42 protein-coding genes (2 of these 42 only partly in view) are annotated in these 57671 nt (G+C 43.2%); 1 reads left to right on the top strand and 41 read right to left on the bottom strand.

What is annotated here, in order from left to right; translation table 11 throughout:
* Window positions 1-572, top strand: partial view of a VanW family protein gene (locus QP775_RS12405; protein WP_285106370.1) — the final stretch only. The gene continues 856 nt to the left of window position 1, outside the view; the window shows 572 of its 1428 coding nt (coding positions 857-1428); the start codon falls outside the window, past its left edge; its stop codon occupies window positions 570-572.
* Window positions 573-1006: 434 nt separating this feature from the next.
* Here the strand turns inward: QP775_RS12405 and argH are convergent, their stop codons facing one another.
* The 41 genes from argH to QP775_RS12200 form a co-directional block, all read right to left on the bottom strand.
* Window positions 1007-2419 (bottom strand): argininosuccinate lyase, encoded by a 1413-nt coding sequence (gene argH / locus QP775_RS12400; protein ID WP_239328774.1) that lies wholly within the window; start codon window positions 2417-2419, stop codon window positions 1007-1009.
* Between the two features lie 150 nt (window positions 2420-2569).
* Complete coding sequence (locus tag QP775_RS12395; protein WP_239328775.1) at window positions 2570-3865, bottom strand: argininosuccinate synthase; 1296 nt, start codon at window positions 3863-3865, stop codon at window positions 2570-2572.
* Between the two features lie 84 nt (window positions 3866-3949).
* Window positions 3950-4897 (bottom strand): ornithine carbamoyltransferase, encoded by a 948-nt coding sequence (gene argF / locus QP775_RS12390; protein WP_239328776.1) that lies wholly within the window; start codon window positions 4895-4897, stop codon window positions 3950-3952.
* 201 nt (window positions 4898-5098) lie between these two features.
* Complete coding sequence (locus QP775_RS12385) at window positions 5099-6304, bottom strand: acetylornithine transaminase (RefSeq protein WP_285106366.1); 1206 nt, start codon at window positions 6302-6304, stop codon at window positions 5099-5101.
* A gap of 115 nt (window positions 6305-6419) precedes the next feature.
* The gene (argB, locus tag QP775_RS12380; RefSeq protein WP_285106364.1) at window positions 6420-7238 is read right to left on the bottom strand and encodes an acetylglutamate kinase; all 819 of its coding nucleotides are present in this window, start codon (window positions 7236-7238) and stop codon (window positions 6420-6422) included.
* A gap of 151 nt (window positions 7239-7389) precedes the next feature.
* A complete protein-coding gene (gene argJ, locus QP775_RS12375) occupies window positions 7390-8616 on the bottom strand; it encodes a bifunctional glutamate N-acetyltransferase/amino-acid acetyltransferase ArgJ (protein WP_285106456.1) in 1227 nt (408 codons plus the stop codon).
* 106 nt (window positions 8617-8722) lie between these two features.
* Window positions 8723-9775 (bottom strand): N-acetyl-gamma-glutamyl-phosphate reductase, encoded by a 1053-nt coding sequence (gene argC / locus QP775_RS12370; protein WP_239328779.1) that lies wholly within the window; start codon window positions 9773-9775, stop codon window positions 8723-8725.
* Between the two features lie 387 nt (window positions 9776-10162).
* Window positions 10163-11056, bottom strand: a complete 894-nt coding sequence (locus tag QP775_RS12365) for a YitT family protein (RefSeq protein ID WP_285106362.1) — start codon at window positions 11054-11056, stop codon at window positions 10163-10165.
* A gap of 290 nt (window positions 11057-11346) precedes the next feature.
* Window positions 11347-12463, bottom strand: a protein-coding gene (gene prfB, locus QP775_RS12360; protein ID WP_239328781.1) for a peptide chain release factor 2 whose coding sequence is annotated in 2 segments (ribosomal slippage) — window positions 11347-12390 and window positions 12392-12463 — 1116 coding nt in all. Because the reading frame shifts where the segments join, the coding sequence is not laid out codon by codon here.
* Between the two features lie 184 nt (window positions 12464-12647).
* Window positions 12648-15152, bottom strand: a complete 2505-nt coding sequence (secA, locus tag QP775_RS12355; RefSeq protein ID WP_239328782.1) for a preprotein translocase subunit SecA — start codon at window positions 15150-15152, stop codon at window positions 12648-12650.
* A 318-nt stretch (window positions 15153-15470) separates the two neighbouring features.
* Complete coding sequence (hpf, locus tag QP775_RS12350; RefSeq protein WP_239328783.1) at window positions 15471-16016, bottom strand: ribosome hibernation-promoting factor, HPF/YfiA family; 546 nt, start codon at window positions 16014-16016, stop codon at window positions 15471-15473.
* A 327-nt stretch (window positions 16017-16343) separates the two neighbouring features.
* Entirely contained in the window at window positions 16344-16541 is a 198-nt protein-coding gene (locus QP775_RS12345; RefSeq protein ID WP_021257113.1) for a cold shock domain-containing protein, read from the bottom strand.
* 371 nt (window positions 16542-16912) lie between these two features.
* Window positions 16913-18805: a tetratricopeptide repeat-containing glycosyltransferase family 2 protein gene (locus QP775_RS12340; protein ID WP_285106355.1), complete on the bottom strand. Its 1893-nt coding sequence runs from the start codon at window positions 18803-18805 to the stop codon at window positions 16913-16915.
* 10 nt (window positions 18806-18815) lie between these two features.
* Window positions 18816-19889: a tetratricopeptide repeat-containing glycosyltransferase gene (locus tag QP775_RS12335; RefSeq protein ID WP_285106353.1), complete on the bottom strand. Its 1074-nt coding sequence runs from the start codon at window positions 19887-19889 to the stop codon at window positions 18816-18818.
* An 87-nt stretch (window positions 19890-19976) separates the two neighbouring features.
* Window positions 19977-24209: an IPT/TIG domain-containing protein gene (locus QP775_RS12330; RefSeq protein ID WP_285106351.1), complete on the bottom strand. Its 4233-nt coding sequence runs from the start codon at window positions 24207-24209 to the stop codon at window positions 19977-19979.
* Between the two features lie 25 nt (window positions 24210-24234).
* Entirely contained in the window at window positions 24235-24579 is a 345-nt protein-coding gene (locus QP775_RS12325) for a hypothetical protein (protein ID WP_285106349.1), read from the bottom strand.
* A gap of 1 nt (window position 24580) precedes the next feature.
* Entirely contained in the window at window positions 24581-24958 is a 378-nt protein-coding gene (fliS, locus tag QP775_RS12320) for a flagellar export chaperone FliS (RefSeq protein WP_285106347.1), read from the bottom strand.
* Between the two features lie 48 nt (window positions 24959-25006).
* Window positions 25007-26524 (bottom strand): flagellar filament capping protein FliD, encoded by a 1518-nt coding sequence (gene fliD / locus QP775_RS12315; RefSeq protein ID WP_285106345.1) that lies wholly within the window; start codon window positions 26522-26524, stop codon window positions 25007-25009.
* A gap of 15 nt (window positions 26525-26539) precedes the next feature.
* The gene (locus QP775_RS12310) at window positions 26540-26869 is read right to left on the bottom strand and encodes a flagellar protein FlaG (protein ID WP_285106343.1); all 330 of its coding nucleotides are present in this window, start codon (window positions 26867-26869) and stop codon (window positions 26540-26542) included.
* Window positions 26870-26944: 75 nt separating this feature from the next.
* Window positions 26945-27784: a flagellin N-terminal helical domain-containing protein gene (locus QP775_RS12305; RefSeq protein WP_285106341.1), complete on the bottom strand. Its 840-nt coding sequence runs from the start codon at window positions 27782-27784 to the stop codon at window positions 26945-26947.
* Window positions 27785-27954: 170 nt separating this feature from the next.
* Entirely contained in the window at window positions 27955-28194 is a 240-nt protein-coding gene (gene csrA, locus QP775_RS12300) for a carbon storage regulator CsrA (RefSeq protein ID WP_285106339.1), read from the bottom strand.
* Window positions 28194-28625, bottom strand: a complete 432-nt coding sequence (gene fliW / locus QP775_RS12295; RefSeq protein WP_285106337.1) for a flagellar assembly protein FliW — start codon at window positions 28623-28625, stop codon at window positions 28194-28196. Before fliW ends, csrA begins: the two co-directional genes overlap by 1 nt.
* A 62-nt stretch (window positions 28626-28687) precedes the next feature.
* A complete protein-coding gene (locus QP775_RS12290; RefSeq protein ID WP_285106335.1) occupies window positions 28688-29260 on the bottom strand; it encodes a DUF6470 family protein in 573 nt (190 codons plus the stop codon).
* 2 nt (window positions 29261-29262) lie between these two features.
* Window positions 29263-30156: a flagellar hook-associated protein FlgL gene (flgL, locus tag QP775_RS12285; protein WP_285106333.1), complete on the bottom strand. Its 894-nt coding sequence runs from the start codon at window positions 30154-30156 to the stop codon at window positions 29263-29265.
* Window positions 30157-30170: 14 nt separating this feature from the next.
* Complete coding sequence (flgK, locus tag QP775_RS12280; protein ID WP_239328796.1) at window positions 30171-31739, bottom strand: flagellar hook-associated protein FlgK; 1569 nt, start codon at window positions 31737-31739, stop codon at window positions 30171-30173.
* 30 nt (window positions 31740-31769) lie between these two features.
* Window positions 31770-32267, bottom strand: coding sequence for a flagellar protein FlgN (locus tag QP775_RS12275; RefSeq protein WP_285106330.1), 498 nt, complete (start codon window positions 32265-32267; stop codon window positions 31770-31772).
* A 14-nt stretch (window positions 32268-32281) separates the two neighbouring features.
* Window positions 32282-32557, bottom strand: coding sequence for a flagellar biosynthesis anti-sigma factor FlgM (gene flgM, locus QP775_RS12270; protein WP_028543956.1), 276 nt, complete (start codon window positions 32555-32557; stop codon window positions 32282-32284).
* A 358-nt stretch (window positions 32558-32915) separates the two neighbouring features.
* Window positions 32916-33317 carry a TIGR03826 family flagellar region protein gene (locus QP775_RS12265; RefSeq protein WP_239328798.1) on the bottom strand — a complete coding sequence of 134 codons (402 nt, stop codon included), beginning with the start codon at window positions 33315-33317 and terminating at the stop codon, window positions 32916-32918.
* A gap of 117 nt (window positions 33318-33434) precedes the next feature.
* Window positions 33435-34310 carry a ComF family protein gene (locus tag QP775_RS12260; RefSeq protein WP_285106327.1) on the bottom strand — a complete coding sequence of 292 codons (876 nt, stop codon included), beginning with the start codon at window positions 34308-34310 and terminating at the stop codon, window positions 33435-33437.
* Window positions 34311-34418: 108 nt separating this feature from the next.
* Window positions 34419-36839 (bottom strand): ATP-dependent helicase ComFA, encoded by a 2421-nt coding sequence (locus QP775_RS12255; protein WP_285106325.1) that lies wholly within the window; start codon window positions 36837-36839, stop codon window positions 34419-34421.
* Window positions 36840-37248: 409 nt separating this feature from the next.
* Window positions 37249-37692 carry a glycosyltransferase gene (locus QP775_RS12250; protein ID WP_285106323.1) on the bottom strand — a complete coding sequence of 148 codons (444 nt, stop codon included), beginning with the start codon at window positions 37690-37692 and terminating at the stop codon, window positions 37249-37251.
* A 108-nt stretch (window positions 37693-37800) separates the two neighbouring features.
* Window positions 37801-38523 (bottom strand): response regulator, encoded by a 723-nt coding sequence (locus QP775_RS12245; protein WP_239328803.1) that lies wholly within the window; start codon window positions 38521-38523, stop codon window positions 37801-37803.
* Between the two features lie 4 nt (window positions 38524-38527).
* Complete coding sequence (locus QP775_RS12240; RefSeq protein WP_239328804.1) at window positions 38528-39688, bottom strand: sensor histidine kinase; 1161 nt, start codon at window positions 39686-39688, stop codon at window positions 38528-38530.
* A 121-nt stretch (window positions 39689-39809) separates the two neighbouring features.
* Window positions 39810-42515 carry a stalk domain-containing protein gene (locus QP775_RS12235; protein ID WP_285106320.1) on the bottom strand — a complete coding sequence of 902 codons (2706 nt, stop codon included), beginning with the start codon at window positions 42513-42515 and terminating at the stop codon, window positions 39810-39812.
* 430 nt (window positions 42516-42945) lie between these two features.
* Window positions 42946-47298, bottom strand: a complete 4353-nt coding sequence (locus tag QP775_RS12230; protein ID WP_285106318.1) for an Ig-like domain-containing protein — start codon at window positions 47296-47298, stop codon at window positions 42946-42948.
* Window positions 47299-47432: 134 nt separating this feature from the next.
* A complete protein-coding gene (metK, locus tag QP775_RS12225; RefSeq protein ID WP_285106316.1) occupies window positions 47433-48635 on the bottom strand; it encodes a methionine adenosyltransferase in 1203 nt (400 codons plus the stop codon).
* A 181-nt stretch (window positions 48636-48816) separates the two neighbouring features.
* Window positions 48817-49113 (bottom strand): alpha/beta-type small acid-soluble spore protein, encoded by a 297-nt coding sequence (locus QP775_RS12220; RefSeq protein ID WP_285106314.1) that lies wholly within the window; start codon window positions 49111-49113, stop codon window positions 48817-48819.
* Window positions 49114-49412: 299 nt separating this feature from the next.
* A complete protein-coding gene (locus QP775_RS12215) occupies window positions 49413-49919 on the bottom strand; it encodes a hypothetical protein (RefSeq protein ID WP_285106312.1) in 507 nt (168 codons plus the stop codon).
* Between the two features lie 17 nt (window positions 49920-49936).
* Window positions 49937-52435, bottom strand: a complete 2499-nt coding sequence (locus QP775_RS12210) for a hypothetical protein (RefSeq protein WP_285106310.1) — start codon at window positions 52433-52435, stop codon at window positions 49937-49939.
* 156 nt (window positions 52436-52591) lie between these two features.
* A complete protein-coding gene (locus QP775_RS12205; RefSeq protein WP_285106308.1) occupies window positions 52592-55714 on the bottom strand; it encodes an S-layer homology domain-containing protein in 3123 nt (1040 codons plus the stop codon).
* A gap of 572 nt (window positions 55715-56286) precedes the next feature.
* Window positions 56287-57671 carry the end of an S-layer homology domain-containing protein gene (locus QP775_RS12200; protein ID WP_285106306.1) on the bottom strand. 2575 nt of this gene lie beyond the right edge of the window, so the window shows 1385 of its 3960 coding nt (coding positions 2576-3960); the start codon falls outside the window, past its right edge — the gene reads right to left on this strand; the stop codon is at window positions 56287-56289.

Raw genomic sequence — 57671 nt, 5'->3', positions numbered from 1 at the left:
AACTCGTTCCTGGAATAGGCGGTGGAATCTGTCAAGTGTCGAGTACACTCTATAACGCTGTACTGCGTACCGGTCTTGACATCGTGGAGCGGCGCAATCACTCGATGCCAGTCGCTTATCTGCCTTTGGGTCTGGATGCAACCTTCTCGCAAGGTTATATTAATTTCAAATTTAAAAATACTACTGAAAAAAATCTGCTCATTCGTACTTCGACGGAACACGAAAAAATGACAGTCAAATTGTTTGGCACGATGGATGGCAGCATTACGTACAAAATGGAGACAAAAACAGTTAAAGTATTGGAACCTACTGTGAAGTATGTCAAAAACAGCGATCTCCCAATTGGGACACAAGAAACGCTGCAGCGAGGCAAGAAGGGATACACCGTTGAATCCTATCGGATTAAAATGCTTAACGGCAAAGAAGTATCTCGCGAGCGTATGGCTATAGATACGTACCGCGCACAGCCTACGCTTATCGCGATCAACTCTGGTGAAAATGGTCTTCACCAAGCACCAAACGAACAGAAACCAATTGTAGAGGACGGTGTTAATGGGCCAAACTTCAGATAAATGAATAGATCCATTTTCATTTTTATTACTACTGCTCTTTCACCCATAACAGATGATTACTCTTTCTATCCCCTGGTAAAACTGCCGTATATTCAGGCATCAACATGAGTAATGATTGGCATCACATTAATTCCCATATGAAAAGGGGCTGTTCCATGCAGGTGTAGTGACACCTCTCAGGAACAGCCCCTATCGCTGCATCAGCGCACACGCGTGAGGCCTCACAGGACCCTATTAACGCGCGGCTGAAGCCAATTCATTTACTTCTTAGCAGGATCACGCGCTGCTTAAACGCATTCCCTTCTAAATGAGGCACATAAATGTAAGGTAAACTGAAAATACCTTTACCATCTGCCCCATGCTTCTTGCTATCACTTCAAACGTTTAATTAGGATCACTTTACGCCATAATTTCCTTTTAGCGATCATTACAAGTTAAAACCTGTTTTCGTGCTCAACAAGCCACGATTCGGTTTTTTTGAGCGCCTCGCTTGCACGTCCGACTGCCGCCTGTACCTGTACGGTAGCCGTTCCACCGTACACATTACGGGCATTCACAACCTGCTCCGGTTGAAGGACTTCATAAATCGTCTCATCAAACAATGGCGAGAACTGCTTAAACTCCTCCAATGATAGATCAAGCAGGTACACATTTTTCTGAATACAGTACAGTACTGTCTTCCCGATTACTTCATGTGCCTGCCTGAAAGGCAGACCCTTGTTCACCAAGAAATCAGCGATATCGGTAGCGTTTGAGAAATCCTGCCGAACCGCTTGACGCATCCGATCACGGTTCACCTTCATCGTGGCAATCATCGGAGCAAACAAGCGCAAGGCACCATCCAAGGTGGAGACGGTGTCCAGCATCCCTTCTTTGTCTTCTTGCATATCCTTGTTATAAGCAAGCGGCAGCGACTTCAGTACGGTCAGCATTCCTACGAGATTGCCATATACCCGACCAGTCTTACCGCGAACTAACTCAGCGACATCAGGGTTCTTTTTCTGCGGCATAATACTCGAACCTGTACAGAATGCATCGTCGAGTTCGACAAATTGGAATTCTGTACTGGACCATAGTACCAACTCTTCACATAGGCGAGACAAGTGCATCATTACCATCGAGGCATTCGATAGAAACTCGACGATAAAGTCACGATCACTCACAGCATCCAAGCTGTTCTCGTACACACGTTCAAAGCCGAGTTGCTCAGCCACATCATGACGGTCAATCGGAAACGTAGTGCCAGCCAATGCCCCAGCTCCTAGTGGAAGCGTATTGATACGCTTATAGCTGTCTTGCAAGCGTTCAATATCACGTTCAAACATCGATACATACGCCATCAGGTGGTGGGCAAATAAGATTGGCTGCGCACGCTGTAAATGTGTATATCCGGGTACAATCGTATCGTAATTGGCCTTCGCCTGCTCCATCAGTGCGATCTGCAGCTTCGACAATAGTTCAACAAAAATAACGACATGCTTGCGCAAATAGAGATGCATATCTGTCGCCACCTGATCGTTGCGGCTGCGCCCCGTATGCAGCTTACCGCCAACAGGACCAATTAACTCAATGAGTTTCTTCTCAATATTCATATGAATATCTTCATCCGAAACGGAGTACACCATCTCTTTGCTGCGGATCAATTCCAACACTTGTGCCAAGCCTTGCTGAATCTGCTCTACATCTTCTTGTGGGACAATACCACAACGGCCAAGCATTGTGACGTGTGCTAGACTGCCTTGAATATCTTCTTCCGCCAATTGCTGATCAAATGAAATCGATGCGGTATACTGCTCCACTAGTTCATCTGTCTGTTTTGTAAACCGTCCGCCCCATAGTTTGCTCAAATAACTTCCCCCTAACCGCTTTCCACAGGTATACGTTTTCTACTTCTGTAACGAGCCAGTGCTGGAATATAGAATCAACACTATTCCCGGTTCCAACTGATACAGCAAGGAGAAAGTCTTAATTTCTATACTTCCCCCCTGCCCTGCAGCTTACTTGGACATTGACGCTTCAACTGCCGTCGCCTTCTGATCAAGCTTTAATTCCACACCATGCACACTTATGCCGTGCACTCCAGAAGCAACTTTGAGACGCAATGCATTCAGATGGATAAACCCTGTCGCGTCATTCTGATCATAGGCTTGAGACGGGTCAGCTTCCATTGTAGCGATGTCAGGGTTATACAAACTAACCGCGCTTTGGACGCCCGCACCTATTACATTGCCTTTATAAAGCTTCAAACGCACAGTCCCCGAGACATACTTCTGACTCTCTTGCACGAGTGCTTGGATCGCCAGCCGCTCCGGCGCAAACCAAAAGCCGTTGTAGACGATGGAACTATACTTAGAAATTAACGAATCGCGCAGATGCATGACCTCACGATCCATCGTTAATGACTCCATCTTACGATGCGCCGTAAACAGAATCGTTCCGCCTGGCGTCTCATATACACCGCGGCTCTTCATGCCTACGAAGCGATTCTCCACCATATCCACACGTCCAATCCCGTGTTTGCCCCCGATGGCATTTAATTGCTCCATGACCTGCAGTGGGCTTAACGTTTCACCATTAATGGCTACACAGTTCCCCTGTTCAAATGTCAGCTCCACATACTCCGCTGCATCAGGCGCGTCTTCCGGAGCTACGCTCAGTACAAACATCCCCTTGTTCTCATCCGCGCTTGGGTCAAACCAAGGGTCCTCTAGCACGCCGCTCTCAAAGCTGATATGGAGCAAGTTGCGGTCCATCGAGTATGGCTTAGCAGCAGATGCCTGCACCGGAATGTCATGCTTCTCAGCATATGCAATCATCTCTGCACGTCCAGGAAACTGTTCACGGAACGCTTCAGATCGCCATGGCGCAATCACCTTGATCTCTGGTGCCAAAGAAGCCGCCGTCAACTCAAAGCGAACTTGGTCGTTGCCTTTGCCTGTCGCGCCATGTGCGATCGCTATCGCACCTTCCGCTTTGGCGATTTCGACCATACGCTTAGCGATCAATGGCCGCGCAATACTCGTACCTAACAAGTATTGTCCTTCGTATAGAGCCCCCGCCTGAAACATCGGATATATAAAGTCGCTTGCAAATTCATCGCGCAAGTCGTCAATGTACACTTTGGAAGCACCAGTAGCAAGCGCCTTCTCTTCCAAACCTTCTAATTCATCTTTTTGTCCAATGTCAGCAGTAAACGCAATAATTTCGGCATCATAAGTTTCCTTTAACCATTTTAGAATCACAGACGTATCCAAACCGCCTGAATAAGCCAATACAATCTTATCTTTTGCCATGATAGGCTCCCCCCGCTTCTCTCTTCTCCAATCACTTCCAACGCTCACAACGTAACATTACGTCGTCATGTCCTCTTTAATCGTCTAGTCACGCATAAGGGAAGCCAGCACAGCTTTCTGTGCATGCAGACGATTCTCCGCCTGATCAAACACAATGGAACGGTTTCCATCAATTACACCTTCACTAACTTCCTCGCCACGGTGTGCAGGCAGACAATGCATAAACAAATAGTCTGACTTCGCCCACTTCACGAGTTCCTCATCCACCTGGAAGTCACGGAACGCAAGTTCACGCTTCTGCTGCTCGGATTCAAAGCCCATGCTGGCCCACACATCTGTATACACCACATCAGCATCAGCCACTGCTTCACGAGGATCATTAGTCAAGGTGATTGTTGAACCATACAGTTTGCCCTGCTCTTGCGCTTGTTTCACTACATCAGCATCTGGCGCATAATTGTTAGGCGTGGCAACCGTAATATTTATACCAAACTTCGACGCTCCCATAATAAGAGAATGCGCCATATTGTTGCCGTCACCGACATAAGCCACCTTTAACCCTTCCAACTTGCCCTTTTTCTCGTAAATCGTCATATAGTCAGCCAGCGCCTGGCAGGGATGATTAAGATCCGATAATCCATTAATGACAGGTACAGTCGCTGCTCGTGCCAAGTCAATGACAGTACGGTGAGCAAAGGTACGAATCATAATACCATCGACATAACGCGACAGTGTCTGTGCCGTATCGTATATCGTCTCTCCGCGTCCGATTTGAATGTCATTTTTGCTGAGAAATAAGGCAGTGCCCCCTAATTGAAACATCCCAACTTCAAAAGACACACGAGTACGGGTCGAAGACTTTTCAAAGATCATCGCTAGCGATTTCCCTCTTAATGCCTGTTCTGGATCTCCTGCTTTCTGCTTGCGCTTCAACTCTATACCATAGTGCATCAGCGCGTATAACTCCTCTTGCGTATAATCTGCAAGCGCGACAAAGTCACGCCCCCTCATATCTAATTGCGTATTCGTCATGTAGACCGCCACCTCCGTGTTTGAATGTTAGCTCTATTGCTCAATGGACGCGTCCATTACGATTCATATCGTATCCGTCGATTAACATGCAGCAGTTCCATTCCATGAAGGCTCTACCGCATGTTAATCATGTATTAAGAAGTTATTAGTTCAGACGGCCAAGGCCTTGATGTTCAGGAACCGGATGATTATTACATCCGACTACACTGTCACCGATGCTGCCTGTAAAATAGGCTGAAGTATGCTTATCGCTTCCTCAATCTCTTCTTTGGTTACAAGCAGATTAGGCAGCAGACGAATGACGTTAGGTCCTGCAGAGACAAACAGCAAGCCTGCTTGCTGAGCCTCCGCCAGCATCCCTTGCACAGGAATGTGGCATTCAATACCGATAAGCAGTCCTATACCACGAATCTCTTTGACAATTGGCAAAGAGCCGATCTTATCGTGCAGCTGTGCCATGAGATACGTTCCAGTATCAGCCACGCGAGCTGCTATTTGCTCGCTGATATGTGTTTCGAGCGTTCCGATTACAGCAGACATCGACAATGGTGTGCCACCGAAGGTTGAAGCATGGCTTCCTGGTCCAAAAGCTTCTCGCAAATATCCCTTGGCAAGCATCGCCCCCACTGGGAAGCCGCTTCCCAGTCCTTTTGCCAAAGTGAAAATATCAGGCTGCAGGCCATAATGCTCGTGCGCGAACATCCGCCCTGTCCGCCCCATTCCTGTCTGCACTTCATCAATGATCAGCAGCAGACCCTGCTCCTTGCACAGCGTCTCAACTTCCGCTGCAAATTCAGGCTGCAGCAAGTTAATTCCGCCCTCCGCTTGGACGATTTCCAGCATGATGGCCCCTGTCTTATCGCTAATTGCACCACGGAGCGCTTCAATATCATTCAGCGGTACATAGCTAAAGCCCTCAGGTAATGGCGCAAATCCATCCTTAACCTTATCCTGCCCCGTTGCAGTCAAAGTTGCGAGTGTCCGACCATGGAACGATTGGTGAAACGTGATAATCTCATACCGTCCCGTGCCAGCTATATTTTGTTGGTAACGACGAGCTAGCTTAATCGCCGCTTCATTGGCCTCTGCGCCGCTGTTGCAGAAAAATACAGCATCCGCACAGCTGTGCTTCACCAGCAATGCCGCAGCCTCTTCCTGCTGAGGAATATGAAACAGGTTCGATACATGCCACAACGTATCCAGTTGTGCTACGATCTTCGCCTTTACTTGCGCTGGTGCATGCCCTAGATTCGTCACGGCCAAGCCACTCATAAAGTCCAAATAACATTTTCCAGCGTCATCCCATAAACGACTGCCCTCACCCTTGACCAAAGCGATCGGATAACGTGCATACGTCGGAAACAGCGCACTTTCTTCGGCTGCTGTATAGTTAATTGAAGTTGACATTATGATTCATCTCCATTCATCATCTATCATCGCTTTACATGCTGCCCTTAGCGGCATTACTTCCTTTAAGCCTCACATCAAGTACATAAGTTCTTAAAATGGATTCACTTCAATCTCATCGTCGTGAACTCGCCGTATGTACGGTTGCGCGTACAATACGAGTACCGATCGCTTCACCTGCTGCAAGCCGCTTCAACACATTCGGCTCAGAACCTTGTGCGATAACAACCTCCGATACACCACCATCCAAGCACTTCATTGCAGCTCGTACCTTTGGAATCATACCACCGTAAATGTCACCGCCTGTAATCATTGCTTCAATCTGTTCTGTTGACACAACAGGCAGAACAACCTTCTCATCATCTACAACCTTCATAATTCCGGGTACGTCTGTAATAACTAGCAGACGCTCTACTCCCAGGTGAGCAGCCACTGCACCTGCCGCCGTATCTGCATTAATGTTGTAACGCTGACCCGTTCCATCTATGCCAATCGGAGCGATGACAGGCATATACCCCATGTTGAGCACACCTTCGATTAAGCTTGCATCTATACCAACAACATCCCCAACAAATCCAATCTCATCAGTTTGAGCCACTGGTTGCGCCGTAATTAGCTGCCCATCAGTCCCAGACAACCCGATGGCAGAGGCTCCGACACGGTGAAGGCGACGCACAATCTGTTTGTTCATGCCGCCTGCGAGTACCATTTCAACGACGTCCAGCACTTCTTCACTTGTCTTGCGAAGTCCGTTGACGAACTCCGTTTCGATACCAAGCTTCTGCAGCGTATCCGAGATTGCAGGCCCACCGCCATGTACAATAATCGGCACCGTTCCTTCAAGCTGTATATCCCGCAACTGCTCATAGAAAGAATCCGGCAAGTCAGCCAACGTACTCCCACCGCATTTCATAACAAATCGTGCTGCATTCATCCGTATCTCCTCCTTCTCTTGCAAGCTTTATCAACCAACAAGAATATCCACTGGGGTAAACCAGCTCTCTTTCCACATGTCTGAGGTTCAAATTTAGTTCTATCCCACAAACTTTTGCGACCTACCTTTTTTTGCATCAATTGCTTTTGCTCTAGGTTCGATAAGCTGCATTAATGCGTACATAATCGTAAGTCAGGTCACAGCCCCATGCTGTGGCTTTTCCTTCTTCCATATGGAGATTAACGGTGAATACTATCGTATCCTCCTTTAAATATTCAAGCGCCGCGTCTTCGTCAAATTTCACAGGTGTAGATTCCAGCAACACGGGAATCGATCCCAAATAAATATCAACCGCATCCGTTCGTACCTGCTCGCCTGAGTAACCTACTGCAGCAATAACACGTCCCCAGTTTGCATCAGCGCCAAATACCGCAGACTTCACGAGGCTTGAGCCTACAATAGACTTTGCGATCTTTTTCGCGGAGTCGTCGGAAGAAGCTCCCTTTATTCGTACCTCAATCAGCTTGGTCGCCCCTTCTCCATCACGGGCAATTGCCTTCGCCAGCACCGTACAAACATATTTGAATGCGGCCTGGTAAGCAGGCCACGCCTCATGCTGCTCCGTTAACGCTTCATGGACCGCGCAGCCGCTTGCCATAGCGAGCAGCATATCGTTAGTGCTCGTATCTCCGTCAACCGTGATCATATTAAATGTATCGTTAGTTGTCTGTTTAAGCAGTGCGTGCAGTACTGCGGGCTCAATGTTCGCATCTGTTGTCACAAACCCCAGCATCGTTGCCATGTTTGGATGAATCATACCGGACCCTTTTGCTGTTCCGGCAATCGTAACGATCTCACCGTTAATGCGAAGTTGAACGCAAGCTTCCTTTTTAACCAGATCAGTCGTCAGTATAGCCTGACTGAACTGTTCAGCTCCGTCTCGTGCTGCTGTTAGCTGATCCCCGATGGATGCAATGCCCATTTCGACGCAATCCATCTTCAGATTCTCGCCAATAACCCCTGTTGAGGCTACCGCTACATAATGGGGTTCAACGCCAATCTGCTCCGCCATAGCGCTGCGCATTCGGTAGGCATCAGCTTCACCTTGCTTGCCCGTGCACGCGTTGGCATTGCCGCTGTTTACAATGACTGCCTGCAGCCTGCCCACCTCTGCCAGGCTGGCACGTGTAACACCAAGCGGTGCCGCTTGGAAGGCGTTCAACGTGTACACAGCAGCTGCAGCAGCCGGCACGTCACAGACGATCGCACCAAGATCATTGCGGGACGTCTTCTTTAAGCCGCAATGAAGCCCACCGGCACGGAACCCTGCTGGAGTGGTTACCGAACCGTCAATAATTTGAAACGGCAAACTGTCCATATCCTCTTCCAGTTCTGTAGTAAAACAACTGGCCGTTGTCGTTTGAATCGTCATCAGGCATCCCTCGCCTTTCATTTTTAAATCTGACTCTATTAAAAACAGCTATTTATGGGTATACTGGAGCATAGAACAAGCCTGTCGTTTCATCCCAGCCCATCATTAAGTTCAGGTTCTGTATCGCTTGACCAGCTGCGCCTTTTACCACATTATCAATGACCGATACAATGGTCACACGCTGTGTTCGTTCATCTACCGCAAAGCCGATATCGCAGAAGTTGGAGCCGTACACTTCCTTAGTAGCTGGCCACTGGCCGGCAGGACGAACTCTTACAAACTGACGCCCCTCATACAGCTCACTATACAATTGAACAAAATCACGATTCGTATATCTTCCATTTAGCTTGGCATACATCGTACACATAATGCCGCGTGTCATAGGTGTCAAATGCGGCGTGAATGTAACCGTTACAGGCTTGCCATAAATATTCGTTAGCACCTGTTCGATCTCTGGTGTATGCTGGTGTGTATTTATCTTGTAAGCCTTAAAGTTCTCATTAATCTCCGAGTAGTGCACCGTTAGACTTGTGCCTCTACCTGCACCGGAGATACCTGATTTTGCATCGATGATGATCGAATCGGGCTCCAGCCAATTGGCTTGCAGCGCGGGTGTCAAGCCGAGCAATGCTGCTGTTGCATAACAACCTGGATTAGAAATGAAGGACTTGCCCCGGACCTCTTCACCGTACCACTCGCACAGTCCATACACTGCTTGCTCCAGCGTGTCGACATCAACGGCTTCATGCTTATACCATTTCTCGTATTCCGCACTATTCTTCAACCGAAAATCGCCAGACAAGTCAATTACTTTCAAGCCAGCTTGCAGCAGCTGCGGCACTAGCTTGGCACTTACTCCTGTAGGTGTTGCAGTAAAGACAACATCTGCTTTCTGCCTCATAAGTTCTATATCAACGCCATCCAATGTATTACACATGATCTGATTCAAATGCGGATACCCGTCTGCCAAAGCCGTTCCAGAGCTCGAGGCCGATATGACAGACGTGATCTCCACTAATGGATGATGTAACAGAAATCGTATTAATTCAACGCCGCCATACCCGGTTGACCCTACAATAGCAACTTTTAAACGTGCTTGTGACATGTAACCTAATCTCCTTCACAATCAAATAAAAGACTGATGTTCACTAACGTCCGCTCCATCTATAGGCAATCGTTACCTGATGAATAAATATGTATCATTATACGACTCTATTTATAATAATACAACACCTTTACCAAAAAAATATCCGCAATGCAGCTTTATAAAAAGCAGCAATGCGGATATTAATCGCGCCCTACTATTATTCATGAATTTATGCATAAGCTTGTATAACTAAATTGCATAAGAGGAATGAGTACTACCTCACACAGCGTTGTGCCAACTAGGAGCTGAATGCTTTCCGCTGCAAATTTTACGGGTGTGATTCGTCAACAATAAGCTTCCTACATAAGGATTGACATCGTAGTCTATATTCAACTTATCAACTAATTAAGAATGTATTTTGAATCCCTCACCCAGCACTTCGTTCGTATCACTTATAATAACAAAAGCATGTGAGTCCACTGCTCGGACGATATTTTTAAGCTTAACAATCTCAGTTTGCCCGACTACGACCATTAATACGAGGCGACGGTCGCCCGTATATCCACCTTCACCATGAAGCTTGGTGAGACCACGATCCAGGTCGTTCAGAACGGCCTCACACATCTCCTCCGTCTTCTCCGTAATAATAAAGGCTACTTTTGTATAACCAAATCCTATCTGTACGACATCCAATGTCTTACTCATGACAAATAAACCGATTAGGGCATACATCGCATCTTCAAACGATAACAGCACACCTGCAAGCAAAATGACTATGCCGTCGCATATGGCAACGGCTAGCGGAAGGCCGATCCCAAGAAAGGTATGAATCAATTGAGCCGTAATCGCATTCCCACCTGTAGACCCTCTGCCCCGAAAAACGATACCAAGTCCAAGTCCAATACCAATTCCGCCAAATATTGCGGCAAGCAGCGGATTATGTGTACCTGCAGGAAGACCAGACGTAAGGTATACAAAGGATGGCAGTGCAATAGAACCAACTAACGTGCGGATGCCGTAGCGCTTTCCTAACAGAGAAACGCCTAGAATGAATAACGGAATATTAAATGCATATTGTGTAATGGCCGGTTTCCAGCCCAGCACGTCCTCCAGAACGATCGACAGACCCGAAATCCCTCCGGAAGCAATTTTGTTCGGTAGCTGAAGCATGTTAAACGTAATTGCCATAATAAAGGCACCAATCAGTATTAGAGCGTACTCCAGCACGGTTCGTGCCGGATGGCTAGCTGGCAGCAGCGGGCCACGCCGCGGCTTTTTGGTAAGGGATGGGGATGACATGTAATCTCTCCTTTTCAGTTCTCACTCACAGCAGTATGGTTATATATTAGAAAAATAGGCTTAGGCTAATAAAATAGACAGATTAGATCATGTTGCACGTTGATCAACGTAAATAGCAACTGAGAAATTTGCTGATGCTCTCTCATGCTGACCAGTTCCTAACTTCCCGCAACTGCCCCTTAGTATACGCAACGCCTGCATACACATACTCTGTTCAGGCACAGCGTTCAAGTATAGCAAAAAACCTGCCCCGACAACGTCGGCGCAGGTTCATCATTCAATCCCCATATTTATTGTTCTGCAGGTTGTTGAATGCGCGATCTTAAGTACGATTCAATGAACTCATCGAGGTCCCCGTCCATGACGGCACCGACGTTGCCGGTTTCCACCGACGTGCGGTGGTCTTTGACCATACTATATGGATGGAACACGTAGGAACGAATCTGGCTGCCCCATGCGATTTCCATCTGCTCACCACGAATTTCCGCCAAGTGCTTGGCTTGTTCTTCGATCTTCTTCTCTACGAGCTTGGATCGAAGCAGCGTCATTGCCCGTTCACGGTTTTTGATCTGGGAGCGCTCTGTCTGGCATGTCACAACTACTCCACTCGGGAGATGGGTAATCCGGACGGCAGAATCCGTCGTATTGATATGCTGACCACCTGCACCACTCGCACGGTACGTATCAATCTTCAAGTCCTCAGTTCTGATCTCAACAGCGCTGTCGTCATTAATCTCCGGTACGACATCACACGATACAAATGAGGTATGCCGGCGGCCAGAAGAGTCGAATGGCGAAATGCGCACTAAGCGGTGCACGCCCTTCTCTGCCTTGAGATAACCATAAGCGTTGTAGCCCTTAATCAATAAGGTTACACTCTTAATACCCGCTTCATCACCTGGTAAATAGTCAAGCACCTCAACCTTAAAGCCTCGCTTTTCTGCCCATCGTGTATACATACGCAGCAGCATTTGGCCCCAGTCTTGAGACTCCGTACCACCAGCTCCCGGGTGCAGTTCCAGAATCGCATTGTATTTATCGTATTCTTCACTAAGAAGCAGTTGGAGTTCAAACTTCTCTACCTTGGCAAACAACTGCTTGATACTTTCCTCTATTTCACCAGCCAAGCCCTCGTCGTCTTCTTCCTCTGCAAGCTCCATCATCATCTCGATATCTTCCTGCTCTTGGAAAAGAACTTGATACTGGTCTACACTGCCTTTGACAGCATTCATTTCTGATATGAACGCCTGAGCGCGCTCATTATCGTCCCAGAAGTCTGGTGCAGCCATTTTCACTTCAAAATCTGCTATGAGTTCAAGCTTGAGGTCTAAGTCAAAGAGACCCCCTAAGATTTAATAATTTAGCTGCGAGCTCACGCAGCTGATGTCGAACGCTTGCATCGATCATCGTCAGTCACCTCTGTATCCATGATGATTGGCCTTTATCCGGGATGACAGATTACTCTGGCTGTACCAGATAAAGGCGAATAGCACTGAACAACGGGCGCCGATTCGGGCGCCCGTTGTTCTATCGTATGCACGGCACACTTCCTACGCGCTGGCACGTACCTATATCACGTGTCGTGACGCGATTACTGCTTGCCGTGGCATTGCTTATACTTCTTGCCACTGCCGCATGGACAAGGATCGTTACGGCCGATCGTGTCGTCCTTAGTTACTGGACGTTTTACGGCAGGCTCTGCATTAGTCGACATCTTGCTCTCCTCGACAACAGCCTGACGTTCCACGTTCTGCTCTACTTGAGCTTTCATGATGTAAGTGGATACCTCTTCTTGAATAGATGCAATCATGCTATTAAACATCTCATATCCTTCGAATTGGTATTCACGAAGTGGATCGGTACCGCCGTACGCACGAAGGTGGATACCTTGGCGAAGGTGATCCATCGCGTCGATATGATCCATCCACTTGGAGTCTACAGCGCGTAATACGATAACCTTCTCAAATTCGCGCACGAGCTCTTCGCCCATCGCTTGCTCGCGTTCAATATATTTATCCATAACTTTATTAAATAAGAACTCTTTAAGCTCTTCTTGCTCTTTGCCCCACAGATCATCTCTTGTTAGCGTGCCCTCTTCCAGGAAGTGGCGCTGCATATAAGTGATAACCTCTTCGTATTCCCAGTTCTCTGGCACTTCTTCCTCACTGCAATGAGCATCTACGATCCGATCAATACAAGGCTTCAGCATATCCATAACGATTTGGCGGATGTTATCTGACTCCAACACTTCACGGCGCTGGCGATAAATAATCTCACGCTGTTGATTCATCACGTCGTCATATTGAAGAACCACTTTACGAAGATCGAAGTTGTTGCCTTCAACACGCTTCTGGGCTGATTCTACTGCACGTGTGATCAGCTTGGATTCGATTGGGGAATCCTCATCAAAGCCAAGGCGCTCCATCATGCCCAACACGTTGTCTGCTCCAAAACGGCGCATCAGTTCATCTTCCAGTGATAAATAGAACTGAGAGGAACCTGGGTCGCCCTGACGGCCTGCACGACCACGAAGCTGGTTATCAATACGACGGCTCTCATGTCGCTCAGTACCGATAATATGAAGGCCGCCAACTGTAGGCACGCCTTCTCCAAGCAAAATGTCTGTACCACGACCAGCCATGTTGGTTGCGATCGTTACAGAGCCTGGTTGGCCCGCACGTGAAATAATTTCCGCTTCCTCCGCATGGAACTTGGCATTAAGCACTTTATGTTGGATGCCTTTCTTGTGAAGCATATCCGAAAGGCGTTCTGAATTCTCAATGGATACCGTACCTACAAGAATCGGCTGATTCTTCTTATGACGCTCTACGATCTCATCAACCGCAGCGCGGAACTTACCATTCACCGTCTTATAGACGACATCCGGCATATCTTTACGCTGATTCGGCTTGTTCGTTGGAATTTGCAACACTTCAAGACCATAAATACTCTTGAACTCTTCTTCCTCTGTCTTCGCCGTACCTGTCATACCAGCCAACTTGCGATACATACGGAAGTAGTTCTGGAACGTAATCGTTGCGAGCGTCATGCTCTCGTTCTGAACTTCCAGTCCTTCCTTCGCTTCGATTGCCTGATGCAGACCATCGCTATAACGGCGGCCAGCCATCATACGACCTGTAAATTCGTCGACGATTACAACTTCACCGTCATTAACGACATAATCTACGTCTAGTCGCATAATAATATGCGCACGCAAAGCTTGCTGCACATGGTGATTCAACGTAACGTTCTTCACGTCAAACAAGTTCTCTACGCTAAATGCCTTCTCAGCCTTCGCCACACCCGCTTCGGACAAGGCTACTTGGCGAGTCTTCACGTCTACTGTGTAATCATCCTCGCTCAATCGGTTAATAAAGCGGTCTGCGGTAAAGTACATATCGGTAGACTTAGCAGCTTGACCGGAAATGATTAACGGTGTACGCGCTTCGTCAACGAGAATAGAGTCCACTTCATCGATAATTGCATAAGACAGCGGGCGCTGAACCATTTGTTCTTTATATAGCACCATATTGTCTCGTAGGTAATCAAAGCCGAACTCATTGTTTGTACCATATGTGATATCTGCTGCATAAGCTTCTTGCTTCATGTCTGGGTCCATGCCGTTCAAGTTAAGACCGACAGTCATACCCAAGAAATTGTAGATCTGCCCCATCTCTTCACTGTCACGTGTTGCCAAATAATCATTGACCGTAACCACGTGGACACCTTTGCCTGCAAGCGCATTTAAATAGACCGACAGGGTTCCGACAAGCGTCTTACCTTCCCCGGTCTTCATCTCTGCAATCTTGCCTTCGTGAAGCACCATACCCCCAAGCAACTGAACGTCATAATGACGCTTGCCAAGCACACGCTTGGATGCTTCGCGTACGGTAGCAAATGCTTCAGGCAGCAACTGTTCCAACGTATCGCCCTTCTCCAGACGAGCGCGGAATTCATCCGTCTTGGCGCGAAGCTGTTCATCCGAAAGTTTCTCGAAATCCGGCTCCATGCCATTGATAACCTCTACTGTTTTCATTAAACGCTTCACTTCGCGTTCATTGGTATCACCGAAAATTTTCTTTACAAGTCCTAGCATGGTTAACCCCTTTCATGCAAATCAGATCATTTATTGTCTATAGCCACATCTTGCTCGTGCGGTCTTCAGAAAAAGAACCTGTCCGTTGACTCGTTTTGCAATAAATTGTAACAGTTTCAAAGAGGAGTCGCAACCGTTATGGTCACTATCCTCCGTATATACAGCAATCTATACTCTATTATACGTTAAAAGAGCCTATTCCGTTGTGGAAATAGGCTCAGTTCATTACTGGTATGATATGCAGGCTCTGTTAGAGGTTAACTAATAAGGAAACATCTTGTTCCTATTACCCCTGTCCAGCAGCAGGCTGCATTGTGCTTAGCCCTGTTCAATGAGGCCATATCGTCCGTCATCCCGGCGATAGACAACATTGACTTCTTTCGTGTCCGCATTCGAGAATACGAAGAAGCTGTGTCCAATCATATTCATCTGGAGGATCGCTTCTTCCACATCCATCGGCTTCAACGTAAAGCGCTTCGTCCGCACAAGCTCGAGCATGTCCTCTTCTTCATGAGCAACTGTCGTTGACGGCTCTTCTCTGAATAACAGATTCAAGCTGTCGTCGCGTTGACGGAACTTGCGGTTCACCTTGGTCTTATGCTTGCGGATCTGACGCTCTAGCTTATCGACGACCGAATCAATCGATGCGTACATGTCCTTGCTGCGGTCCTCCGCTCGCAAGAGCAAGCCTGGCATTGGAATCGTGACTTCTACGTTATGCAAATCGCGGGTTACACTCAAAGTTACACTTACGTCAGAAGCGGGTGCTTCAAAATAGCGTTCAAGTCGGCTGAGTTTCTTCTCCACATATTCGCGAAGAGCTTCGGTTACTTCAATCTGTTGACCTCGAATGCTGTAATTCATAGTGCACTCCTCCTTTGCTTACCTTCATTATAACATAGGCAAAGGGTCGAATTCAAAATAACGTTTACAATTCATCGACACTTGCGTATACATTATTACCTATATAATGTACTTTTGAAACGAAGTCGAAAGTGTTAAAAAATGACTGAATGTAAACCGTGCTGCAACGTATGCAAATCAGTGCTCGCAGACTATTGCCTGTTCATAACTTACCTGATTCATAACGGCCATCAATCGGGTTCAGACACACTAAAAAAACCCTCTGACGAATCAGAGGGTTTAAATTAGCTAATCGAATCATATATAATTCGGCAATCGCCGTTATAATTACAATTTGATTACGTTAGCTGCTTGTGGTCCGCGTGCGCCTTCCACGATATCGAATTCTACAGATTGGCCTTCTTCCAAAGTCTTGAAGCCATCAGTTTGGATAGCGGAGAAGTGAACGAATACGTCGTTTCCTTCTGCAGTTTCGATAAAGCCGTAACCTTTCTCTGCGTTAAACCATTTCACTTTACCTTGCATCTTAAAATCATCCCTTCATCTTCAAATCCGTAGGTAAATGTACCCTACAAATCGACTATATCACCGGGTGGAAGCGGTGTCAATGAGAAAAGGGATTTTTTTCTTATAACCGTAGAGGATATTCGTATCTACTATAAATCGAAAACAACTTGTATCAATTATTCATATACCACGAAGCAAGAACACCATTTTATACACATTCTCATCTTCAATAAAATATATATACGCGTTATTTCGTTGCAACAAAATTTATCCCTAGCATATGCAGACTTCTCTTATTTCTCTTCAGTAAGTACACATATTTTATTGAAAAGAAGCCACTGAGTAATGTTATTCTAGTATTCAAATTATTGTTTTAAATAAAGACTTCATTAGTATACTTTTTCAAGAGTATACGTTTGGACCCATTCCGATGATGGATTCATCTCTTTCATTTGTAACAAAACTACATCAGCTTCGTCATACATTTTCTGCTCGACCAGCAGAAGGAGAGTTTCATAAGCATACTCAAACTCACGATTAAGCTCATAATTTAACTTAGCGTAGTGCAAGGCATCTTCAATATGGTTCAAATTCTTTAATATCTGTACAACAAGGGCGTAAATCTTAGTATTATCATGCCGATTAGGGGATTCTACAATTACCTCCACTGCTAGTTCAGAAAATCCCTTTTTAAATAATTGTGAGGCCATGTGGTATCTAAGTATCGGGTTACTATTTATTAATATCAGTCTTTCAACCTCATCATACTTCTGTATCGACATTAGGTCCTGACATAACTCCGACCATATTTCTTCCAATTCATTTGAAATGGTCGACAGGTTATTGTCTACGCCAGTAACGACCTTTAGGAGCCACTTCCATTCCTTGTCTCTTAAGTTAAAGACTACTTTATGTTCCCTCATGAGAGTTACGTCCCTGGTGAGCAAGCTTATTAATAAAAGATCCCTTCTTAGTTCTGTGCCAATCTCCTGAGCATCGGATAGCAACATCATAGCCTGCTCATAATTTCCTTCGACAATATGAAGCCAAGCACGAACTGTTGAAGGCGGTTCTACATTATAACATTTAATCAAATCAACTGTTCCAGGGTGGCGTAATTTATACAATGCTGCAATAATTTGTTCAACTCTACCTGACTTGGTGAAAGGCCATATTTTAATCAGAGCCTCTACGAAATCTACTCCTGTTAAAGTTGGATGCAAATCTACAAATATTTTAATTAGGAAAATTAAATCCGGCGCTTCTTGAGCACCCAATAAAACATGTTTTTGAGCAGAAGTATGGTCGCCTCTTTTTAAATATAATTCAGCCAGCTTACCATGTGCTAAATAAGACCCTGTACCCTCGATATGGTTAAATTGTATAATTTCTCTATCCTCACCGATGTCTAAACAGTTATGGAAACATAGAATGGCATCTTCAAAGTAATTGTAATGTTCATATAACAAGCCCAGTTTAAACTGAAAATCAGCTTTCATCGGATATAGCATAGAGCTATCTCGTCCTATCTGAATAGCTTCATCATGGCGCTTTAAGTCAGTCAAGCACTTCATTATATAAAGCAAAATCCTAGCTGCATATGAGAACTCCTTCCCTAATTCATAAGCCTTTTGTAGTGCTTTCAATGCTTCTTCAGGATGATTGTCATTCGAAAGCTGCATTCCCAGATTATAGTAATTAAAGGCATTCGGATTTTTACGAACTTCTTCCTTAATGATATTCATATTCCTGCTCGATTTAGCCTTATCTTGTACAATATGTTCCAAATATCCATCGTGATGAATCGTGGCATCCAAGAAACTGTGTGATCGATCACTATGTTTAATGATGTTGATTTGCTCGTGAAGCGCACCCTCATATTTGAATTCTGGGGCATTTCTAAATAATCTTACAAACTGATGTACTTCAGCCATACCTGAACCAATATCATTTCTTATTCTTAGAAAATAGTAGTCCTTATTTAACTCATCTTTAAGAAAATCAGCTTCACCATCTAAAAATTCATCTGCATCCAAATGTAAAATATAATCGCAGGTGGCATAGCTAAGTGCGTAATTGCGCGCTTCAGCAAAATCATTTGTCCATACAAATGAATAAACTTTATCAGTATAATGTTTTGCTATCTCCACAGTTCGATCCTTTGAACCGGTATCTATAATTATAATTTCCTGCACAACTTCTTTAACACTGTCCAGGCACCTTGCAAGGCATCTTTCTTCATCTTTTACGATCATACATAATGATATAGTAGGTACTTTCATTTGACTTTCCTCATTTCAAATTAGTTAACAGCCTTAATCTATGTTGTGCTTCTCCATAACCCTGCTGCAAACTTTTTTCATAGTACATTACTGCCTGCTCCTTTTTGCCTATAATCTCGTAATACAACCCCAAGTTAAAATTTGCTCTATAAGAACCAACTCCGGGAACGGTTTCAAATTTCCTTCCATCAGAATCACCTAGTTGCAAACACGCTTCAAAAGCAGCTGGTATTTGTGAAAACCATTGCACATTGCGAGATTCAATTAAAGCAACACCGTACATATAATATAAATCGGTATAATCCGGATAAATTTCGAGGCCCAATTTAATAACTTCAAACAGTTCATCCCAATCATTAGATTTCATCAAAGACTTCGCAAGCTCAAGCAAAAGCGAACTTGCAAATATCGGATATGGTTTAGATAAAAGACTACATGCATGCTTCAAATACTGTTTTGCCATGTTCCAGTTCAACAAATGTACATGACATCTTCCAATTTGAAATAATATATAAGGGTTATCTGGTTGTTCATTTAAATCCAATAATAATAAATTAAGATTTCTGTTTACTTTATCCTTATTTGAAACTTCATCTGTTTGATATCCATAATGATTAAACATAATATTTGAATCGAACGAACTCGGAGGATTCCGTTTGTAATGAAGCTGTTCATGGATTCTCCCCACATACTGATACTCAGAACAATTTGGAAACATGCGGGTCACCCAAGTTAAAGATGAAGTACCATTATTCAAAATGTTGTTTATACCGACTCTGACAGCAGCACCCGTTCTGTTGTGCATCCTTTCAAATGCTAGCCTCAGTGAGTTTACATCAGAATCAAATTCTTCATCTGCATCCATTATCATAATTGCAGAACCTTCAGCATGACTTATTGCGTAATTTCTTGCCTCTGCAAAATCATTACTCCAATCACGCTCATAAACTTTTGCCCCTAATTCAACTGCTAATGATAGCGTTGAATCAGTAGAATAATGATCAACAACAATAATTTCTTTTACTTGTTGTTTAATTGAAAGTATACAATTCTTAATATGTTTCGACTCATTTTTAACAATCATGCATACGGAAATGTCCAGCATATTCTCTCCTTAATTATGGAAACAACAGGTGTTCACTTAATGAACACCTGTTGTCTATGCTTGTTATTAATTATATGTGTAGGCACCTGGAAGCAAGGCTTCCTGACCATCCGGATTAATGACTTTGACATCAACCGGACCTGTTATTGCTGATCCTGGAACACGTAGGACCATCTGACCACTACCATAGAAAGAGGAAGCAGACAGAACTCCGTTAATATATACAACAGAGCCGTTCACAAAGTTTGCTCCAAGTACACTAATTACATTCCCACCAGTCTTAGCTCCGTTATTCGGTGTAACTGAGTTAATAACCGGACCTGGCTTAGGTGGCTGTGCAGTATAAGTAAATCCACCCGCTACCGCACCAAACTGTCCATCACTATTAATCACCTTAACATCAACAGCACCAACAGCTGATGATGCTGGTATTTTAGCTTGCACCTCAGTTGGATTAAAGTAAGAAGAAGGTGCTTCTACATTATTAATATATACTTTAGTTGTTGCATTAAAATTCTTACCTTTAATAATAACAACCGTCCCACCTGAATTCAATCCAGTGTTAGGTGTGATGGAATCAATTGACGGAGGAGGAGGGAGAATATATTTAAGACCTCCTGCTAATAATCCTATTTGTCCATCTGGATTAACAACAATAACATCAACAGCTTCTGCTTTACTCCATACCGGCACTTTAACAGCCAATTGCTTGTTACTCATAAAAGTAGCTGCCAATTCCATAGTACCGAGACGAACTTTTGCTCCATTAACAAAGTTTTCTCCGTTAATAGTTATGTTTGTGCCTCCACTAAGAACAACCTCATTAGGTGTCACAGCGTTTACTACTGGCGCTGGTGGCGGCGGTGGTAGAATGTACTTAAAGCCTTTGGCCAATACGTTCTCTTGTCCATCCGAATTTACAACTTTAACATCTACTTCTTCATTAGTTGCCCACTTTGGAGTACGAAGCTTAAACTCTGTTGCAGAATAGAATGTTGCACTTACCAGAGTGTCGTTAAAGTAAACTTTCGAATCAGACTTAAAGTTTTTCCCAATAATTGAAATTACATATCCGCCTGTTGTTTCTCCTTCATTAGGTGTTGTGTTCAACACCTCTGGTCCTGGTGGTGGTGGCGGTGCAATAAACGTATACGCATCTGCCAACATTCCCACTTGATTATCAGGATTTACAACTGAGACACTCACAATCTCACCTTTAGTCCATGCTGGTACTCTTACTGAGATCTCAGAAGCGTTCATCACAGTGGCCATTACTTCCATCTGACCAAAACGGACTTTAGAGCCTTGAGTAAAATTGGTTCCTTTAATGGAGACAATGTTACCTCCGCTTTGCGGACCACTGTTAGGTGTAATACTAATTACGGTCGGAGCAGGCGGTGGCGGTGGCGTTTCAAATTCATACCCTTGTGCCAAGACCCCTTTTTGTCCATCTGGATTGACTACTGTTACATCCACTTTTTCAGCTTGAGCCCATACTGGGGTAACAATTTTTAATTGCGTTGCTGAAATAAACGTGGTTTGTAGCTCTTTACCACCTAACTGGACTTTAGCACCATTTACAAAATTAGTACCATTAATCGAAACCGCAGCTCCTCCAGCTAACACGCCTTTATTTGGTGTTAAGGAAGTTACCTCTGGTTTAGGCAAAGGAATATAAGTGTATGCATCCGTCAAGCTTGCTTGTTGACCATCCGGATTTACAATTTTAATAGACACTTTACCCGGGATAGGCCATGCTGGCATTTTGATACTAATGGACTCTTTACTCATGTAACTAAATGTCTTGACTTCAGTATCGTTAAAGTACAATTTTAAGCCGCTGGCTAACTCCTTGCCGACAATATTAACGACATTTCCACCTGCTTGGGGGCCTGACGCTGGAGATACGCTTTCCAGTTTTGGCGCTGGTGGTGGTGGTGGTGCTAAGTACTCAAAAGCATCAATTAATACAGACTCTCGACCAAAAGAATCTACGATTTTGATATTTACTTTACTTGGGTTATCCCACTTAGGTGTATTAGCGACAATTTGATCTTTTGTGAGTGAAGCTATAACAACTTCTTTTTGTCCTACGTATAATTTAGTTCCTGCTGTTAGATTGGCACCTTTGATAGTGATCGAAGTTCCTCCAGCAAGAGGTCCATTAGTAGGTGTAATTGAGCTAATTTCAGGTGATAAAGGGAGTATAAAAGTGAATGCACCCTTTAACGTTGCATCTTGTCCGTCAGGATTCACTACTCGTATATCGACACTTTCTCCCTTTGACCATGAAGGTGTACGGAATTGAATCTCTTTATCATTAATAATGGTTGTTGCTGATACGAGCGTATTATTTAGATATACTTTTGCACCAGTTACAAAATGTGAACCAGTTACTTTTACTATAGTCCCTCCGCTTACTGGACCTTCAGTAGGTTCTACAGATGTGATTTCAGGTTTCGGGAGAACATAAGCGTATCCATTCTTGAGTTCGCTCGTTTGCCCGTCTGGATTCACTATTTTAACTGCAACAGATTCTGCCTTTGCCCATTTCGGAGTTACAATGGTAAGGGCTGTGTCTGACACGAAAGTAGCATTTATTGCTTCGTTATTGAAATATACCTTAGCCCCTTCAAGGAATCGTTCGCCTGTCAAAGTAACAGTCTCCCCACCCAATGTTAAACCCTTGTTTGGAGATAACGAAACTAGTGTAGGACCTAAAATATAGGTATAACCCTCTGCTGCAATTGCAGAAGTATGATCTGGATTGATTACTTTTACACTAACAGTACCAACGTTTGTTGAACTAGGAACAGTTAGAACTATTTCTTGCGGTTTAATAGAGTTGATGCTTGCTAAGTTTTCTCCAAATTTCACTTGAGCACCGGCTAGGAAGAAATCTCCTTTAATTACAACTTCAGATCCGCCAGATAACGGTCCCTTATTCGGTGTTATGCTGGTTATTACTGGATTTGCTTTGTATTGATACGGAGCCACTGCAAACTGACCATCGACATTGGTTACTTTTACATCAACTGATCCTTGTTGTCCCGCTGGGGCAACCACACTTAATTTCGAAGAATCAACGAACTGCACAGTATTAACCTTGTTTGTACCAAATGTAACTGTAGAAGCAGCTTGAAAATTCTTACCTTTAATGACTACTGTTTCTCCGCCTTGGATCAATCCATTATCTTCTTGAATTGACGTAATGACTGGCGCAGGATACGATACCTTCACCTTTGGGTGAGGTGCAAGAAATTCATGTTGCTCCCCAAGGTAGTCTTTATAGCCAACATAAATATCGTTAGCACCTACAGACAGATCACCTACAGGACTGCCCTGCTTGTGTCTAATTTTATAAGTAAACGTCAGTGTTTCTGCCTTGAGCTCATTAAATTTCCATTTCAGCTTATTACCTGTTACTACTGGTTGAGGAATGTTGTCCTTATAGGAATCTGGCACAATCTCAAACTCAGGAGAAACGCTATCCTCTAACGTAACATTATATGCACTTGCGAGGCCTATCTCCTTAACAATAGCATTATAGATTTCAGCCAAACCAACAGAGCCAAGAACAAAATGATGATGTAACGCTGTAGTTGCCATGTCCTTTAGGAGGACGTTCGGTGCACTAGTACCCGGGTTCTCATCCTTTTTTAGCAGAGCAATTGTATAAAATACAATCGACTCCCCCTTCGCAGCACTTGCTTCTTCAAGCGCCTTCTGTCTCGCTGTAGCCTCGGGAGAAGGAATTGTAGCCTCACCATCAGTCATTAAAACAATGACTGGCTGCGCGTCGGGACGATGATTCTTCAGGAGATCACGTGCTTTAGTAATGGAACTTGCTGTAGCAGTCGATCCACTAGCTTGCAAACCATCAACATACCCCTTGAGATCAGAAGGATTTGATGAAAAATCTTTTGCACGCACATCTGAACTAAAGTCTACAATTGCTACGCGATGCTTGTTAAAATCAATTAAATCTATAAATCCTTTTGCTGAGGATTTAGCATGACCTATTTTATCTTCTCCACCATTTTGGTTTGGATTCATACTACCAGAACGGTCAATGATTAAAACAATATCATTTGGCTTCACAAAATTTACTGGATTTGATCCTTGAATGCTAAGTTTAACCTCTGTCTCTTCACCTTCAAGTATACTAGTAGGATTTATAGACTTACTTACTTGTACAACTTCTGTAGATTGACTAGCTTGTACCAAACCTGGCAATTGTGTTACTACCAGTAAAAAAGCAAACAATACATTTAATAACTTTGTTGAAAACTTCCTCATACTCAAGCCTCCCCTTAGCCTTACCTTACCTTTTTTGGTCTAAAAAATACGACTCAGTCCCATCGTATACTGACAATTTACTATATTTATTACTAACTTGCTTCTTTCTTTCATGAAGGTTCATATCTTCTCTTACACTCAATTGTTCTAATAAAATAACTCTTATAAGTTGACTATGCAAATCTGACAATGCAGCTAGATCTGATTTTTGCTGCTCATTGAGTTGTAACCCCTCTAGACAGCTATAACAAAAATCAAACTCTTCCTGATGCTCCTCATATCGATCAAAGCAAGGGTCAAGCATGATCTTTTGATATAATTGACTAAGCTGTTTAATCACTTCGTCTGGAATCATATTAGCTTCTGGCATGCTAAGCACCTGTCTTTATCGTTCTAATCGCTAGCTTCCAGGTTTCAGCCATACCTCTGGCAAATTCCAAAACATCTTCAAGCATAGACACTTCCCTTTTAATCATAAATTCAGCCAAGTGACGATTATAAAAGGAGTACAGGTCATGTAATTCTTTGGCGATATCATAGTCCATATTTAATGTAATTAATAATTCACTAAGTATAGCTTTCACTTTAAATAAGGCCTGATTCATATCTTCATACTGACTCAAAGAATATAACCGCTTTGCCTGAAGCAATGATTTGACCATTTCCTGATATAACAGCAAAGTAAGCTCTCCTGGGCTTGCTGTTTCAACTTGAACCTTCAAATATTGCTGTTGTTGTGCGTTCTGCATAGTTATCCTCTCTCCATCAGTCATTCTATTAGTTGAGTTAAGACATTACTACCCCCCTAGTTGTGAAGCCAACCAGGACCCTTGACTGTTCAATTTCTGTAAAGCTTTCTCCATTGCTGTAAATCGCTTGTAGTATCGATTTTCAATATCAACTAACCTCGATTTCATTCTTTTCTCTTCTTTATTCAGATCTCGCAACTGAGAACCCAAAACACTACTGTCTTGTGCCTCTAATGAGCCCGATCCAATTTTCTTTGTGAAATCGTTTACTTTGTTATTGATCTCCTCGTATAATCGATCTGCAATGCCAATTTCAGCTCTCCTCTTTTTTATATTTTCAGGAGTATCTGCAGGTGTGTTTGAAGATTTAATGAAAAGCTGCTTTACTTCATCAAATCGATTGTTCAGAGCATCCTGAAGTTTTTTCTCATCGATTTGCAACTTGCCATTTTCCTTATAGCTACTTTTAGCCGTAATTCCAATTTGAGCCAATAACCGCAATTCATCTTGACCTACATCTAGTGACGTATTTATTGCTGAACGTAATGATCCTAAAGTACCTGTTAATAGACTTTCATTATACAATGTGCCTACCCGGGCTTTTTTCTCCCATGCTTCAACTTCACGTTCAGACATAGCACTTCTCTCTTCAGTTGTCAAAGGCTGATAATCTCGATTTCGGCGTGTTGTGGAAGCCGAAGAGAACTTATCAATTAAATCATTGTACTGATTAACAAAGTTCTTAATCTTGTCAATTGTTCCACCTCTGTCACTATTGACACCAATCGTCGCCTCTCCAATGTTACGAAGATTAACCTGAACACCATTAATATTTACAGTGTTTGAAGAAGCAGTTAACTCGGCACCACTCACCAGTTGCCCATTTGTATCATATTTGGCGTTAACGGAATACTTTGCGTCTTGCCCTGTTGCACTAACAGTAGTAAGATTAAACACATTGGCAAGGGCATTATTAGCCAACGGCCCAATATCCACTTTCGACTGAGCTCCTGTTACACTCGAACTTAAATAAAGTACGCCGCTTGACGTATCAAAACTAGCTTTAACTCCCGTTTGCCCAGAATTCGCATTAATATCCTTAATAATAGAATCCATTGTAGACGCCCCGGAAGTAATCTTAATATCAGCTGTTCCCTTTGAACCAGTGATACTAACTGTACCATCAGCAGAGACAAGATCTGAAGGCTTAGCACTCACTTTGCCACCAATAATACTTGCAGAGTTTGCTAATTGTGTAATTTTGACACTACTCATTCCGGCATTAGACCCACTTGACGCAACTTCAAGGATCCCAGAGTTAGAGGAAGTAGCTTTTGTAGTTTCAAAGTTACTCTCAAATCTTAAATCATTAATAGCATTTCTAAATGATATTAACGCTGTATTCATTGAACGATAATCTTCACGCTGCCACATTAAAAATTGTTTTTTTCTGGTTATTTTATCCAGAGGGATACTTTCTGCTTTCATTAAATCTTTGATTATATTTGTTGTATCCAATTGGCCACTAAAACCCGATAGACGCATTGGTCCGTTTACGCCTGCCATTCTAATTCCCCCTTCCTACATTTTCTCGTCAAGAAAGACGCCCACCCGAGTACACATGTTATACATCAGATCCAGCATCTTCTCACTAGGAATTTCTCGAATTATTTCATTTGTTTCGTCTTTAAGAACAAGAACCATAATTGTGTTAGTCTTGTCATGAACCTTCACTCTAATATGAGTATCAGGTTCAAGCATTTTATTTATCTTATCAATCAACTCTTCAACATTGTATTGCTTCCTATCTTTGGACAGAGGATTCATTGATGTCGTTTCTACAATTGCTGACGATAATTCTTTTAATCCTGGCTTCAAAGATATAGGTGAAAGGTTAGAATCCACTTTCATCCCTTATGTCCTCCTTTAGCCAACTATGATAAATTAAAAAAACCGACCGGTTTCCCGGCCGGCTCTGTCTAATGATTAACGGAGCAATTGCAATACACCTTGAGGTTGTTGGTTAGCTTGTGCCAACATTGCAGTAGCTGCTTGTTGAAGAATGTTATTCTTCGTAAATTCGCTCATTTCTTTAGCCATATCTACATCACGGATACGGGATTCTGCAGCTTGTAAGTTCTCAGCAGTTGTACCCAAGTTGTTGATTGTGTGCTCCAAACGGTTTTGTACAGCACCCAAGTTGGAACGAATTTCTGATACTGTGTTAATAGCAACTTGAACCGCAGACAAGTTAGCAGATGCATCTGTATTCAATGCGTTGCTACCAGACAATGAAGTCAATCCAGTACCACCAAATTGTACACTAAGGGACGTTGCAAGTGCAGCAGAGAGATTAAGGGAAATTGTTTCACCTGCGTTAGCACCTACTTGGAATACAACTCCTGTTGTCGAAGCATCCAGCAATTTCTTAGTGTTAAATTGAGTTTGTTTAGCAATTGCATCGATTTGTTCAGACAATTGTTTAACTTCAGTATCGATCTTAGCTGCATCAGTTGTAGTCAATACTTCGTTTGCACCTTGAACATAAAGTTCAGCCATACGTTGAAGCATAGCATGTGTTTCATTCAAAGCACCTTCAGCAGTTTGGATCAAAGAAATGCCATCCAAAGAGTTCTTGGATGCTTGCTCCAAGCCACGGATTTGGTTACGCATTTTTTCGGAAATAGCAAGTCCAGCTGCATCGTCAGCCGCACGGTTAATACGGTATCCTGAAGACAATTTCTCCAAAGATTTACCTTGTTGACCATTGTTAGTTGTCAATTGACGGTGAGCATTGTAAGAGCTGATGTTGTGATTAATACGCATAATATAGTTCCTCCCTGGAATCGTGTTATGGTGCTCGCTTCCTTGCTAACACCCTTTGGTCCCGTTAGATTCTTCGGCCGTCAGAATCATTACGAATGACCTACTAACTTATATATCGGCGACACTTGTTCTAAGTTTATAGCAATCGAAATTTTTTTTAATATTTTCGTTTATTTTTTTCTCTTTAATAGAGAATTTATCATATCCAACTTATCAACAGATAGATCTGTTTGGGCAGCAACCTCATTTTGTTCTTTAATACTCTTGAAAATTTCTTCACGATAGACGGAAATATGAGAAGGGGCTTCTATTCCGAGTCTAACTTGATCACCATTCACTTCAACAATGGTCAGTACAATATCATGACCTATCATAATCTTCTGCCCTTTGGCCCTCGTCAATACCAACATTATCTTCCCCCCCCTACAGGATGTTGCAATGGATATTCAGGACCATCCAATATGATTTGGACTGCATTGTTTGTATCTTTATTTATAATAATAGGCGCTTTTAAATTGATAGTGGTACTACCATCAGCTTTTGCGGTAACAATTACTCGAACGATCGCTTGCTCGATCGATGAAATCTTTAGTTTATTGTTCCAGTCCTCGTTTAGATCGAATGAGTAATTTTTTTCAAACAAAAACGGATCTGTAATGATAAATGTTAAATTTTCTTCGTCTGCAGACTGTAATAACTCTATAACAGAATCTTCAGAATCAGCAGATAGCCAAGCATATTGTTTGTGTGCAGAGAACCCCAAAATCCCCTCCGGAAAGCAGACAATCTCACTCTCATCTACCATAAGCTGCCCAAGTCGCGTCGAACGTATTTCAATCATTAAAAATCCCTCCAAAATAAAATAGCTATAAAGAACATCAAGCGTTCCGTATAGCTAAAATATTAAACCACTGCATCTAATTGTTGACCGTTACTTGAGAAAAAAATAAAGTTTTTCTGTACTAAATAGGGATTAACCTTCCCCGGGTAATAATCCACTTGTGGCTTAGTACGCTCAAAATTAATATCAACTCTACCTGTGTTCCATTCTGTAGTGAGTATACCAGGAATATAGTTTACTTCAACATTATCATAGCTTGATGGTCCTGCAAATTCAATGGGGTACTCCCTGAACATCTTTTCTCTTGCTATTTCAGCAAATGCATTCTGCTTATTATGAAATGCCATCATGCGATCGCCTTCACTTGCAATATTTGAAATATTTCGCATAGAAATCTGCAAAGAATCCTGTGCTATGCGGTCCGTAATCTCCTCAAATCTTCCCTTTCCTAATGCAGACCATGCCTTTCGAGAATCAATTTCCAATCTACCCTCACTATGATTCATCTTGACAGAAACATGTTCTTGAGACACCTCTATTTTAGGTAACGGTGTCTCCATGTTTAAGCGACCAGGCGTCGTATCCAATCCAATTTTGGCAAATTGTTGGTTGATTTGTATATGAGGTATATTCATTACTATCGTAGAAAATCAAGCAAACTCGGACGTGAAATACGGGCTATAGTATCCAATGATGCTTGGAATATGCTTTCTGCTGTTTTTAACTCCGTAATTGTCTTCGGCATATCAATATCTTCCGTCTTGGATTGAAGATCAATATAGTTTAAATTCAAATCATCCAAGCGACTCGTAGTAAATTCAAGTCTATTTTGCTTAGCTCCTACCTCTGCTTGGGCTAAAGTTAACTTTTCAAGAAGACCTTGAAGTTTAGGAATAGAACCAGCAATATTGGGTGTGTTATCATTAACTAGTGCTTTTTTCATTTCATCTACAACAGTAAATATACTGTCACTGGCACCTTTAGCACCGAACACTTTATCCCCCAATGTATTAACATCAACATAAATTCCAGCTCCAACCTGATACTGTACAACCCCTGTATCTAAACTGTAAGCCTGATTAGCAGGGTCATCCGGATACGGCTGTTGGTTAATTCGTTGGCCGTTAAAAATATACTTCCCTTTAAACTGTGAATTTCCTAACGAAACTAAATGTTGATATAGTTGTTCTGTCTCGCGTGCAATGTTTTCACGAGCATCATCAGGAACCGTATCCGTTCCACCCTGAACTGCCAGCTCAGACAATTTTTGGATTACTTGCGTCGCCTCGCTTATTACAGAATCTGTAAATTTCATGAATGAGTCTGCGTCTTGCACATTTTCTGCAAACTGTGTTGTCGAACTTATTTCCGAACGATAGTGTAGTGCACTTGCAACCCCCACAGGGTCATCGGAAGGGCGATTCAAACGTCTGTTTGTCATAAGCTGCTCTTGATACTTATCAAGGCGCTTATAATTGGTCTGAAGGTTTGTCATCATGGACTTACCCATCATGGATTGTGTAATACGCATTAATTAATGACCTCCTATCTTCCTACGACACCTGTGCCGTTAATAAGCTTATCCAACATCTCATCTATAGTTGTTACGATACGAGCAGATGCACTATAAGACTGCTGAAACTTGATTAAGTTCGACATTTCCTCATCCAAAGAAACACTGCTTACCGATTGGCGAAGGTTATCAGCATGGCTAGTGAGCAGCGTACTGTTCTCCAGCATCTTGGTTGCATGATCCGCATCCGTCCCCAAGTTAGCCACTACAGATTGCAAGTATCCCCCAATAGTAGCGGAGTTTGTAATGGAACCCGGCTGCGTAAAGCTGTACACCTTCTCATTTAAGCTTGCTATCAACAACGCCATGTCTCCGTTACCTTGTAATGCAACTTCTGTTGTTGTACCATTTGCAAGTGTTTTAGACTCTGTGCGCATCGATGCGCCGATATTTTTAACATCATCTTTAATAGCTTGATTAATGCGAATGTTCTCTGCAGTAATGGTGCCACTTCCATCTGAAGCCACAAAGAAATCGAGACCAGATTGAGCTGGCTCCTGCAAGTTATAACCAAGCTTATGCAAACCATTCAGACCATTGACGGTATACTTGGTGTCATTCAGCAGCTTTCGAGAATTGGCTGGGTCGACTACAGCGTTAGGAATCGACACACCTGGCGGAAGTATTGTTCCTGCAGGAAGTGTCACTTCAACCGGTCCGTTTGCAATCGTATTAGCGATGACATTTAATTGTTGACGATAGTTGGCAACATGAATATCCCGTGAATCTATATACCCTTTAATTTCGCCATTGGTCAGAGCTCCAACATCACCAAGTGTAATGTTAGTGGAATCCATATTATCGACAACCATCGTACCGCCAAATGTGACTTGATAATCTGTATCCGTTTCGAAAACCTGCACATTTCCTAGGCCGGACAATTGATCCACTAGCAAATCGCGCTTATCACGAAGATCATTTGCATTGTCGCCAAGCCCTTCAATACGCTTGATCATTTGCGTTAATTCCGATATTTGTCCTACATAATTATTTCCCTCAGAAATCTTAACATTGATTCGTTCTGTCAAGTTGCTGTCCAACACTTTGAGCTGGCTTGAGATATGGCCAAACGTCTCCGTCAAAGCAATTGCTTTCTGCTGTACGACTGTACGGGAAGAAAGGTCGGAATTGCCTGGATTCTTACTTAAGAGCTGCCATGAGTTCCAGAACTCAGATATACTTGTTGCCAAACTGTTCTCTGATGGTTCGTTAAAGATGCCTTCAATATTACCAAGCGTCTCTTGCTGCACTTTCCAAGTAGACTGTACAGTATTCTGATTACGATATTCGATATCCATCAAATAATCGCGAATCCGTGTAATACTCTCGACCTCAACCCCCATCCCCATCTGGTTCGGGAGCTTGGAGTTGTTGTGAATTCCTGGATAATCAATCGGACGAGCTGCAACAAGTCTGGCTACTTGTCTCGAATAACCTGGTGTATTCGCATTTGTAATGTTGTGTCCTGTAGTCGCAATAGAAAGCTGTTGGGCTACAATTCCTCGCTTGCCAATTTCCAAAGTATGAAATGTAGAACGCATCAGGCTCGTTCCTCTCTGTTATAAACTTGGTTAAGCTCTAGTATCGAACATACTTCTTGAAGATTTGTTATGCCCAAGACTAGGATGCTGATAAATCGATTCATCTTCCGGTCGGCTGGTCAACAAATTCAAAGAATAGTCCACAAAATTAAGCGATTGCTCCAGTAAATCTTGAATGTTCCGGTTCTGAACCTTTAAAGCTTCTAGCACTTTCGTCAATCGAAGCTGAGCATCATGCAGTTCAGCACGTTCCTCATGATTAAATACAAGTTTGGATAGTTCGGTAACTGTAAGCTGAAGCGAGGAGCGAATACCCTTTTCTTTTAAAAATAACTGGGCAGCTTGATTACGTTCTTCATCAGCCTCGTTCACTAGCTTAATAAGCCGAGACTCTTTATTCGTCAGGGCAGCCAGTACATCAACCTCGTTACGAATAAGAACGCCTTTCTTCTCTTCAGCTATCTCTAGCAGTTGTTTATGAAGTCCGCTTAATTGATCCAACGCGGCAATGACACGTGTAATACTCATTCTCGCTCACCTTCTTACTTCTTATCCTCACGGAATAACGGAAGAAGCTTCTCGGCAATCTTGTCCGCTTCGACGTGGTATGTTCCTGTTGATACCGCCTGCTTCAGCTCCTGAATTCGGTCAGCGCGATTCGAATCCTGAACACGATTCTGTGCGTTCAACATCTGCTGCGCTTCCGTGGAGATGGAGACTTCGTCCTTGCGTGTCTGTGCTTTGGCTGAACGTTGCATAGCCTGCTGACGCTGATATTGCTGAGCTGCGCCAATGCGTTGCGTATCATTAATCTTCATCAGTGTTCACCTCATTCCAAATGTAACAAGCTCTCTATTCGGGTAGTTTTAAAAGTTAGTTGATTGTGTATGGTGGATAATGTTGTGTTCGGTGGATATTGCGGCTTTTCTCTAAAACTGTGTGGCTGCTATCAGAAGCTTGTCAAAATAAAAAGTCTCTATGTGAAAGCTTATCATAACAGTATGCCTTCATGCATAATCAATATCCAAACCTGCACATCAAAAGATATCTGCAAAGGTATATTCCCTTTAGAGAACAACATAAAGCCGATAACCTTTACTAAGATTATCGGCTGACATGTAACATTTATTTAGTTTTCTTCAAAAGAAATGACTTGACAACTTAAAGTTTTTTTATTTACTTTTCTGAAATTCGATAAGTCCCTGTGTTGTGCTTATCAGATGCTGCGTTTGCATTGCTATTGTCTTGTTTAACCCGTTCCAAATCGCTCATCAAGCGGCGTCTGCAATTCTCACACATATGTCCATCACGAATAAATTCGCCGCACACCTCACACGGATAAGCCAGATTCGGCATGTTAGCAACCGAAATTCGACCCTCACGAATAAATTGTGTGATCTGACGTGTACCCACGCCTGTCTCATCGGATAATTCTATCATGGTCGCCTGCCGATTCTCGCGTAAATAGTCAGCACAGCGTGTGTATTCCGCTTCTATATCTCTTGCGCAATCTTGGCAGATATTACGATATGCCTTGGCGAACAGCTTTCCGCAGCGGTAGCAATTACTTAACTCCATACGATACCCTCCCACTGTCATATAGCTACATCATAGCGCAACATTTGACAGAAAACGAGAGGTAATCATGAAATTTGTTGATCATCTCTTCATGCATACAATTTCGTCTACCTGATGTTAAGCACGTGCCCAGGTATAACTGGTTATAATCGCATTATATTCATTCTTCTGCATCCCCCTCTGAATCTCGTATGCGCATGCTCGAAGCGTATTGCCAGTCGTATATACATCATCAACAAGCAGAATGTGTACCCGATGATCCTGCTCGTTAACACGCCAGAACTTAAGCTGCTCGTCAGCACGCCCATCCCAACGATAGGTATGTTCCAAACTACGTTCTCGACCAGCACGTGATTGCTTGCTCTGATGTCCATAATCTGTTACCCGAACAAGACAACTTATGAGGGGTCGACGCCACGTCGTTGCAAGATTAGACGCTAGCACCTCTGCTTGATTGAATCCCCGCTCCTGAAGACGAGGTAGTGAAGTGGGGACAAACGTAATCAAATCTGGCAACGAGCTTCCAAGGTATGGATACAACCATGCACAGACCGTACTCTTCCAAGTGCGCTTCCGTCTCTGCTGCGCAAGAAACTTTACTCTCGCTGAATTCATTAACGGTTGATATTGATCCAACATCATCCCTGCCATTACGTGAGCATAACCGATATGACCTTTAAACTTAAACTGATTTAACCACTCCTTCATCTGCTCATTATATTGCACAGCGCTGCGATTGCAGGCGAGTCCGTATGGCGCAAGCGGCTGACGAACGCAGTCTGAACAGCGGATTCCCCGACCACAGCTTACACACCCCACATCTTGGATGAGCGGGATAGTTAGATAACAACTCCTACATAGTTGCTCCCGCCATTTCTTTATACTTGTCCCATCCCTGTAAATACTTTGACCACCAGCGCTTGCTTGCTGACCACAAACCAGACAAGCTCCTCTGCGAGGCGTACTGATTCGTTCGTACCATCCGCTGCTCATACTCAGGAATCTCCACCTCCAAACTTAGTATCAAGCCAAGCTATTACGAGGCAAGAAAAATGTTCGCAAAAAATATCACACGAGCTTCTGCCCACAGCACCACAACTCTTATGAAGTTGATGTACGTAAATAACCCCGATTGCGCGCGATTCGATTCATGCGCCTAATCTGACGTACAGCATCTCGTTGAGAACGGGTCCATTGCGGTGCACCGAAACAGACGACACCGTACGGATCATCCTTTGAACGTCCAGCTCGCCCTGCCATCTGGACTAAGGAAGATTCATCGAAGAGTGAGTTATCCGCATCGAGAATAAAGACGTCGCTTTTCGGCACGGTCACACCACGTTCTAGAATCGTCGTGGTAACGAGTACACGAATCTCCCCCTGCCGGAAGCGACGTACTTTATCCGTCCGCTGTGAATCAGCAGCGGACGTTCCTGCCACAGGCTGCTGCGGGAACGATGTACGCAGCAGCTCCACTACGCCATCAATATGGCGTATGCGCGCAACAAATACAAACAGCTGCGCGCCCCTGTCCACAGCACGTCGCAGCGTAAGCACGACGTGCTGTGGCAGCCGCCCGCGTGCAATGCAGCGGGCTACACCCGGCATCGCCATTCGCGCTGGAACTGGCAACGGATGGCGATGATACCGCACAGGCACAATGGCCTGTGCGAGGCGGCCCCGCCTCACGGCGCGCTGCATCGCCTTAGGCGGCGTAGCCGACAAATACACAAACGTGCCGCCCGGCGCACAAGCCCGCTGCGCTGCACGCTGAAGCATTGGATTGTTGTGGTATGGGTAAGCATCCAACTCATCCACAACCATCAAATCAAACGATTTATAAAAGCGTAGAAGTTGATGAGTCGTCGCCAACGTAATGTCCCCTTTTGACCAACGATCATCACTTCCGCCATATAACGTAACGACACGCGCTCCCGGAAACGCCTTCTCAATACGCGGCTGCAGTTCTAACACGACATCTCGTCTAGGAGTCGCAATACATACCTTTTGCCCCCTATTGAATGCATACGCCGCCATAGGGAATAACATCTCCGTCTTGCCAGCGCCTGTTACTGCCCACAACAAGAACTCTCCCTTGCTCGAGTCAGTACTCAAATCTCGTTTGCGCAAATAACAAAGCGCTGCCCTGCTCGCCTCTTTTTGAGCTGCTGCCAAACCATACCGTTCAAGAAGAAGCTCGGTATCGTCAGTCGTCAACTCCTGTGTCTTCCTTTGCGGATGCACATCCACGCGGGCTTCTCTTATTTTAGGCTTCGTTACACCGAGGACTAACAAGGAGCACGAGCGGCTTCTGGCTAGGTTTAAACAAGATAAGCAAGTATAGCAGGCAGCAGATCCACAGCTGGCACAAGCAGAGATTTGCAGTTGCTCCTCTCTGCTGCCACATCGACGGCAGTGTGGTTCTGTTCCTGACACCTGCAGCTTCACATTTTGTTCCTGCAAGACATTTCCATGAGCAAGCAATCTAACTACAGGCAAGCTGCGCCCTACCAGGCGCTTGACTTGTTGGCTAAAACGAATCCATCCACTCGTCCTTTCCCCTGTCGCAACACCATTAGTAAGCTCAACATCCCCTTGCAGCATACCTAACTGTAATATAGAACGCAGCAGCTCGAGGTTTATCTCATATCCATGAGCTTTCATCAAAGATAATACTTCCGCCTCCATTAGCGCCCTGCCTTCAATTAACGAAACTAGGCGATCGCACATCTCCTGTATGTACCTCATTTCTGATCTCTCGCTCATCTTCCACTCCGCTGTTGTCTGCCTGCCATTACACAGTTCATAACGTGCGGTTCCTTCCGCTACCATACTTCTTGTTGGACCTGATCTTGTGACGTTGCTCGTTTCATACCTCATGCCACAATGAGCTGATTCCACGATTGTATTCCTTTTTTTAAGATCTTGAATAAGCTCAACGCGCAGCGGTTGTAGACTCCATTGAGTTCGGCCATCTTCCCCTCCAAACCACTCCGTATACGAACAAAGCATGCGAGCCGTGTAAGCCTTCCACTGCTGTTCTCCCCAATCATCCATGCACCTTTCCGAGACAAATCGTTGTGTCATTCGAAGCGCCATCGGGAATGGAAGGGGCAAGTGTATGATGGCCATCTTGTAAACACACCTTCCTGATCCCTCATCTGATATAGATTCCTTAGAACTAGCATGCGTTGGCATAGCAAATGCTCCTACCTGATTCAGTTGAGCTTTCTGTTCAACTTCCACCGCCTGCGACATCTTTGCAGCGCCCTGCTCTATTACCGCCCCTCTCCACTTCTTTGCATCAGTCTGATCATCTGCCGCTCCTCGCTGAATCATTGGGGTACTCATTACTTCTGAATGACCTTTTGATCCTGTGAAGTAAGTGTTCTCGAACGAGCTCTCTCCCCCAATATCTGATTCTGCAACCATGCACCAGTACTGACTATCAACCCAGCTATCCAGTGTAAACCCCATCTGCCAACCTTCGTTTGTTCTAACCGTATATAGCTTCACTTGCATCCTTCACAACTCCCCTTCAGTAAATTAATAACTGCATTCACTACTTCTGAAATGACGAGGTATAGTCCTTTATTAACTTTTTTACTATAATTTGTATAAACATCGATTCTACGATTAACTTTAGGGAACCCATGCCACTTAGGAACAAAAGATTATAAACAAAATCAACGCAGCGTCTGACCACAGTTTGGTTTGTACATGGTAGAGTAGCGATAATTTTGAAATAACCGTCTCTCTGCAAATTTCACATTCCAATTCAAATACACGATACGACAAAAAAGCACACCCGCTTCGACTACTTGTCGAAAGCGATGTGTGCTTCACATCTTCATGCTATTCAATTCATACACCTTAATGAATTCGCTGTCATTTCCCTCTCCGACGGCGGCTCCAATGCCGTATCCGCCTCTTATAACGAGCTGCCAGCCATAAAGGGAACTTTACGCCAATCTTCCTTCCGCTTCAGATACAGGACAAATTGTATTTCTTCCACCTGTCTCTTCTTCTCTAGAAGCGTGACCACTTCCATCTGTTCCTTCACACTACTTACACTCATCATATCACATGTCACATCATAACGCCTTGCCATACGCCATACAATATCGATTGTCGCATCCATAGATCCGCTGTCCACCATCGTGAGATGCAATCGTCTCCCTTTTAACCAGGCAAACCAGCAGTAGGCGCGAACAATCCACTCCATATGTCGCTCATCATTATGTGTTGCCACGATAACATGCATCCATGGCGCCGGCTTATCGCCGCGCAACTTCTTCTGCAAGCGGTGCATCAGATGAACAGTTGCTACCGCCACCCCGTAGCATCCCACAATCCATAACAGCATTGCGATCATGCGGCCCACCTCCTTATTACCAAGTGTATGCCGCAAAATGTGCTACGGTGACGGACAAGCGTCGCCAAACTTCGATTTTTCTACAAGTCGTACATCTTACAAATTGAACTACAGTGTTACCCAGCCGTTCTTAATGGAGTTGATTACCGCTTGTGTCCGATCATCCACTTCCATCTTTTGCAAAATGCTGCTGACATGGTTTTTTACTGTCTTCTCGCTGATAAACAGGAACTCACCGATATTCTTATTACTCTTTCCCTCTGCCATCAAACGAAGGACTTCTGCTTCACGTCGAGTAAGCGGGTTATCCTCCATGTTGTTCAGACGAACACCATTCTCCTTCGATGCATCCTGCTCCATAACTCCACGCTCGTCTAGCAACGTCATACGGCGAAGCTGTTGGATCAGCTTGCCCGTCACTTTTGGGTGGATATACGCATAACCAGTCACGACCGAACGAATCGCATTAATTAAAGATTCCGCTTCCATATCTTTTAATAAATAACCAGATGCACCTTTGCGCAATGTTTCGAAGACATAACTTTCATCATCATGAATGGACAGAATAATAACTTTTACATCCGGAAATATGTCCCTCATCCGTTCAGTCGCTACAACACCATTTTCAATCGGCATATTGATATCCATTAAGACAACATCGGGTACTTCATGATTGCAAAATTCAAGCACTTGAATGCCGTCTCCGCATTCCCCGATCACTTCCAAGTCCTCTTCCATATTCAAAATGCGCTTCAAACCCTCACGAAACAGCTGGTGATCGTCAGCAAGGAGCACTCTAATTTTGGATTTCCCCGTCTTGCGATTCTCCATATGCTTACTCCTCTCTCTTGTCCACATTCGTTGGAATTAGTATTATGATCTGTGTCCCTTCATTCTCAGTCGAATGAATCTGCATCTGACCTTCCAACAATTCCACACGCTCACGCATGCCTATCAAGCCAAAGCTGGTTTGTTCTTTCCCTTTAACCTCAAGCGAATTCAAATTAAATCCGCGTCCGTTATCCTCAATCATCAACCGGATTTCATCTTGATCATATGTAATCTTACATGAAACGTAGGATGGATCTGCATGTTTAGCGGCATTGCTGAAAGCTTCCTGAACCAAGCGGTACACAGCAGCTTCCATGGCGGATTTAAGTCGATTCTCTTTTCCCTTCACTTCAAACGAGGTGCGGATCTTGCTCTTTTCCTCAAAGTCATGAACAAATTTACGCAGCGTAGGCACAAGTCCCAGATCATCTAGTGCCATAGGCCTCAGGTTAAATATGGTTTTACGTATCTCCTCTAGTCCCATCCGGACCTGGGATTTCAAGTCTACTATTTCGTGCTGCACCATTTCAAATTCCTGCTTCGACAGCATTCTTTCTACAATTTCCGTCCTAAGCACTACATTGGCAAGCGATTGAGCTGGGCCATCATGAATTTCTCTTGCAATTCGCTTACGTTCTTCCTCTTGCGCCAATATAATCTTAAGGCCTAGAAGCTGTCTATTCTTAGCAGACTCCAGAATACGTGTTAACTGAGATAAATCACCCGATAAATATTCCAACGCTACATTCATCTGCGAACCAATCGTTTCGGCTCGTTCGATTGAGGTTTCCACATTTTTTAATCGTTTCTGTAAGTCATCGCGTCGCGTCTTTAGATAGCTCTCCTTCTCCCTGTATATCAGAAGTTCGACCTGCAACTGCGTAGCTCGTTCGTACGCCTGCTTGCTGTCCTCCTCCGCATACTTCATGAAGTCGCGACTAACTTCAGTCAAACGCAAACGAGCCAGACGAAATTTTCGTTCCAGCTCGTCTACCTTATCGCAAATGCGAGCCGTTTCTTCCATCAGCTCATGCATCTGATATTGGAGAGCAACCGCCTCATCGCGTGCCGAATCCAGAATCTCATAAATTTGATACTTGCTATCCTGCATCACTTGAATGGCATTCTTTATGACGCGGTCAATTTCATCGACTTGTTTCTCCACTTACGTTCCGTCCCCTTATTGAGATAAGTCTCTATCCAGGTCTATCTCAGTAAGATCGACCGCGTGTAGAGGTGGCTATACGTTTAGAATGATTGGTTGTTTCATCCCTTATCATACCACATCAGCGTATCGTAATGGACTTCGACTTTATATCCCAATTTATGACTAGGCCTAATTGTTCGGATACTAATCTTAATGGGACTAATGTTCTATTTGAACGTAACAAAGGAGCTACTTCAGACTTATTTCTCTTGCCATTGCTTATAAATTCTTTAGCGTCCACCACTAACTCGATATATCGGTCCCCACGAAGCACAGTCACTTTCTTTGACGCGCTGTTCCAAGTAGATTTCCCACCAAACTCGTCCAGGATCACTTTGACTGGCACATAGGTTGTATTATTCAGCATAATTGGTGCAACGTCCAACTTCTTGTCCTTGCCGTTCACGGATGCCGTCTTACTGTTGACTTTCAACTTTACATCAGCATTCGGAAGACTGATTGAGGAACCCGCAGGCATATGGGCACGAATGTTATCAAATGCGATCTCGCCAGTAGCTGCACGCTCATCTTGACCGTCCTGTAAATTCACCACATATAGGCGTTCCAACTTAAGGTTGCCTGATGCACCAATACTGGACATGTCGATATCTAGCGTCTTCCACCCCGACCAATCGATATATTTGGATACATCATGTAAATACTCTTTACCATTCTCATCGGTAAACTTGGCGCGAAGCCAGTTCATGCTGTTATCTCCGTACACATCGATCTTCATCGATGTCGGCGTACCACCTAGTGGAACCCCTGTACCCCCATTTAAAATCGCATATGCAAATTTATTAGCAGCACCTTTGGACATGTCATAAGTCAGTTTCACAACTTTATCCGAGCCAGATCTGCCTTCGTAATTGCCAACAATCGAGGCCGTTCCAAACGTTGATTCCTTAGGAAGTCCCGCGAAGCTTGGAGACAGAGTGGACTTGTTAAAGTCCTCAATAAGTTTTTCTGCACCTACCGTTACGGGGATCATTGTCTTAAAGCCATCATAGTTAGCAAATGCATATCCAATCTGGGCCCCGTCAGGTACCTTTGTCACATGGAGCACACCATCTTTAACATTCCCGCTAAAACCTTGCAGTTCCCACGTCACAGATGCCTTTGGCACATTAACCGTCGTTCCATCCTTTAGCTTAGCCTTAACGGGTAGCGTTACGGCAGATCCTGCTACGAGTGGCGCTCCAGAGGCTGCGATGTATAGCTCATCCAGCGAATTTGCCCCGATCACCTCTACGTCCTTTGTAGTCTTGGCAGCCCCTGACTTGGCCACCACTTGTGCAGTTCCGGACTTCTTCGCTACAAATGATGTGCCGTTCCACGCAAGTACGCCATTGGATGAACTCCAATTCACGTTCGTATTAGACGCATCAATTGGATTGTAATATTGATCGTATGCTTTCATTGTATAAGAGGCTTCCTGGCCTATAAACAGCTTCTCAGAACCAGCAAGCATCATTCCTTTGACTTCACCCTTCGGAGCCGTCGTAAAGATGCCCAGCCCATTCACAATCGAACGCTGTGTTGAACCCGTCTCTGTATCATGTGACAGTATTGTGCTTGTCTCTGCCAATGGACGATGCACCATCGTGGTCGATCCGCCGCCATCCAAGTTAACAGCTTTCCATATGTTTGCTTGTACGAGTGCTTTTTGCATTTCAGATAGCGTAAGCCCAACACTGCTGTCATTCTTCTCTACCGTAATGATATAGGCATATCGTCCATCCTTGGAGTATCCTACTGCTGTACGTGCACGTGCACTACTGCCGCTGATCGAGTCGGTATCACGCGTAAATCCAGATGCCTTGCCATTTTCCACAAGTAGTGTATGTCCACCAATCATCATTTGAAATTGATCTGGGTCGACTTGCTGTCCCGTCGTCTGAGAGTTCAAATGATACTTTGCGCTCACAAGCATTCCCACCTGCATATGCTGACGCATATACTCAGCAGCTTTCCCATGCCCGCGGAGTATGTAGCCATCTTCTGGAGCCGTCATCGGCAAGGAAGACATTTCTGCCAACTGTTCGACAACCCCATTCCGTACAAGCACCTCGGTTGGTGTCGTAGAGCTCTTTGAGGGACGCTCTTGATTCTTCCAGGCACTAGTATAAATATACATCGTGTCCATATGGCTGTATTTTTTGTCCGGTTCTGTCATATACGTCGCTTTATTAATCCCGGCAAGTGGAAACGTCGAACTGTCTTCTCCCTGCACATAACCTTCAAAGCGATATTCATCTATGCTTGGCTTACCGTCTTTTGTGACAGCAAAAGCATACATTCCCTTTAGAGCGGATGGGCTGGACACCATCGTTCCTCCAGCTATAGCTCCGCCCAGCGGTACGCCTTCTAAACCTGTGTTGTAGTAATCACCGTTAACGCCCGCCACAGCGCCTGTATCCTTGACCATTCCAGACACACTTTGACGCGTTGTTAACTGCCCGCTCTTGCCTGTCATCGTGTCCAGCTTTAAATACGGATTAGAAAGATCGGCTTCAATGACGTTTAGTTTAGCCGTTGCTGACTTGCCGCTGCGTGTAGTTGTAAATTGATAATGAATAAGTCGAGCGCCAGAAGTAATAATTTCTTCACTAGTCTTGGTTAAACGTGAGGCCGCCGTAGAAGTAGCACTCTTTCCATTCTCTCCGTCTGCGTGTACAACAGGTGTGAAGCCGTAACCAGGCGTTAGCAGCATCGTTCCCGTAATCAACATAACAACCCATTTCGAACAGCGCGACTTGCGACGCGCTCCCTTCGTGTTTCCCATTTCTGTTGTTTCACTCCCCATGATGTCGTGCTTTATGCTTGTTGAAGCAACGGCAACAAATTAGTTCTACTGCTCTTTGTTAATAGTCGCGTTAATGTTATTGATGTCTATGAATCTCTTAACTTACTACCTTCGCTTACTCCAGTTGTACGCACACAAAAAGTCAAACTCTCAGCATTCATTGTGAGAATGTAATCAAAATATAAATGTCTAGTTACATTACGGGGATTATCATATACTCATCCGCACATATCCAGATTATATATAGCCCTATTACTAATAGACTCATAGAAGAGGAAAAAAGTTTCGTTTTTTTCCATTTGAAGTTCATGGATTGCTTAAATACAAAAAAAGCTAGCACTTTTCTCCCTGTTCGTTACAGGAATCAAAAGTGCTAGCTGTAAAATATATTCACTAATTAAAGTTATTCTTACATGAAATCAATTTTCTGCATCAGACGTTTAATCATAACGCTTGCTTGAGCACGCGTAGCCTGACTGCGCGGTCCGAATGTATCATTCGTCATCCCTTGAATGATACCGACCTCCAGCATCTTAGCTGCAGCGTCCTGTGAGCTTGTGCTAATTTGCTTGCGATCTTTAAACTTGGACATCCATTGACTTGCCGACTGCGACAATTTCACGGAGTTCCCTGTATGCGTCATTGCACGGTTCATCATGAGTGCCATCTGCTCGCGTGTAATCGGACTGCCTGGTTTAAACGTCCCATCTGTATTACCCGTTATGATACCAGCCTTTACAGCCGCCCCGATATAAGGTGCGGAAGTGGACGTGCCCGAAACGTCACGGAAACGTTTTGCCGCTTCGAGATTGCCATCCAAGCCAATCCCCTTCGCGATGAACACAGCAAATTCTTCACGTGTAATCGCTTTGTTCGGCTCAAACTTGCCGCTTTGACGAGCCGTCGCTACAAATCGACCTGCCAGTGCGTTAATATCTGCCGCTGCCCAGTGTCCGCCTACATCCGAAAATGTACGAGTACTGCGCGCGATTGCTATTGCACCATTCGCATTTAGAATGCTGTTCGTAACGTTTACGCCGCTTTCAGATTTCACTTTTGTAGGAACGTATGCTAAACCTGCTCCTGTACCCACATCAACACGTACAGCTGAGATCTGAGTTGCAGTTACAGCAGACGTCAATCGATTGCTTACATTTGTTTTAGCAACAACGGGAGCAGCCTTAGCTGACGGATAACTCGTAAATGCAGATAAGTTAAATTGATAAGGTTCCGTTATAGCCGCACCAGATTCATTGCGAATCGCAGTAGCTAAATAGGTTGACTGCTGGCTTGGCTGCTGCTCGATTTGGAACAATAACGTTGCATTACTAGCTGTCCCGTTTAACTGGCGCCCAATCTCTGAATAAGGAATATTTTGCAGCGCAATTGTGTACAGCCAGTTACCATAACGTACGCCAATCTCGAGATCCTTGTCCGTCCTCGACATGTCCTCAAGTGCCTTCACAGGAATCGCAACAATGGCTGCCTTCTCACTCTCAGCCAGATCCAAGGCTACCACTTGTCGGCCATTACGGGTCGCATATTCCATAACGCCTTTCCACTGAGCGTCATTAACATTGTAGCGGTTTACGTATTGACCACTTTGTGTACGGTCAGTTGTCTTCGCTGCTGCCGCTGTATTTACCAAGAGCATGTCCTTTAAGAATAAGTTCCATGATGCCTCCTGCGTATACTGCGGTATCGCACCTGTTCCACCATTGTTATTATTTCCTCCTGAGGTCGTGTTTGTTGCCGTCAGGTTGGTGAAGCTGCGAACCTTGCTGCCGTTCAGATCCATTAGACCGTTGGAATACGGCGCCGTATACGTGACTACAACCGTTTCGCTTGATGCAGCCGCAGACGATAAAGTCAAGGTAACAATCGAATTGTTCACTTGCACCGAACGAAGCGTTCGAATCTGATTGCCTACACGAACGGAGAAATAGCTCGCAGCAGGAACCGCTTGATTATCCAACTGCTTATTAAATGTCAGTGTGATGAGATCATTTGTAATCGTCGCTTTATCCACTTGTGGATAGCTAGAATCGGTCACGTTGCCTACCTCGAGAAGGCTAAATGCCGCAGCTGGATTATTCGATAGATCTGTCGCTCTCGGGAATCCAGGTACGTATGACAAAGTCACTCGATCTGTTTTTGAAGAAACAGCAGAGGCTAAGGTCAAAATAATCTGATTATTTCGAACTTCAACCTTGTTTACATAACGGGCCTTGTCATTAACGAGAACCGAATAATGGCTTTTCATAGGAATTGCTTCTGGGTTAATACCTTCATTGTAATTTAACACAAGACGTGTTCCCTCTACCTGTGTTGTTAAGAGTACAGGTGGTTTCGTATCCAATCCATTACGTATATATATTGGACCAAAACCAGTTAGTGGTCCTTCATATCGATCTTTTAATGGATAAGAACCGGGCTGATATTGCAATGTTACCACTTGGCCATCTGTGATTGAATCATTTAGGGTTAATGCCAAATAAGTACCATATCCAACCACACTATTGATACTTCTGGAAGAACCATCCACCATGACCGTAAACTGTGAATTTGCACGGCTATCTATTTCCTTAATCGAATCATTAAACGTAACTTGAATTGTGTTTCCATAGGCATTAGCCCCAATCACTTTGGACATGGAATTCTCTACCTTGTTAGTAACTTCTCGGTTAGTGAAGCTGGCAGCTCTATTCCCATTAATGTCCTTCAATGGAACCGTACCTTGCGTATAAGAAAGACGTACTTCTTGACCTACTGCAATACCACTTTGCATATATATTTGTACCTTTTTACCCATTACAATGACACTTACTAATTGACGCTCTTCACCATTAACCGTCATTTTAAAATTAGTGGCATATGGTGTACTTGTTCCATCCAAATCCTTATTATAGTTCAGTTCCACAACTTCCGACTTTAGCATCACAACTGACTCCAGTGTAGGAGGTACTGTATCAGGAACTAATGTCGAGAAACTCCAAGCATTAGTGATTCCTGGATAATCGTTCCCTGCTAGATCCTTGACTGCCCCCTTACCAACATCAACCGTATAAGTAGATCCACCTACCAAAGCCGATCTCGGTTTAATACGCACAACTCGTTTATTGTTGGAGTCAACTACCACATCTGCTGTCGTACCGTAGCCATTACGTTTAAGTGTAATGCTGCCACTACCAACCTGTACTTCTTTATTCATTGTCATCGTGATTTCAGTGGCCAGTGGTACATTCTTAGAAGTATCTGTAGGATAAACATATGCAATTGCTGGCACACCCGTATCCTTTGTTACACGGAAGCTCCACTGACTTGTAGCAATGCCATTAAACGAATTACCGTAGATATCACGGAAAGCTCCGGCATCTACTTTGACACTATAATTCTGATTATCTTGAAGATCAGCTGATAGATTAATCTGAATTGTATCAGATCCACCACCTGTAACATTCGTTGAACTCGCTCCGAACGTCATAACAGGATTGCTCCCGTTGTAGATCGTAATGTTGCCAACGCCAGGATAAACGGGCTTGTTGAATGTTACTTTAAGCGTTGGACGCACTGCTACGCCTGTAGCGTTATTAGCTGGCAATAACGCTGTAAAAGTTACTGGAGCTTGGTTCTGACCAGCCTCAGTCGTAAATTGCCAAGTGCTTGACGTCTGAATGCCTGCAAACGGAGTGTTGTCTGAGTCCATAAATGCACCTGCATCGATCAGCACATAATATTCCGTATTTGCATCTAGACCCGCGACATTAATCTTCGCTGTTCTACCACTAACGGCTACGTCGTTAACACTAATCGTTTTTGCAACATTATCTTTTAATCTCTTAATATAAACGTTACCTTGATTCTTAAATATATCTTCGTTAAATTCTAGACTTAATGTAGGATTAACGGACACCCCACCAGCTAAACGCTGAGGAACGTAAGAGACTACTGTTGGGGGTGTATTATTAGCGGATACCGTCTTAAACTTCCACTGCCCTTTTACAATCTCATTAGAGCCTTTACCGCCTGCATCCACAAATGCACCACCAGGTACAACCACTTGAATACCCGTCTGATTAGGTAATGAGAATGGACCGTTTATCGTAATCGTATTTGTGCCTGATCCCGTAACACGCGAATCTGTTACTGGTATAGACGCTAATTGAACTCCATATTCCGTCTCAATCGTAATGCCGCCTTGATTGGCAAACACAGGCTTGTTAAATGTAAGTGATATTGGAGTTGTTGTAGGTACCCCTACTGCATTGTTGAGCGGACTACTCCCTGTTAATGCTAAAGGATTCGTATCCACATCCGCAGCTGTCTTAAATCGCCATTGAGCACCACTTTGGATACCCACATATGCCCCTGTTACTCCATTAAAAGCATCTGCAGATACTAATATGTAATAGTTAGTATTCGCTTGAAGTCCATTTACATTAAACTGCACCAGACTTTGGGTAATGCTAGTTTGGGCAGCTGGAATCGCCACAACCTGCGCATTATTTGAAGCTTGATGTATCGTAATCATCCCTGCTCCAGCAGTCACATTTTCTGAGAAGTTAATAGAGAATGAGGAACTGCGCTGTACACCTTCCGTTCCGGAAGTAGGTGAGAATGAGACTGCATTAGGGCCTGTTGCCAAAATACTGACTTCTTTCGCACTACCGGCAGGTTTAGCCGAAACCGTATATGCAAGCGTTCCTTGCAAAATAAGCATCACAGCTAACATAACCGATATATATCTTTTCATTTGCTTCATTTGATTTTTCCCCTCCGACAAATAAAGACACTCGTACTTCTATTTTCGGTAATATCTGTGCAAATGTTTAGAGTTACGCAAAAAAACCTCCGTTCCCATTTAGGAGCGGAGGTTTTGTGTTATGATGGCAGTTATTACAATCCAGCACCTGCACGAAGCACTTCCGCTTTATCAACACGTTCCCAAGGAAGGTCAATATCTGTACGGCCAAAGTGTCCATAAGCTGCTGTTTGTTTGTATATTGGGCGACGAAGATCCAGCATCTTGATGATTCCAGCTGGACGCAGGTCGAAGTTCTGTTCGATCAGCTCTTCCAGCTTCTCTTCAGCTACTTTACCTGTTCCATACGTGTCCACGTTTACAGATACTGGACGTGCAACACCAATTGCATAAGCTAATTGGATCTCACATTTGTCAGCCAATCCAGCTGCAACGATATTCTTCGCTACGTAACGCGCCGCATAAGCAGCTGAACGGTCTACCTTCGTTGGATCTTTACCAGAAAATGCGCCGCCGCCATGACGTGCATAGCCGCCATACGTATCTACGATAATTTTACGGCCTGTAAGCCCAGCATCACCTTGCGGTCCGCCGATTACAAAACGACCAGTTGGATTGATGAAATACTTCGTATTCTCGTCCAACCATTCAGCAGGTACAACCGGTTTAATTACGTGTTCTTGGATATCATTCTGAATCTGAGTCAGAGTAGCATCTTCAGCATGCTGTGTGGATACAACGATCGTATCAACACGCACAGGCTTGCCTTCGTTATATTCAATCGTCACTTGTGTCTTGCCATCGGGACGAAGATAGTTCAAGGTTCCGTTCTTACGAACTTCTGCCAAACGGCGGGAAATACGGTGAGAAAGAGCAATTGGCAACGGCATTAATTCAGGCGTCTCGTTGGATGCAAATCCAAACATCAACCCTTGGTCACCAGCACCGATGTTTTCCTTCTCATTCTTAACGTCTTCTTCCGTACGTGTCTCAATACCTTCATTAACACCTTGAGCAATGTCAGGAGACTGCTCGTTTAACGATGTCAACACTGCACATGTGTTATAGTCGAATCCATATTTCGCACGCGTATACCCGATATCTTTAATCGTGTTACGAACGATGGATGGAATATCAACATAATCGGCTGAGGTGCTAATTTCACCGATAACAAGCACAAGACCTGTAGCAACGGAAACTTCGCACGCAACCCGAGCATTCGGGTCATTTGCCAGAAAGGCGTCCAATACCGCATCTGAAATCTGGTCACAGATCTTATCTGGATGTCCTTCAGTAACGGATTCGGAAGTGAACAAGTGGCGTCCTTTAATAGACATTGGACTCAACCCCCCATACAAATAATGTGAGCTTTCCATAATGGAAAGTCTAGACAAAAAACGAACCTTTCCCATTTTGGAAAAGGTTGTTATACCAGCCTTCGAGAAAACATATTACGTTATTTGTCGGTGCATGTCAATGATAGAAATAAAAATAGTTTTTCCTATTATTTCTTTACAATTAAATAAGAGAGTGGACGGATTGTTCGGCTTGTGAGATTAACCGTTTTGTGATCTCTCCACCAATTGAACCAGCCTCTCTTGAAGAAAGGTGCCCCCAATTTTCACGCCCACCTGTGCTATATGATGTTTGCGATAACTCCCCAAATTCCGTTCCAAATTCCGTTCCAAATTCCGTATCACTGTAGCCCGATGAAGCACTCTTATACGTAACTGGCAATCCTAATTCTGCTGCGATTTCATACTTCATTTGGTACAAAGCTGCTTTGCTTGCAGGAACTAATTTATTTCTGGACATCATATTTCCTCCTCGATCACTACAATTATAATTGTTTGTTCTGTTAACATCCAAGCACAGGCGCTACTGCTTAACGTTGCCCCGTGCTTGAGCATACCCAGCACAATTAATGAATTAATCATAGTATGTACTTTGGTGTCTAGAGCACCCGAAGGAAATAATGAGATCGTTGTAAAAAAGAAGAAGCGGCCAAATGGCCGCCTCCTTCTTGAACAAATAAATTATGTTAGGAATAAATCTAACCGAATCATCTCATCATATTGACATGTCCGTGTTACGAGATGACTCCCGTTAAAGAGCTACTCTTTAACGGTTTGAACTTCATAACCGCCGCGAACTGTAACTACTACGCTGTTCTTAGGTGTATCCTTAGCAACAATACCACGTCCATCACGTGGAAACATAAGCAAGTGATTGCTTGGCACGTCCATGCCTTTGGTGAGATCTTTACCATCCGTTAGATCTGATACACCACTTGCATCTGAGCTGAAGATTTCTGCCTTGCCTGCACGAATCACAAACTCTGTACCGGCTTTAGCTATCAACTGCTGCCCTGGCTTGATTGTGACAATCTTCAGTTCATTGCTCGAAGAACTGCCATTGTCCGGGTTGCTCCCTGTTCCGGTACCATTCCCACCGTTAAGCTTGGCAATCTGTTCATCAACATAGCTTTTGGTCACCAAAGGATCTTGGGAATCGCCTGGCTCAGCATGTAATAAATTTGTACCGCTTATTAAAGACCATCCTATCATAATTACCGTTCCGCATATAAGAAAAGTTGTCATACGTTTTTTCACTTGATTCATAGGTAAGCTCCTTTTACTTATTCTGAACCAAAGTTACCAACAAAGTGATTCATTAGTAATTTGCGAGCACCGTCTACCTCTTCGTACAGATTTAATCTAAATCCAGTATTGCCTACACCCTTCATTGCTGGATCTGTAATATTAAATGATTGGCTAATCTTTTCACCTACAGCTAAACTATCTGTTCCACTACCGAGCTGGAATACTTTATCAAATTTTTTGCCGTAGTATTCAACCTGAACCACTATTTTTCGATCAGCAAGTCTTTCTTGGAAAGGACTATACTCACTTAAAGTGTAATTAAAGTTAAATTGAACATTATCATTGTCATTTGTCCGAGCATTTACAGAATTAATTTTAAATGTAAACGGACGTAGTTCCATAGGTTCAAACAACGTTGTTACTTTTGTATCATCCTGACCTAGGGCAAGTATAGCTGCATTGACGAAGCTCTCAGCCTTTTCTGTACCAGACACATACTTACCACCCGTAATACCTTGCCCTACAATAATTTGCAGGTCTTGCTTCTTAATATTTTTAGGAACGTCCGCACTTATAGCTATTAAATTAGCTCCTTGCGGACTCAATTCCTTATCAGACAATGTGACCTTAGCTGGTATGTATATACCAGTACTTGTTTTATAATAAGCTTTTAGTGCAGGCAGTTTTGCATACCGTTGTCCTGAATTTCGATATAGGAGTAAAGTCCGAACAACATTGTTATTGACACCCTCATACGTGCCCGACTCTAGTACTCCCATCTCTGCATCAACACCAGGTTGTTTTAATGCATATTTTGCAGTCGAACCAGGTGTATAAATAGGAAGGTTCGCATTTTCTGCTGCAACCATAAAGTTACCTATTGTATTCACTGGTTTTTCATTTATGATTTCAGACAACTGGATACGTGCTGAATCAAATTTTGACTGACTTGATACTTTAGAAGTTGCAATTAATTTGGCAGTGTCTCCAGGCTTTAATGCAATGGCCTCCTCAACTGGGAGTAACTGAATGTCTTTAGCATCAACTTTCACTCCATTTAACCAAGCTGTTGCATTCATTTTTGGCATAGGTTGCGTTTCTTTGCCAATATTTTTAACTGTTATTGTTGCATTTATAATATCCTGAGTGTCCCATGGTAAACGTTCAAAATTCTCAACTGTCACTTCATATGCACCTTGTTTATTCACATAGCGGGTTGTCGTTCCTTCAGTAACCCCAGTTTTTTCAGGAACGAGATACTGAGCAAGCAGATAATCATTTTTTTTATTTTCTTCAGCTATCCGTTTAGTAATCAATTTCAAATTCTTAATGTTCGAATCCACAGGCAGTGACGCTGTCATCGTTATTTCCTTACTAATTCCTGGTAGCAATTCACCTGTAAGCTCTACTTTCTCGAATGGATAAGATATCTGCTTATCAGTAACAAGTTCATAACTATGTTTAGGCACGGCAACAGCTTTCTTACCTTTATTAGTTAGTTGGTAAGTCAATGTCACATTATGATACTCAGCTGTAGAATCAACCATTGTATTTGTAATTTTGGATTCTATTGCTTGATTATCAATGTTTAATGAATAAGATTGATTCGCACGTGTAATTGACTTACTAGAGTCTCTGATCATAAGTGCATAACTTGCAACAGGCAGCGCAGTCTTCTTTTCTGTCCCTGTCTCTTCAGTAACAAAAATTTGATAGGTTTGCTTTCCTAGGTCGTCTGGTAATTTGGCATAAAAATTCACTTTTACCTTTTCCCCAGGAAGAACAGAAAGATTTAATTGATCTGGATCCAATGTGTAATAACGATTAGTGTTTGTACGCAAGTAGTATTTATACGAATCAATTTTAATAGAACTATTGCTAGTATTCTTGAAATACATAGAAACCATAGCTTCAGTTGCATTTCCTGACTTAACAAGTTGGAGTGCACTTGCAGTTGCAACTACTGTGTTTTCTCCCTGCTTAATCGATCTATCTTTTCCAATTGGTGTGACATTAGAGTATGTTGCAGGAATAGATATGGAACCAATTGAACGCTCAAAGCCGGGTACAGAAAAATCCCACTTAATCACATGCAGCGATAAATTAGATAAATTCAATTTTGGATTTACTTTTGTATATATTTTAAATGTTTTAACTGTGTTGGCTGTAATTAAATTATCCTTTTTCTCTTGTAAGCCCATAAGTTGAATTGAATATTTTTCACCGGTATTTGATTTAATGGAGAACCAGTAATCCATAAGATTAAGCGACTGCTTACCACTATTATGTACAGTGACTGTATAATAGACAATCTTCTCTCCATCAACATGATAAAATTGAACATCATTAACTTCCAGATAACTTTGTGCATTTATTCTAACTGTTTTTAGCGCCTCAGGTTTAAAGAGACTACTCTGAGCCTGTACCGATGAACTAGACGATGCTGCCTCCACCCGGTCCTGCCACAATGGTTGTGAAAAAGCCATTACCATCGTCATTGATAGAACAGCAGCAGCCCAACGTTTATGTGTCATGTAAAATGATTCACTCCTCTTAAATAACAGAATTTATATATAGTATATACGTTTCAAGTCCTAATTAAGTTGCTTTATATCCATTAGAATAAGGATGTAAAAAAAACGATCAGGATAATTTATCCTGATCGTTTTTTGAAATTCCGTTAAACTGGATTATTTTACATTGATGATGAAGTTGCTTTGAGCTCCATCAACAGAAACTGTAACATAAACTTTCGCACCAACTTCAAGGCCATTAACTACAGTGTTAGTAGAACCGTTACCAACGATTTGTGGCAAGCTTACAACATCACCATGTTGATCAATGACTTTGCTTACAAATGTAGTCACAGTTTTGCTACCAGTAATTTTGGACAAGAAGTCTTTCAGACCATATTGGTCTTTACCTTTTACTTTAGTAAGAAGGTCATTTACATTAAGAACATTACCTGTACGTGTAATGTCAAACGCAACTTTATCATCGTCCGCAAATACGGATTTCACTTGTTGTGGCATGTTAGAAACAGTCAACTTAGCATCGACAGTTGCTGGTGTCAACTCTGCACTCTTAATGTTAACTTTAACTGTCAACTCAACAGTTCCTCTTTGTCCAAGAGCATCATCTACATTTGCAGCAGGAGTCAACTTAGAGTTGCCATCCACTTTAATATAGTTAGAATCAACTGTTACGTTGTAGTCAGTAGGGCTAAGTTTAACTTTTTCACCATTTCCACGTTTACCGAATACCTCAAGATCTTTGTAAACTTCTGTAGAAACAGTTGAACCAGTCCAGATGTTGTTTTTACCAACATACAGAGATCCAAGTTCTTTAACTTCATAAGAAGAAATGTTATCAACTGTTACCGCGCTAACACGTACTGTAGCTTCGGAATTGTTGATTTTAGCACCTGTTGCTTTGTCGAACAATGCTACTTCTACGTTAAACTCACCTCTAGCTTGTGCAGTAAGTGAAACGCCAGTAGCGTCAAGAATTTGGTGGTTATTAGCTGACAAAGCTGCTTTCTCAGCTTGTGTACCAAAGAAGCTGTTAGCTTTAATAGCGTCAACATTTACGATACCAACTTGGTAGTTAGCCTTAACTTTGTCATAATCCATTGTACGGTTGTACTGATCGACGAAGTTGAAGCTCTTCTCGTTCAATTTCAATTGTGCACCCAGACCGTAAGAAGTTTCAATATCTTTAATGAAACCTTTTACAGCAACTGGTTTAGCAACTTCTTTAACGTCAAAGGAAATAGAGTTAGTATTTCCGTACTTCGCAACAGTGGAATACAACATTACTGTTGTTTTAGATCCTGTTGCAGCAACTTTGTATTTCAACACAGCTGCATTAGTCTTAACATCTTCTGTGAAGTACAGTTCAGCAGATTGCAAGTTAAAGCTAAGAACTTTGTTATCATAAGCTTTTTTAAGATCTTTATAAGTTTTGATTGCTTCTCCGTTAGCGTCAGTTGCTTCAAACGGAATTGTTACCGCATCATCACCAAAGGCAACATCTGTTTCAGGTTTGAACATTTTGAAAGATTTCAGTTCAGCACCTTGTGTTACAGACAATTTATGAGTAGACGTTTGGCCATTACCAAAAGTGATAACATTAATGTTGACTTCACCAGATTGGCGGAATACCGCTTGATCAGGAGATTTCAATTTAATAGCTACGCTATCACCTTTAGGTCCTTTTTTAGTAACCAATTTATCTTCTGCGCCCATAATCATAGGGTTGGAAGAAGTTACCAATGCGTTATCTGGAACATATGTGTCGTTGATAACATTACCATATTGGTCTTTAAGGTTTACCAAGATGTAGAACTCATCTTTAGATGTGTCCGTAGTAGATGACAATGTTTTGCCATCAATGTTGTAAACATCTTTAAATTCTACTGTAGTAGCTTTAGCAGGTGTACCAACATTAAATGTTTTGTTTGCAACAACGCCTGTATTCTTGTCATAAACCATGATTGCAACTGGCTCATTGTAGAAATATTTGTTGTTTTCAGTAGTTTTAAATGTTACAAGACCATTTTTAGTATCTACTGTTGGAGAAGTGTTATCCGATTTGGATACAGTCCATTGGATATCAGCCAATTTGGAAGCATCTTCACCGTATTGGTTAACAACTTTAAAGCCTACTTTAATTTCAGTATACTTTTCATTTACAGATGCTTTGTCACCAAGAAGTTCAATCTTAGTTACTTTTTCAGCATCTACTTTAACTGTAGCGGATACTGTTTTGTCGCCGCTTGTCAAGTTAACTGTGTATTCACCTTCGGACAATTTGTTGTTCGTAGTGACTTGTGCAGTCAATTTGTCATCGCTAAATTTGATACCATCTTTAGCAATTGCAACTTCAGTAGATCCGCGTTTCACAGTCCATTTAGCAGCAGCTGTGTCGATTGTACGGTTAAGTTTAACTTCAAATGTGCTAGCTCCAGTAGCTTTACCTTGGATAGAAAGCGCACCGAGTGTTACTTTAACGTCGTATTTTTTGCCTTTATGTGTTACGGAAACAGTTGTTTCTTGACCTTCTACAAGAGCTTTGTCAAGAGTTACTTTTTCTTTCTCTTTGTCGGAGAAAGTAACTTCTACTGTTTTCTCGTCAAGTGCTACTGCGGATTCAACTTTAACACCGTTTTTAGCTTTGATGTCGTAAGCTGCTTCTACCAATACGGAACGTGGAGCTGGGACATTCCATTTACCGTTTACGGAGAAGTCGAAGCCTGCTGCTTTAATAGCTGCTACCCAACCAGTTGCCCATTTAGTAACGCCATCAGCTGCAGGAGCGTCAGCTACTTCTTTCAAACCAAGAGCCAATGCGAAGGATTTCGCCATTTGCTCACCAGTTACTTTACCTTTAAGATCGAATTTGCTGTTGCCTACGCCGTTCATGTAACCAGCTTTAACAACTGCTTCGATGTAACCTTTAGCCCAATGTTTGCCGTAGTTTTGATCTTTGAAGGAGTTACCTTCTGCTTGATCCAAACCTGCAACAAGTGCCAAGATTTTTGCGAATTGTGCACGGTCAGTCAAAGTATTCAATTGCGGATCAGTTTGACCTGGGAAACCGCTGAAGATACCTGCTTTAACCAATTCGTCGTACTTTTGTGCTGTAGTAAGTGTGTTTTCTGCACCGAATGCTACGTTTGCGAACATGGAGAACGCCATAGCAACGGATAGTAATAGAGCCAATCTTTTTTTCATAACCTTTTTTTCTCCTCCTCTAAATTGCTTCGGTTGTTGAGAGTGTTTCTCTGAAGATTCATAACTCATTTCCCTCATTCGCCGATTCACCCCCTTCCCAGAGTAGAGCGAAATGTATTCAAAAAGAAGTCTGTAACACGGACATGTCACAGAAACTCGTAAACGAATGGGAATAATAGAGATATTTATGCCACTCTAGACATTATACATGGGCACATGCCTAGCGTAAAGCATATTTTTGAGAAAAACAGGGAAGAATAATGAATTTTGCCGTCTGTTTTTCAATCTCATGTAATTAAACGCACCAGTTGCGGAAAAGTTGCGCTTAGAGAGAAAAAATGTTTTTTATTTCGCATTTTTTCTTTCGTATAACATGAAATCTCCATTATATATACGGTTATGCAATACTTTATGTATGCTTCCGCCTACCACGTCACCTAGTATACCTGCATCCATCATCTCAGTCATTCATCAAAGTTTTCCAACTGATGTAAAAAATTCAGGTTAATGACTTTTATGTGGTTACCTTACATTTGTCCAAATTGAGGCAGACATGAGGACTGCTAGCTTATAAAGAATGAGGAGAGCCGAGTATCATCGACTCTCCCGTGAATTATCTAATAATAAATACGCCCTACCAGAAAGACATCTTACATCTTAGGCAGCTTTTTCATACTAATCATCACACGAGCCATAATTAACGCCGCATCACCACGAAGCATGTTAGCTTCCGGTTGGAATACGTAGCCCTTCTTCGGATCGGTGGAATCAATTGGCAAGCCACTGATAAAGCCCTTCTTAGCAATAGCTAGTACAGAAGGTTGTGCGTAATAGTCAATTTTATCAACGTCCTGGAAGTACTTAAGCAGCTCTTTGCGGACTTTCGCTCTGTCCGTGTCCAACTTCAAGTTAAGAGCCTTAGCTATCATAACAGAAGCATCTTGACGTGAGATATTAAGGTCCACACCAAATTGTCTTGGCGATATGCCTCTTACGATTCCTTCACGAGCCGCCGTTTCAATATAACGGAAATCCCAAAGTGCACTGGCGCTGATTTGATTCATCTGATCATCAGGCAGATTGGCATCGTCAAAGTGTCTTTGTCCTTGATAATTTAACGGAATTGCCAACGCACGCACGATCATACGCGCAAATTCCCCACGTGACACATACAAATCAGTACCAAAATAGCTTTCTTGCTCGTAAGCATTCATTACACCTTTAGCAAACACAGTCTCGATGAAATCACGAGCATATGGATGCTGTACAACATCACCATAGGAATACGCCAGCTTACCAACTGTGTAGTAACCAAAGCGATCAAATGGAACTGTTACCGTATGTTTCTTCTCATCTACTACGCCACCAATGTTTTCCCATTGCTGCAGCTCTGGATCAAAGCGGAACACCGTCACCATGCGTCCACCATCATTAGACAAGTTTTTGTCATATGCCAAAGTAAGCTTCCCTACCTTGGAAGGCACAAGTTCACGCGATGGATCACGCTTGTAGAACATTTGCACAGGTGCTCCCGGCAATTGATAAGGATCACTACCAACACTTATTGGATCATACAAATTCTTAGTCTGAATATCGTCAGCCAAACCTGGATCGATCCAGAACACAGGGCTGGACTTTATGAAGCGATTAGAGAAGCTGCGGGAGAAAATAATCTCTGAAAGCTGCATCTCCATATCATAGTTTGGCGGGATATATTCAAAGTCCCGTCTATCAACAACACCATCGGTTGGATTGGCAATAGCAAACAAGAACTGGTTGCCAGTGTACACTTGTGTCTTAAACTCCGTTGGCACATTATAATCACGGCGAATAAGATTAGTACCTTTAGTCAGAGTAAGGGACAACTGGCCATCAAACACCTTATGACCGTTCTTCATTGTCTCCATAAATTGCGCCCCTGGTATGCTTGTAGGCACGTATTTCACTGTAATATCGCTCTTATAGCTATCTTTGCCTCTAGTAATAACAATTTCAATCTTTGTATCCCGATTCGGCTTCAAATTAGTAACAAAGG

This window comes from Paenibacillus sp. UMB4589-SE434 (assembly GCF_030226685.1).
Classification (GTDB): Bacteria; Bacillota; Bacilli; order Paenibacillales; family Paenibacillaceae; genus Paenibacillus_B.
The sequence above is the reverse complement of the archived record's forward strand: the minus strand, read 5'-3'. Positions and strand labels throughout refer to the sequence as shown.

Coding starts and splice junctions, on each gene's coding strand:
- QP775_RS12220 (WP_285106314.1), bottom strand. CDS start 49,113: ATGTCCAGAAATAAATTAGTTCCTGCAAGCAAAGCAGCTTTGTACCAA.
- hpf (WP_239328783.1), bottom strand. CDS start 16,016: ATGAATTACAGCATTCGAGGTCAACAGATTGAAGTAACCGAAGCTCTT.
- flgM (WP_028543956.1), bottom strand. CDS start 32,557: ATGAAGATTAATGATACGCAACGCATTGGCGCAGCTCAGCAATATCAG.
- QP775_RS12250 (WP_285106323.1), bottom strand. CDS start 37,692: ATGATCGCAATGCTGTTATGGATTGTGGGATGCTACGGGGTGGCGGTA.
- QP775_RS12205 (WP_285106308.1), bottom strand. CDS start 55,714: ATGAGGGAAATGAGTTATGAATCTTCAGAGAAACACTCTCAACAACCG.
- secA (WP_239328782.1), bottom strand. CDS start 15,152: ATGCTAGGACTTGTAAAGAAAATTTTCGGTGATACCAATGAACGCGAA.
- QP775_RS12325 (WP_285106349.1), bottom strand. CDS start 24,579: ATGCCAGAAGCTAATATGATTCCAGACGAAGTGATTAAACAGCTTAGT.
- argF (WP_239328776.1), bottom strand. CDS start 4,897: ATGACGAATACGCAATTAGATATGAGGGGGCGTGACTTTGTCGCGCTT.
- QP775_RS12245 (WP_239328803.1), bottom strand. CDS start 38,523: ATGGAGAATCGCAAGACGGGGAAATCCAAAATTAGAGTGCTCCTTGCT.
- metK (WP_285106316.1), bottom strand. CDS start 48,635: ATGTCTATTAAAGGACGCCACTTGTTCACTTCCGAATCCGTTACTGAA.
- QP775_RS12210 (WP_285106310.1), bottom strand. CDS start 52,435: ATGACACATAAACGTTGGGCTGCTGCTGTTCTATCAATGACGATGGTA.
- QP775_RS12255 (WP_285106325.1), bottom strand. CDS start 36,839: ATGCAAGTGAAGCTATATACGGTTAGAACAAACGAAGGTTGGCAGATG.
- QP775_RS12310 (WP_285106343.1), bottom strand. CDS start 26,869: ATGAAAGTGGATTCTAACCTTTCACCTATATCTTTGAAGCCAGGATTA.
- QP775_RS12345 (WP_021257113.1), bottom strand. CDS start 16,541: ATGCAAGGTAAAGTGAAATGGTTTAACGCAGAGAAAGGTTACGGCTTT.
- QP775_RS12230 (WP_285106318.1), bottom strand. CDS start 47,298: ATGAAGCAAATGAAAAGATATATATCGGTTATGTTAGCTGTGATGCTT.
- flgL (WP_285106333.1), bottom strand. CDS start 30,156: ATGCGTATTACACAATCCATGATGGGTAAGTCCATGATGACAAACCTT.
- fliD (WP_285106345.1), bottom strand. CDS start 26,524: ATGGCAGGCGTAAACGGACCAATGCGTCTATCGGGTTTTAGTGGCCAA.
- QP775_RS12335 (WP_285106353.1), bottom strand. CDS start 19,889: ATGATTGTTAAAAATGAGTCGAAACATATTAAGAATTGTATACTTTCA.
- flgK (WP_239328796.1), bottom strand. CDS start 31,739: ATGCGTTCTACATTTCATACTTTGGAAATTGGCAAGCGAGGAATTGTA.
- QP775_RS12215 (WP_285106312.1), bottom strand. CDS start 49,919: ATGAATCAAGTGAAAAAACGTATGACAACTTTTCTTATATGCGGAACG.
- QP775_RS12385 (WP_285106366.1), bottom strand. CDS start 6,304: ATGTCAACTTCAATTAACTATACAGCAGCCGAAGAAAGTGCGCTGTTT.
- argB (WP_285106364.1), bottom strand. CDS start 7,238: ATGAATGCAGCACGATTTGTTATGAAATGCGGTGGGAGTACGTTGGCT.
- QP775_RS12275 (WP_285106330.1), bottom strand. CDS start 32,267: ATGAGTATTACACGTGTCATTGCCGCGTTGGATCAATTAAGCGGACTT.
- QP775_RS12265 (WP_239328798.1), bottom strand. CDS start 33,317: ATGGAGTTAAGTAATTGCTACCGCTGCGGAAAGCTGTTCGCCAAGGCA.
- QP775_RS12305 (WP_285106341.1), bottom strand. CDS start 27,784: ATGCGTATTAATCACAACATCAGCTCTTACAATGCTCACCGTCAATTG.
- QP775_RS12290 (WP_285106335.1), bottom strand. CDS start 29,260: ATGAATATACCTCATATACAAATCAACCAACAATTTGCCAAAATTGGA.
- csrA (WP_285106339.1), bottom strand. CDS start 28,194: ATGTTGGTATTGACGAGGGCCAAAGGGCAGAAGATTATGATAGGTCAT.
- fliS (WP_285106347.1), bottom strand. CDS start 24,958: ATGCAGAACGCACAACAACAGCAATATTTGAAGGTTCAAGTTGAAACA.
- fliW (WP_285106337.1), bottom strand. CDS start 28,625: ATGATTGAAATACGTTCGACGCGACTTGGGCAGCTTATGGTAGATGAG.
- QP775_RS12365 (WP_285106362.1), bottom strand. CDS start 11,056: ATGTCATCCCCATCCCTTACCAAAAAGCCGCGGCGTGGCCCGCTGCTG.
- QP775_RS12330 (WP_285106351.1), bottom strand. CDS start 24,209: ATGAGGAAGTTTTCAACAAAGTTATTAAATGTATTGTTTGCTTTTTTA.
- QP775_RS12395 (WP_239328775.1), bottom strand. CDS start 3,865: ATGGCAAAAGATAAGATTGTATTGGCTTATTCAGGCGGTTTGGATACG.
- argJ (WP_285106456.1), bottom strand. CDS start 8,616: ATGGACAGTTTGCCGTTTCAAATTATTGACGGTTCGGTAACCACTCCA.
- argC (WP_239328779.1), bottom strand. CDS start 9,775: ATGTCACAAGCACGTTTAAAAGTTGCTATTGTAGGGTCAACCGGGTAT.
- QP775_RS12340 (WP_285106355.1), bottom strand. CDS start 18,805: ATGAAAGTACCTACTATATCATTATGTATGATCGTAAAAGATGAAGAA.
- QP775_RS12235 (WP_285106320.1), bottom strand. CDS start 42,515: ATGGGAAACACGAAGGGAGCGCGTCGCAAGTCGCGCTGTTCGAAATGG.
- QP775_RS12260 (WP_285106327.1), bottom strand. CDS start 34,310: ATGAGCAGCGGATGGTACGAACGAATCAGTACGCCTCGCAGAGGAGCT.